The sequence below is a fragment of the Azospirillum mesophilum genome, from assembly GCF_053470405.2.
In genome coordinates this window covers 1-57,671 of sequence record NZ_JBPXMQ020000037.1, presented here as the reverse complement: position 1 = coordinate 57,671, position 57,671 = coordinate 1, and the positions used below count along the sequence as shown (strand labels likewise).

Sequence of the window (57,671 nt, the reverse complement as noted above, 5' to 3'; positions counted from 1 at the left end):
TTCACGGACTGGCTGACCGGATCGACGCGGCCCGACAGGCGGGACACCTTGGCGGCGTAGCTCTTGCCCGTCTCGTCCACCTCCACCTGGAAGCCGGTGCCCACGCCCAGCCACGTCAGCCAGCGGGAGGGGATGATGGCCTCAAGCTCCAGCTGCTTGTCGTCGAGGATGTCCAGCATCGGCTGCCCTTCCCCGATGAACTGGTAGCGCTTGACCGACACGCCGGCCACCCGGCCCGCGAAGGGGGCGGAGACGGTGCAGCGGTCCACCATCGCCCTGGTGATGCCGACCTCGGCCGCCGCGGTTGCCACGTCGGCGTGGGAGACGTTCATCTCCTTGACGCTGACCGAGCCCAGCTTGCGCAGCTTCTCGTTCACGTCCTGGAGTTGGCGGTTCTTCTCCAGCACCGCGACGGCGCGGGCGTGCTGCCCCTCCTGCACCGCGCAGTCGAAGCGGACCAGCACCTCGCCCTGCTTGAAGCGGTCGCCGTCCTCGATGGACAGGTCGCGGATGCGGCCGGCCATGGGGCTGGACAGGGTCGTTGCGACGCGCGCCGTGACCTGCGCCCGGATCTCGCGGGAGACGACCGGCAGGGAATCCCCGCCGGCCTCCGCCGCCATTGCCGGTCCTCCGACGAGGAGGAGAGCGGCGGCGGAAAAACACGCCCTGAAGGAAAGACACGCCCTGAAGCGATGCATCATGATGCCGGCGGTGCGTCTGGGTTGGCGGGGGTTTCGGACGTCTTTTCGGGAGCCGGGTCGAGGTGCGGGACCTCCGGCAGGCGCCCGGCATCGAGGTTGTCGAGCGCATCCCGGACCACGGCGCTGAGCGCCTTCAGATCCTTGGTCTCGACCGAGGCCGGCACCGGATCGAAGCCCAGCGAGGTGTAGAGGTTCGCAAGCGACGCTTGCAGGTCGGTGAAGGCGCGGTCGCGGTCGAGTTCCGCGGCCACCGCCGCAAGGCCGCGGCGGATCCTCTCGAACTCCGGCTCCGACTGGGCCAGCCCGCCGTTGGCGACGGCCCTGGCGATGCCGGCCTCCACCCGCGCGACCTCCTGAGCCGAGTCCAGAGTCTCCACGGCGCGCAGATACTGCTGGTAACTGACGTTGACCTGCGTCAGCACGGCGACACTGAGCGCCAGACGGCGGACCTTCGACACCTCGATCTGCCGTTCGGCGGCGTCGATGGCGACCGGGCCGCTGATCAGGTTGACGAGGTTGTAGGTGGCGCGCACCCCCGCCTCGGCCCACAGGTTGTTCACAAGGAAGGAGTTGCTGTCGTAGTTCAGCCCGCCCAGGATCGACAGGCCCGGCACCATCCGGACCATCTCCTTGTACAGGTTGTTGCGGTCGACCCGCTCCTGGTACGCCTCCTCACGCAGTTCGGGGCGCTGGGACAGGGCGATCAGCTCCAGCGACGGCAGGTCGGCCGACAGGCTGCGCGGCACCGGCGGCATCTCCGGCGGCGGGACCACCGTGAATTCCGTGCGCGGCGGGATGTTGACGAGCGCGGCCAGCTGCGCCTTGGCGACCGACAGGTCCGACTTCAGGCGGCGGAGCTGCGTGATCACCTGCAGCAGGTTCTTGCGGTATTCCAGCGTCTGGAGCACCGGCTCCAGCGAATCCTTGGAGATCTGGGCGTTGGCCTGCAGCGCCTTTTCCGCCTCCGCCAGCAGCGGGTCGATCTTCGGCAGCAGGCGTTGCGCGGTGGCGGTGCGCCAGTAGGCGCTGCGCACCTCCTTGGCGATGTTGTTGATGACTCGGCGCCGCCGTTCCACGGCGATCAGCGCGCGGTCGCCCTGCTGGCGCGCCTGGAAATAACCGACGCCGAAGTCCAGCAGGTTCCAGGAGAAGGTCAGGTCGGCGGTGCTGCGGAAGCGGTCCTGCGAGGTCGAGGGTTCCAGCGACTGCCGCCGCGTGATGACCGACAGGCTGGACGAGGCGGCTTCGTTGTTGCGGCCGTTGTAGCCGGCGCTCGCCGCCAGACGCGGCAGCATGTTCATCACCGCCACGTCGAACTGGCTGGACTGCAAGGCCGCCTCGACGCTGGCGAGCTGCTGGTCGTAGTTGAACTTCAGCGCCCGCGCCACCGCCTCGTGCGCGGTCAGCGGCCCGGTCAGGGGCTCCTGGTCCTTGTAGAGCAGCGCGAAGTCGGCCTTGGCGCGCGCCAAATGCTCCTCCGGCTGAATCGGGGCCGGGGCGATCGCGCAGGCGCCGAGAAGGGCAACGGCGCCGAACGTGGCGAAAGAGCGGAGCATTGGGTTGGGACTCATGCGGGTGATTATGGATGGATGTGGATTGGTTCGGTTGTGATCAGGCTGCGTTGCGGTCGTCGTCCGACAGCAGGAGCGAGTCGAGGAGCGCCCGCGCCTCCGCCAGCAGCCCCGGCCGCCCGGCGGCGTGGAGCTGCGCGGTGAAGGAGCTGCGGCCGGCCAGCGGTCCGGCGTCGGCCATCCTGCGGCCGGCACCGGTCCCAGCCCCGGTCCAGGCGTCGGCGCCTTCCATGGAGTCCGGCACCCCGGCATCCGCCCGCCGCTCGCCGTTGGCCTGCGGCTGGTTTTCGCCCTCGCCCTGCCCGGCCGGCTGGCCTTGGGGCTGGCCCTGGCCCTGCTCAACGCCTGTCTGGTTGGGGCCTGTCTGGTTGGGGCCGGGTTGGTTCTGGCCCGGCTGCTGGCCCCGGCCGTCGCCGATGGGCGTCTGGGTGGTCAGGTCCTGGGTGACGAGCACGCGGAACTGGGCCGCCGCCTGATTGCCGCGCGTGTCCTTGGCGACGATGACGATGTCCAGCGCGCCGCGCGCGTCGGCCGGCGGCGCGCCGCGGAAGGCGAGGTTCTGGGCGTCGAACTGCAGCCAGTTCGGCAGCGGGCTGCCGTCCGGACGGGTCGCCTGATAGTCGAGGCGCTCGCCGGGGTTGGTGTGCCGGAAGACGTTTTTCGGCACCTGGAAGCTGGTCTGCTGCTGCGGCAGAAGCGTCTGGTTGCCGACCGACCCGGCGAGGAACAGCTCCACGTTGGCCTGGCTGGTCTGCCGGAAGATCGCGGAGGACGACAGCTCGCCCCTGCCCTGGATGTTCAGCCGGCCGGCCTCCGCCACCGCGCTGGACCCGAAGCCGCCGTTGTCGCCGGTCTGGACGGAGCTGATCGTGTTGGCGGTGGCGACCGCCGTGGTCAGCGCGTCGGCCGAGGCCGGCGTTCCGGTGACGATGGCGGCGGTCGGGGTGGAGTTGCCGACGCCGGTGATCAGCGTCTGCGACGCGGTGGCGACCGGGTTCACCGGCGCCGCCGCGGCGGACGTGGTCGCGGCCGGGGTGGCGGCGAGCGGAGCCTCGGCGCGCTGCACCTCCGCCGTGATGGTGAAGGTGACGCCCAGCGTGGCCGAGGCGCCCGCCGTGTCGGTGGCCCGCAGGGTCAGCGCCAGCGTGCCGGCGGCCTCCTGCGGCGGGGTGCCGCGGAAGCTCAGGGTGGCGGCGTCGAAGCTGAGCCAGGAGGGCAGCGGACGGCCGTCGGCCAGCGTCGCCGTGAAGGTCAGCGTGTCGCCCTGGTCCACGTCGGCGAAGCGGCCCCGATCGACGCTGAGCGCGATCGCCTGCCCGGCGAAGCCGGAGGCGGTCGGCGGGGCGCCGGTGACGGTCGGCGCGTCGTTCGTGCCGGTGATGGTGACGTCCACGTTGCGGGTGACCGTGCCACCCTGCCCGTCCGACACGGTGATCGCGTAAGTCTCCGTGATGGTCTGGCCCTGGCGGAGGAACTGCAGCGCGGCGTTGTCCACCGTGTAGGTCCAGGCGACCACGCCGCCGGCCCCCGTGCCCGTCGTATCCGCCGAGCGGACGGCGGTCAGCGTGCCGAGCGGGGCCGTGCCGGTGGTCGACACGAAGGCCGAGGTGACGGTGTGGGTGTTGGTCAGGTCCACGTCCGCGAAGCTGATGGTCCCGGTGTCGCTGAGCGTGCCGTTGGGCGTGCCGGTGCCGGTGTCCTCGGTCACCGCGCCGGTTAGCTTGGCCACCACGACGGTGGGCGCGTCGTTGGTGCCGGTGATCGTAACCGTCACATTGCGGGTGGCCGTCCCGCCCTGCCCGTCCGACACGGTCACCGCGTATGTTTCCGTCACGGTCTGTCCGACCGCCAGGAACTGCACGGCGGCGTTGTCCACCGCATAGGTCCAGGTGATCACGCCCTTGTCGCCCGTCCCGGTCGTGTCCGCCGTGCGGACGGCGGTCAGGGTGCCGAGCTGGCTGGCGCCGCTGGTCGAGACGAAGGCGGCCGAGACGATATGCGCGTCCGTCAGGTCCACATCGGTGAAGGCGAGCGTACCGCTGTCGGTGAGCGTGCCGGTCGCGGCATCCTCCGTGACGGCACCCGCCGCCGTGGTGGTGCCGATCACCGGCGCGTCGTTGGTGCCGGTGATGGTGATGGTCAGGGTGGAGGCGCTGGTGGCCCCCGCCGTGTCGGTGACGGTGTAGCGGAAGGTCTCCGTCAGCGTTTCCCCGCGGGCGAGGGCCTGGACCGCCGGAACGCCGTTGTCGATGGCGTAGGTCCAGGCGCCGTCCGCCCCCATGGTCAGCGTGCCGTAGCCGCCGCGCAGGCCGGCACCCACCGTGCCCGTGGTGCTGCCGTAGGCCACGCCGGTGACGGTGCCCGGATCGTTGGCGTCGATCTCCAGGTCGTTGGTCAGGACGGTTCCGGTGGCGGGGGCCGTCGCGTCCTCCGCGATGGCGCCGGTGTCCGGCTTCGCCACCGGGGCGTCGTTCACGCCCGTGATGGTGATGCCGAGCGTCCGGGTGACCGGAGCGCCGCCGGCGCTGCTGCCGTCGGCGGCCAGCACGTCGTCCACCGTGTAGGTGAAGACCTCGTCGGTCAGCGTCTGCCCCTCGCGGAGCTGCTGGATGACGGCGAGGCTGCTGTCCAGCGCGTAGCTGTAGGTCCCGTCCGGCTTGATGGTCAGGCTGCCGTAGCGGCCGGCGACCGTGACGCCCTTGTCCGCGCTGGCATCCACGGTCGTGGCGGTCGCTCCCGCCCCTTGGATGGCTGTGACGGTCAGCGTCTGTGGGGCGATGGTGCCCAGCGCGTCGCGGTCGCGGTCGTTGGACAGCACGTTGCCGGTGACCGGGGCGGCGGCGTCCTCCAGGATGCCGTTCGTGTCGTTGGCCGCCTCGATGGCGTCCTCGACCGCCGTGACGGAGGTGACCAGCGAGACCGTGGCCGCCGACCAGGAGTTGTTCCCACCGATGGCGAGCGTCTGGCCGGTGGCCACGGCGTTCACCGGCGCGTCGGACAGGCGCGCGGTCAGGCCGCCCGGCGTGCCGTTCCAGTCGGCGTTGGGCACGAAGCGCAGGCTGGCCGTGGTCGGCAGGACCAGCGCGTTCGTGTCCGACAGGCCCGACGGCAGCGCCGTCCAGCTGGTGCCGTCGGTCGAATACCACCACTGGCCCTGGTCGGCCGTCGCGGCGTTGCCGACGATGGCGACCCCGGCCAGCGTGTGGGTGGAGGCGTCAGCACCGCCCGGAACGCCGGTGCGGTCGTCCGCCGCGTCGCCGTAGAGCGGGCCGAACAGGCTCGCCACCGTGGCGCCGGGGATGGCGCCGGTCGGCGTGTCCTCCGCGACGGCGGGCAGCGTGGCCGTGCCGGTGGCGGTGGGCGCGTCGTTGACGTTGGTGATCGTGGGCTGGAGCGCCACGGCTCCCAGCGACCAGCGGCCGGTCGCCCCCGCGCCGCCATCGGCGGACAGGTTCTTGAGGTCGTCGGCGGAGGCGCTGGCGCTCACCGGGTTCGCGGAGCCGTCGGCCAGCCGCAGCGTCAGCGCGCCCGGCGTGCCGTGGAAGTCCGCCGCCGGCACGAAGCGCACCGCCGTGTCGGCCGCGAGGACGAGCGCCGAGCCGGACGTCAGGCCGGTGGTCGGGATGGTCGTCCAGGTCGTGCCGTTGGCGAGATACTGCCAAGCGCCCTGCCCGTCCCGCACGCCGTTGCCGACCACCGCGACGAAGCTGAGCGGCGTGGCGTCGCCGCTGCCGCCGAGCGCGGTCTGGTTGTCGGTCGCGTCGGTGTAGCGACCGGAAAGCAGGCTGGCGAAGCTGGCGCCGGCCGGGCTGCTGTCCTCCACGACGGCTATGGCGACGGGGCCGTTGCCGGTGACCACCGGGCGGTCGTTCACCGCCGTGACGCTGGTCGTCAGGGCAAGCTGGTTCGCCGCGTCGGCGTAATGGCTGGTGCCGCCGGTGGCCGTGGCCGCGCTGAGGTCCACGACCGTGCCGCCGGCCGCCCCGCCCTCTTCCACGAGGCGGACGGCCAGATCCGGCGCCGGGCCGTTGAAGTTCCCGGCCGGCTGGAAGCGCAGCCGGTCGTTCGCCCCCAGCACCAGCGCCGTGGCGAGCGAGCGGTCGCCCAGATCGGTCCAGGCGCCGCTGCCGCCGAGCTGGTACTGCCACTGACCCTTCGCCGCGTCGGCGGTGGCGCCGACGATGGCGATGCCCTGGAAGGGATTGGCGCTGCTGCCGCCGGTCACCGCGTCGGGGCTGTCGGTCAGGCGCGCCGCGAACAGGTCGGCGACCCGCGCGCCGCCGTTGGCGGCGCTGTCGATGTCCTCCGCCACCGGGGCCAGGACCACGGCGGCGGTGGAGGTCGCCGTCGGGGCGTCGTTCACCGCCTCCACCGTGAAGCGGATGGTGTCCACGTCCTGGAGCGCGCCGCCGGAGCCGTAATTGCCCCGGTCGTCGCTGGTGATGGTGATGGTCTCCGCGCCGTTGAAGTCGGCGTTGCCCTGGTAGGTGACGGAGGCCAGCAGACGTTCGATCTGGTCCAGCGTGCCGGTCGCGGTCACCGTGGCGTCGCCCACGCCGTCGCCGGTACCGAAGCTCACCGCCCCGCGCGCCGCCGCGTCGCCCAGCGTCAGCACGCCGTGCTGCGCCGTCAAGGTGACGGTCAGGGTGCGATTGGCGGCCACCGGATTCTCGTTCACGTCCACATCGGCGACCGCGAAGCGGTTCGCGCCGGTGAAGGTGACGGCGGTGTCCTCCTTGATGCCGGTCAGGGTGCCGGGGACCGAGTTGACGGGGGCGTCGTTGACCGGGCTGACGCGGGCGACCAGCACGACGGTGGAGCCGCTGAACTGGTCGTTGTCGCCCTTGTTGCGGTCGCCATCGTTGGTCAGCCGGTCGTCGGCGGTCGTGTCGGTGCCGTTGCTGGTGCGGTCCCACAGCTTTAGCGTCAGCCGCGCGGTGGCGTCGGGGGAGCGCAGGTCGCTGTTGAACTGCGCGTTGGGCACGAAGCGCACGCGGTCGGTCGGGTTCAGCAGCAGCGCCGCCGTGGCCGAGCTGCCGGCGGGGATGGCGGTCCAGCGGGTGCCGTCCGTGGAGTACTGCCACACGCCATCGGCGTTCGTCACGCCGGTGACGGCAAGGCCCAGCCCGTCGTTCGGCGTGCCGACGCCGCCCGTCCGGTTGTCCAGGTCGTGGGCGTCGGCGCCCAGCGTCCGGACCAGATCCGCCACGCTGTCGCCGGTGCCGGCGTAGGTGCCGCTGCCATTCCATTCCGCGATGGTGGTGCCGAGGATGATGCTGCCGTCGGCGCGGTCGAGCACCGGGGCGTCGTTCTCCGGCGCGACCTGGACCGTGTTGGTGAACAGGTCGGCCGCCGTCTGCGTCGTCGCGGCCCCATCGGCGCCGTTGCGCACGCTGACCGCGACGGTGCGCAGCGCGTTGGCGCCGCCCACCGGGTCGTCGCTGCCGTTGACGAAAGCGATCTGGCGGACCAGCGCCTGCACCGCCGCCGGGGTGGCGTTGCCGTTCAGCGCGATGCTCAGGTCCGCGCCGCCGGTGCCGCCCGAAAGCGTGCCGATGCTGGCGCCGTTCCACAGCACGTCGCTGCCCGACAGGCTGATGCCGTGGGAGGCGGCGTCGCCGCTGCCGGTCACCACCAGCCGGTCGTCGACCCGCCCGCTGCCGTTCTTGAAGGACGCGGTGACCACGCCGCCGTCGAAGGTGGCGTTGTCGGTGTCGGTGATGGTCACCTGCGCGTCGTCGAACAGGCGCTGGGCCGGGGCGTTCTCGTCATAGGTGACCGGGGTCAGCACGGCCGGGGCGCCGATGCGGATCGGGTCGTTGACGGGAAGGACGGTCACCGCCGTGGCGGCGGTCGCGGTCAGCGCGCCGCCGGTCCCCTGGTCCACGCTGGTGGAGCCGCGCCGGTCGTCCACGGTCAGGTCGATGGACACCGGGCGCGCCGCCACGCTGTCCACGTTCAGGCTGCTGTTGGCGTAGGTGACCGCCTGGATGATCTGGCTGGCCTGCGCCTGCGTCACCGCCGTCGTGCCGCCGATGGTGACGCTCAGCACGCCGGGAGTGCGCGCGTCGATGGTGCCGATCACGAGGTCGTCGGACGGATCCGCCGTGCCGACGGCGAGGCGAAGCTCCGTGCCGCTGGCGTAGAGGGAGCCGGCGCTGGCCGCGCTGCCGGCGAAGCCGAAGACGTCCTCCGCGTTCGGCGTGCCGCCGCTGCGCTGGAAGGTCAACACCACGCCGCGGTAGTCGTTCGGCCCGCCCGTGGCGTCGCCGATGTCCGCGTCGGCCAGGGTGGCGTCGCGGTCCAGCAGGACGGGCGCGCCGCCCTCCGTGAAGGTCGGGCCGCTGGCGCCGAAGTTGCCGATGGTCGGCCGGTCGTTCTCCGGCGTGACGGTCAGTCGAACGCTCGCCGCGCCGGCGGTGCCGCCGTCGCCGTCATCCACCGTGATGGTCAGCGTGCGCTGGCCGGTGGTCGGACGGTCGCTGGCGTTCTGGTAGGTCAGCGCCTCCACCACGCGCTCGACGTTCGCGATGGTGGCGTAGGTGGCGGCGTCGGCGCCGTTCAGGTCGATCCGGAGCGTGCCGCCGTTGCCGCCGCTGGCGGTGCCGATCGCTCGCCAGTCACCGGCGGACCAGACCTGCACGGTGCTGCCGGACAGGCGCACCGCACCCTCCGCCGCCGCCGGGGCGATCGGCAGCGACAGCACGTCGTCCGGCGCCGGCCCGCTCACGCGGATGAAGCCCCCGCGCAAGTCGGGGCTGTCGGCGTCGATCAGCGACACCGCCGCCGGGTTGGCGATCAGCGCGGCCGGCGCGCCGCCGATCAGGTTGACCGCGTTCTCCGCGAAGGTCACGTCCTGGTAGCTGCCGGCGAAGCGCGGCTCGTCGTTCACCGTCTGGATGGTGATGGTGGTGACCGGGCGGTTGCTGGTCTCCACCGCCAGCGGGCCGACGCTGCCGGCGTCGGTCACCTGCACCTCGACCGTACGGCTGGCGCCCAGCGGCGCGTCGTCGGTGTTGGTGTAGGCGATGCCCTGAAGCAGGGTCCGCCACGCGGCGATGGGTTGGCCGGTGCCGCTGGCCGGCGTGATGGTCAGCGTGGTCTGGGTGCCGTTCACCGCCGTGGCGACGGTGAAGGTGGCACCGCCGATGGTGACCGTGGCGCTGCCCGCCGCGCCCAGCGGAACGTCCACGAAGCCGGCCCCGCCGGTGGTCGGCAGGCGCAGGATCTCCGCGTCGCCGTTGCGCACGCCGCCGACCACCAGCCGCATGGCGCTGAAGGCCGTGTCGTCCAGGTCGGCGAGGGTCGCGTCCGGCGCGATGAGGACCGGCGTGCTCGGCGCGTTGGCCGCTTCGGTGAAGGTGACCGCGTGGTCGGTCCCGGCGGTGGCGCCGTTCAGGTCGGCCACCGGCGCGTCGTTGTCGGGCAGGACGGTGACCGCGATGTCGGCCCCGGCCAGTGTGCCGCCGGGGACGCCGTCGTCCACCGTGATGGTCAGCGTCCGGTCGCGCGTCGGCGTGTCGGAAACGTTGGCGTAGGTCAGGCTCTGGACCAGCGACCGCACCACCTCCGGTGTGGCGATGGGGCTGGTGAAGGTCACCGTGAAGGGGGCGCCGTTGCCCGTGCCGCCATTGGCCGTGCCGATGGTCGCCCAGCCCGTCCCGTCGAAGCGCTGGAGGTCCGTGCCGTTCAGGCGGAAGTCGCCGGTGACGCCGACGCGGTCCTCCGCCAGCAGGCCGCTGACCGTCAGGCCGCCGCCGTTGAAGGTCGGGCTGTCGAGGTCGACCAGCGTGACGGCGCTGTCCAGCACCTGCGGCGCGGCGTTGACGACGTTCTCCCGGAAGGTGACGGCGTTCAGGCCGCTGAGGCGCGGCTTGTCGTTGGCCGGGGTGAAGTCAATGGTGACGGTCGGCGGGTTGCTCGCCCGCTCGTCGTCCACCGCCACGGCGTCGTCCGTGCCGGCGTCGGTCGCCTGCACATGGATGGTGCGCGTGCCGGTCGGGTCGTCGCTGGCGTTGCGATAGGTGATGCCGCGCAGCAGCCCTTGCAGGTTGCCCAGCGTGGCCTGGGTCGCCGATGCGGCGCCGTCCATTGGGCGGATGTCCACCTGCCGGGCGCCGTTCACCGTGGCGATGCCGACGCTGAACCGGCCAAGCGCGCCCGCGTCCACCACCCGACCCGCCACGTCGGTGCCCAGCGCGAAGGCGGTCCCGCCGATGGTCAGATACTCGGACTCCGCGTGGGTCAGGCCCTCCACGGTCAGCACGAGCCGGGTCAGGTTGCGGTTGTCCACGTCCGACAGGACGGCGTCCGGGGCGATGGCCAGCTCCGGCTCGGGGCCGTTGGCGGCTTCCGCGTAGGTCAGCCGGACGGTGGCGCCGGCCGCGCTGCCGTTCAGATCGACGACCGGAGCCTCGTTGGTCGGGACGACCGTGACCTCGGCCCTCGGCGTGTTGCTGTCGAGCAGGGTGCCGGCCGGAGCGCCGTTGTCGAGCGAGCCGGCGTCGCGGACCTGCACGGCGAAGCCGCGCTTGGTCGCGAATTCCGGGTCGTCGGAGACGTTGCGGTAGGTGATGCCGGCCAGCAGGGTCTGCGCGTCGGCCCGCGCCATCGCCGTGGCGGCGCCGTCCGGCGTGATGGTGATGGTGGCACCCGTGCCGCTGACCGCGACCGTGACCGCGAAGCTGGTGCCGCCCGCCGTGACCGTGCCGGTCGCGGCGGTGCCCAGCGCGAAGTCCGTGCCGCCGATGCGCAGAAGCTCGCTGTTGCCGTCCAGGATGTTGGTCGCGGCGATGGTCAGGCGGACGAGGTTCGGGCTGTCCGGGTCGGTGATGGTGGCGTTCGGCCAGAGCGCCGCCCCCGTGGTGGCGTCGGTGCCGTCCACCTCCGTGTAGGTCAGCGTCGTGTCGCGGCCGCCCAGCGCCCCGTTCAAATCCACGACGGGGGCGTCGTTACTGCCGGTGATGGTGATGGTCAGGGTGGCGGTCTGCGGGGTGCCGACCCCGGCGCCGTTGTTGTCGGTGTCGTTCACCGTGTAGGTGAAGACGTCCGTCCAGCTCTGCCCGGCGCGCAGCACCTGCGCGGCGGCGGTGTTCAGCGCGTAGCTGTAGGAGCCGTCAGCGTTCAGCGTCAGCGCCCCGTGCTGCCCGGCCACCGCCGTGCTCACGCCGGTCGTCACGGCGCCCCCGTTGGCCCCGGCGACGACGCCCTTGACCCGCAGCGTCTGGTCGCGGTCCACGTCCTGGTCGTTGAACAGCACGCCGGTCGCGGCGGTCTTGGAGACGCTGGCCGTGTCCTCGTCGATGGTGTCGGTGTCGGCGGTCGGGACCGTGTCGTCGCTGACCTTGTTGACCGTGACCGTGAAGGTCCCGCTGCGCGACGCCTTGGCGGCACCCTGGTCGGAGCTGTAGGCGGTGACCGTCAGCGTCGGCGACTGGTTGCCCGGATCGGTGCTGTTCCAGTCGGCCGGCGGACGGATCGCCAGCTTCGGCAGTTCGGCGGCCGACAGCTCGGCCGTCTTGAAGGTGCCGTTGCCGTCGGCGGTCAGCGTCAGCGCCACGCCGTTGTCCTTCAGCACCCAGCCGGCGGGGATGCCGCTCAGCACGAAGGTCAGCGTCTCCGCCGGAGCGACTGTATCGGTGTTGGTGTCGGTGATGGACAGCGGGATGTCCGTGTCCTCGTTGCCGGACACGTTGGCGGCGGTCAGCCCCGGCTGGTCGGAGACGGGGTGCACGGTGATGGTCGTGCTGGTGCTGCGGGTGGTCGGCGCGCCCGACGGGCCGCCGTAATTGTGGTCGTCCACGTTCATGGTCAGGGTGACCGTGCCGCTGTAGTCCAGCGGCGCGGTGTAGCCCAGATCCGCGAGCGCGGCGTTCACCTGCGCCAGTGTGCCGGCGATGGTGACCGCGCCCGTGCCGTTGCCGGTCACCGTGGCGCCGGTGCCGTTGTGGCGGTTGCTGGCGTCCACATGGGCGATGGAGGCCGTGCCCGTGCCGACGGTCACCGTGGCGGTGAAGGCGTCCGTGCCGCTGGGGTAGGCCACGTCCGCCGCGTCGGCGATCTGGAAGACCGCCGGGTTGCCGGCAGCACCGTTGAAGAGGACGGTGCCCTCCTCGTCCACGTCGGCAGTGGCCGGCGGGTTCACGAAGGTCGGCTGGTCGTTCAGCGGGGCGACGGTCAGCGCGAAGCTGCGCGTCGTGACGATGGCGGCTGAGGCGCCATCGTAGGCGAAGTCGCCCGGATCGGCGGCGCTGTTGTCGGTGTCGCCGCCCACGGTGCCGCTGAGCGTGCGGGCGCCGCTGTTGCCCAGGTCGTTGACGGTGACCGTCACCGTGGCGCTGCCGTTGACGTCGGTGCCCGCGAAGTAGCTCAGCGTGGCGAGCGCCGCGTTGAGCTGGCTTGCGGTGCCCCGCAGCGTGACGCTGGTCCCGCTGGTGACGTTGCCGACCGCCGTGGCGCCGTTCAGCCCGTTGATGGTCAGCGTGCCGGGGCCGCTGGTCAAGGCGATGGTCGCCTCCATCGTGGCGCTGCCGGCGTCCACGTCGGCGAGGGCGATCTTCGGCCGGCCCGACGCGCCGTCGAGCGCCAGCGTGCTGTCCTCGTTCAGCGTGTAGCCGTTGCCGGTCAGGTTGCTGACCGTGACGGTCGGCGCGTCGTTGACGGCGACCACCGTGACGGTGGAGGTGACCGTGCCGCTGCCCAGCACGCCGGTCCCGTTCTTCGCCTGCGCATCGTCGGTGCCGGCGTCCGTCACGGACAGGGTGAAGACGCGATTCGTGGAGGTGTCGGGTGTGTCGCTGGCGTCGGCGTAGGTGATGCCGCGCAGAAGTGCCTGCACCTCCGCCTTCGTGCGGGTGCCGCCGGCCGGGAGGATGGTGACGGTCTTGGCGGCAACGTCGGTCGTGACCGTGAAGGTCCCGCCCGCGACGGCGGTGGGGCCGGCGCTGCTGCCCAGGGTGAAGGCGACGCCGCCGATGGTCAGAACCTCGCTGGCACCGTCCTTCACGCCGATCCAGGCGATCTGGACGCCGCTGAGTTTGGCGCTGTCGATGTCGCTGGTCACGGCGGCGCCGAACAGGGACAGGACGTTGGCCGAATCGTGGGGGCCGCTGCTCTCGCGGAAGGTCTGGGTGACGGCGGTCGCACCCTGCCCGTCCAGCGTCACGACGGGTGCGTCGTTGCTGCCGGTGATGGTGATGGTCAGGGTGGCGGTCTGCGGGGTGCCGACCCCGGCGCCGTTGTTGTCGGTGTCGTTCACCGTGTAGGTGAAGACGTCCGTCCAGCTCTGCCCGGCGCGCAGCACCTGCGCGGCGGCGGTGTTCAGCGCGTAGCTGTAGGAGCCGTCGGCGTTCAGCGTCAGCGCCCCGTGCTGCCCGGCCACCGCCGTGCCCACGCCGGTCGTGGCGGTGCCCCCGTTGGCCCCCGCGACGACGCCCTTCACCCGCAGCGTCTGGTCGAGGTCCACGTCGCTGTCGTTGACCAGCACGCCGGTCGCGGCGGTCTTGGAGACGCTGGCGGTGTCCTCGTCGATGCTGTCGGTGTCGGCGACCGCGACGGTGTCGTCGCTGACCTTGGCGACGTTGACGATGATCGAGCCGCTGCGCGACGCCTTGGCCGCACCCTGGTCGGAGCTGTAGACCGTGATGCCCAGCGTGGGCGAACTGTGGTCGGTGCTGTTCCAGTCGGCTGGCGGACGGATCGACAGGTTCGGCAGCATGGCGGCCGACAGCTCGGCCGTGCTGAAGGTGCTGCCGCTGGCGGTCAGCGTCAGGGCCACCCCGTTGTTCTTCAGAACCCAGCCGGCCGGGATGCCGGTCAGGACGAAGGTCAGATCCTCGTCCACGCCGCGCGTGTCGGTCTCGGTCGCGGACAGGGCCAGCGAAATGTCCGTGTCCTCGTTTCCGGTGACCGTCACCGCCACGGCCGGGTTGGTGGTGCTGTTGATGATCAGGTCCGGCTGGTCGGACACCGGCGTCACGGTGATGGACACCGTGTGGACGGCTGTGTTGGTTTCCGCCCCGCTGCCAGTGCCGCCGTTGCGGGTGTCGTTGACGGTCAGGGTCAGCGTGTCGGGACCGCTGTAGTCGCCGAGCGGTGAGTAGCTGAGCGCCGCCAGCGCGGCGTTCACCTGGGCCTTGCTGCCCGTCAGGGTGAGGCTGGCGGTGCCGTTGCCGGCAACCGTCGCGCCGCCGCTGTGGGTGCCGGCGGTGACCCCGCCGATGGTGACGGTGCCCTGGGTGACGCCCACCGTGACGGTGAAGCTGTCCGTGTCGCCGAAGGCCAGATCCCGGGCGTCGTCGATGGACAGGACGCCGGCATGGCTGGCGGCCGCCCCGCCGTCGAAGACCAGAACGCCGTCTTCCAGCACGGTCGCGGCCGTCGGGCCGGCGTGGGTCGGCGTGTCGTTCAGCGGGTTCACGGTCACCGCGATGGTGCGCGTGGTGACCATGCTGTTGCCGGTGCCGAAGCCGTAGTCGCCCGGATCCGCCGTCGCGCTGTCGGTGTCGGCGCCCGCCGCGCCGCGCGGCGCGGTCGGCTGCTGCCCGCCGCCACCGCCGTCGTTGACGACGACGGTGACGGTGAAATTGCCGTGCCAGTCTGCGGCGGTCGCCGCGCCGGCCCCGTCCACGTCGGGGAAGGTCAGGCGCAGCGCTTTCAGGTGGTTGGCGATCTCCGTCAGCGTGGCGCCGGTGATGGTCAGCACGTTGGCCTGCGGATGGCCGAGCGTGCCGCCCGTGGTGGTGCTGGCGATGCCGATGGCCGTGTTGCTGACCGTGATCGTGGCGCTGTAGACGGCCGAAGCGCCGGAATCCGGGTCGGTGACGCGGATGTTGCCGACCGCGTTCGTCAGGTCGAGCGTGCCGGCGCCCTCGTCCACCGTGACGTTGACGGCCTGGATGTCGGGCGCCTCGTTCTCCGGCGTGATGCCGACGGAGACGTTCACGCCCTGGGTGGTGCCGCCGGCCGCCCCGTCGGACAGCAGCAGGTTCAGCGTCCGGCTGGTCACCGGCGTGTCGGAGGGGTTGGCGAAGGTCAGCGCCTTCACCAGCGATTCCACGCGCGCCTTGGTGGCGTTGCCGTTGAAGGTGATGACGAAGGTTTCGCCGACGCCGGTCTGGCCGGCGGCCGTGCCGATGCTGCCGAAGGTGACCCAGGCGCCGCCGGTGTAGACCTGGACGCTGGTGCCGCTGCGCTGGATGGCGCCCTCGGCCGCCGTCGCGCCGGTCGGCAGCGACAGGCGGTCCTGGGCGTTCAGGCCGCTCACCGTTAGCGTGCCGCCGGAGAAGGTCGGGCTGTCCGCGTCGGTGATGGAGAAGGCCGCCGCCTGGGCCGGCGTCAGCAACGGCTGGGGCGCGTCGTTGACGGCGTTCTCCAGGAAGGTGACGCTGGCCGGCAGCCCGATCAGGCGCGGCTGGTCGTTGGCCGGCACGACGTTGATCGTGGAGCGCGCGGTGTTGCTGGTCGCGGCCGTCAGCCCGATGCCGGCGCCGTTGTCCAGCACGCTCACGTCGATGGTCCGGTTCCCGGCGGTCGGGTTGTCGGACAGGTTGTTGTAGGCGATGCTGGCGAGCAGCGTCTCATAGCTCGTCAGCGCCACGCTGGTGGCCGGCGCGTGCGGCGTGAAGACCAGCGTGGCCGTGCCGGTGCCGGTCGTCACCGTCAGGTCGAAGGTGACGCCGCCCACCGTCACGGTGGTCGTGGTTCCGGTGTCGAGGTGGACGGACGTGCCGTTGACCTCCAGCCGCTCGTCCGCTCCGTCGGCGACGCCGCCGACGGTCAGGCGCAACTCGCGCAGGTTGGTGTCGTCCAGATCGGACAGCAGGTCGCTCGCCACCACGCCGGCCGACAGGATCGACACGGCGGTGTGGGTCTGGTTCGCGGGCTCGTTGAAGGTCACCGACGCGTTGTAATCGGCGGTGCTGGTGGCGCCGTTCAGATCGACCACCGGCGCGTCGTTGGTCGCCGTGACGGTGACCGTCGCCGTCGCGTTGGCCGAGGTCAGCTTGCCGCCGGAGCCGCTGGTGTCGAGGTCGCCCGCGTCCGTCGCGGTGACGACGAAGCCGCGCGACAGGGTGGTCGTCGGCTGGTCGCTGGTGTCGCGGTAGGTGATGCCGGCGAGCAGCGTCTGGAAGGCGCCGACCGTGGCCGTGCCGCTGGACGGGACGATGGTGATCGTCTTGGTCGCGCCCGACGCGTTGACCGTCACCTTGTAGCTGCCGACCACGACATTGCTTACGGACGTGTTCAGCGCGAAGTCGGTGCCGCCGATGCGCAGGAATTCCGCGTTGCCGTCCTGAATGTTGGAGGCGGTGATCACCAGCTTGGTCAGGTTGGCGCTGTCCACGTCGCCGATGGTGGCGTTCGGCCAGATCGCCGTGCCCGGCCCGTTGTCGGTGCCGGCCACCTCCACGAAGGCGAGCGAGGTATCGACCCCGTTGCCCGCCCCGTTCAGGTCGACCACCGGCGCATCGTCCTGCCCGTGGATGGTGACGGTGAGCGTGCTGGTCTTCGCCGCGCCCGGCGCGTCCGCGCCGTTGCTGGTGTAGACGTCGTCGATGGTCAGCGTGAAGCTGTCCGTGAAGGTCTGCCCGGTGCGCATGGACTGCGCCGCCGCGTTGTCGAGCGTGTAGGTGTAGCTGCCGTCGCTGTTGATGAGCAGGCTGCCGTGGCTTCCCGTCACGGTGACGGAGCCGCCGGCCGCGACGCCGGTGGAGCCGACCTTGGTGACGCGCAGCGCCTGAAGCTCGTCGTACTGGGAATCGTTGGACAGGACGTTGTCCGTGAAGGTCAGCGTCGTGTCCTCGGTCACCGAGCCGACCGTGTCGTCCGCGACGACCGGGTCGTCTTCCACCGACGTGACGGTGACGGTGAAGGTGCCGTAGGTCGACGCGTAGGCGGCGCCCTGGTCGGAGCTGCGCGCCTCCACGTTCAGGGTGATCGGGTTTCCGCTGTTGTCGCGGGCGCTATTCCAGTTGGCGGGCGGCTGGATGGTCAGCGACGGCGGCGCGGCCGGATTCCAGGCGATGGCGGCGGAAGTGCCGTTGGTGACCGTCACGGTCGCCCCGCCGGACTTCAGCACCCATCCCGTGGGAATGTTGGAGATGACGACGCTCAGCGTCTCGTCCGTGCCCACGGCGTCGGTCTCGCCCAGCACCAGCGACAGCGGAATCGCCGTGTCCTCGTTGCCGGTGACGTCGTGGGGCGTCAGCGTCGGCGCGTCCGACACCGGGTTGACGACGATGTTGACGAAGGTGGAACCGCTCTGCGCGCCGGTGCCGCCGTTGCCGCCGTCGTTGATCGTCAGGGTCAGCTTGGCGGTGCCGCTGTAGTCGGTCGTCGGCGCGAAGGTGAAGTTCTTCAGCGCCGTGTTGATCTGCCCGATGGTGCCGCTGAGCGTCAGGCTGGCCGCGCCGTTGCCGCCGGTCAGCAGAGTCCGCTCGTCCAGCCCCGCCGTGGAGGCGTCGTCGGCCAGAGTCAGCGTGCCGCTGCCGGTGGCGACGTCGACGGTGACGGTCACGATATCGTTGGCGGTCGTGCCGAAGGGCAGGTCCTTGGCATCGCCCACCGACAGCTTGGTGCCGAGCGCGAGGGGCGTGTCCTCGTTGACGGTGTAGCCGCTGGTGATGCTGGCGGTCGGCGTGTCGTTGACCTCGTTCACCGTGATGGTGAACTGGCGGGTGGCCTTCAGGGCGGCGCTGCTGCCGTCCACATAGTCGAAGTCGCCGTTGCCGATGGAGGCGTCGCCACCGTCGCCCTCCAGCGCCGACGGGCGGGAGCCGATGTTGCCCTGGTCCTGCACGACCACGGTGACCGTGATGACGCCGTTCCAGTCGTCCGCCGCCGCACCGGACACCGCCGGGTAGGCGATGGTCAGCGCCTTCAGGCGGCTGTTCAGGTCGGTCAGCGAGATGCCGCTGAGGGTCAGGGTGTTCTGGTTCAGCGCGCTGACGCTGCCGCCGGTACCGCCGACGTTGGTGAAGGTGCCGTGGTCGATGGTCACCGTCGCCGTCAGCAGGTCGGTGCTGCCGAGCCCGTCGACCTCGCTGACCGTGATGTTGCCGTTGCTGCCGTTCAGCGCCAGCGTGGGCGAGCCCTCGTTCACCGTGACGTTGCCGGCGGTGACGCGCGGCGCGTCGTTCTCCCGGTTCACGGTGACGGCGACGTTGGCCGTCTGCGGCGTGCCGGACCCGCCGGCCTCGGTCAGCGTGACCTGGAGCGTCCGGTTGACGGTCGGGTTGTCGGAGCTGTTCTGGTAGGTCAGCGCCGCGATGACGGCGGCGACGCGCGGCTTCGTGGCGTTGGCGTTGAAGGTGACGACGAAGGATTCGCCGACGCCGGTCTGGCCCGCGCCGGTGCCGATGCTGCCGACCACGACCCAGGCGTTGGTGTCGTAATACTCCACGCTCGTCCCGGTGCGGCGGACCGCGCCGTCGGCCACGCTGGGCGCGGTCGGCAGCGACACCGTGTCCTGACCGGCGATCAGGTTGGCGACGGTCAGCGTGCCGCCCGTGTAGTCGGCGCTGTCGGCGTCGTCGATGGTGACCACGCCGTTGGCGTCGAGGCGCTGCGGGGCGGCCTTGACCGTGTCCTCCAGGAAGCTGGTGGCGGTCAGGCCCGTGATGATCGGCTGGTCGTTGGTCGGGTTGACGTCGATGGTCGCGACGGGCGCGTTGCTGCTCGTCACGTTGTTGTTCGCGATGGTGGAGGCCGACGTGTCGTCCAGGCCGGCGTCCTTGACCTGCACCGTCAGCGTGCGGTCGGCGTCGGTCGGCGTGTCGAAGCCGGCGGCGTTGGTGTAGGCGACCCCGCGCAGCAGCGTCTGGTAGGCCGTGATCGCGGCCGCGTTCCCCGTGTGCGGCAGGATGGTGAAGACGCCCGTGGCCGTGCCGGCATCGTAGACGTAGGTCACGTCGAACGCGACGCCGCCGACCGTCACCGTGACCGCCGTGGTCACGTCGGTGGCGAGCGCGAAGTCGTGTGCGCCGATGCGCAGCACCTCCTGGTTGCCGTCCTTCAGGTTGCCCACGGTCAGCAGCATGGTGCTGAGCCGGGTGTTGTCCACGTCGGTGATGGTGCCGGCGGGCGACAGCAGGACCGGGGTGTTGGCGGCGTTGGCGCCTTCCGTGAAGGTGACGCGGTTGTCCTTGCCCGTGCTGGCGGACCCGTCGAGGTCGACCACCGGCGCGTCGTTGGCCGCGGCCAGTTCGATGGTGCCGGTCATCGTGTCGGACAGGGCGCCCGGCCGGTCGGCGTTGGCGACGCCGCTGTCCGTGACGTTCTCCGCGTCGTTCAGGGTCACCGTGTAGGTGCGGTCGAGCTTGGTGCCCTTGGCGGTCGGGTCGCCGCTGTTGTGGTAGTAGCGCAGCGCGTTCAGGATGTTCGTCACCTCCGCCCGGTCGGCGCTGCTGTTCAGCGTGATGACGAGGGTGCCGGTGGTGGAACTGGTATCGCTGTCCGACGCGATGCCGGGGTGGGAGGCGGCGCTGTCCACCAGCAGCGTGTCGCCGGCCAGATAGTTGTTGGTCAGCGTGACCGTGATGGTGCCGCCGGCGAAGCTGGTGCCGCTGTACAGGAAGTCGGCGTCGGTGACGTTGGTCAGGTTCAGCAGCGCCACCGGGACCGTCGCGCCCGTCCCTTCGGACGAGGTCGGATTGGTGACGGTGCCGACCATCGCCGGTTTGTCGTTCATGGCGCGGACGGCGATGCCGGAGGTCGCGCTGTCCGTCGAATAGAGCGCGCCGGCGTTGGCCGTCACGCTGGCCAGCGTGACGAGGCTGCCGCTGGCGCCGCCGTCGTTCTTGTCCCAGGTCTTCCAGGTGATCCCGCCCGTGCCGGTGGCGGGGCCGTTGTAGTCGGCGTTGGGGACGAAGCGGATCCGGGCGGTCTCGTCCAGGCACAGCGCGTTGCCGCCAGCCAGCGCCGTGGACACGTCGGTCCAGGGATCGGTGCCGACCTTGTACTGGTAGCGGCCGTTGGTGTCGGCCACGCCGGTGATGACGATGCCCAGCGTCGGGTTGTCCACGCGGCTCGCCGTGTTGTCGAACAGGGTGGAGACCAGCGTGCCGCTGTTGCCGGTGTCGTCCTCGTTGATCGTGGCGAGGTTGGCGGGCGTGACCAGCAACGGGGCGTCGTTCTCGCCCACCAGCGTGATGGTGCCGGTCACGCTGTCGCTCAAGGCGCCGCTGATGCCATAGTTGCCGCCGTCGCTGAAGGTGACGGTGAAGGCGCGGTCGGCGTCGGTGCCGCGCACCGTCGGGTCGTCGCCGACGTTGCGGTAGCGCAGGCTGGCGAGGATGGTCGCCACCTCCGCCGCCGTGACGGTCTTGTCGAGCGTCAGCAGCAGCCGCTTGCCGACCCCGTCGGAGGTGACGATGATCTTGGAGAAGGCGCTGTCGGCGGTCGCCAGATAGGACAGCTCGTCGCCGGGTCGGTAGGCGTCGAGCTTGACCTCGATGGTCGCGTTGTAGCGGTTGAAGGTGCCGTCGGCGTAGGCGCCGTGGAGCAGGTCCGGATCGGTGACGGTCAGTCCGGTGCCGTTCAGCAGCGTCACATAGTTGGTGCTGCTGCCCGTTTCCGTCGCGGTCAGGGCGCTGTTGGCGTCGCCGGCGATGTCGGGCCGGTTGTTGACCGCGTTGACCGTAACCGTGGCGGTGGAGGTCCCGCTGGAGTAGGCGCCGTTGACGTCCCCGGTGACGTTCAGGACGCGGTCGCCGGCCACATGCTGGTCGCTGCCGTCCCACACGCGGAAACCGACGCTGCCCGTCGCCGTGCCGTTGTAGTAGGCGTCCGGCACGAAGCGGATGCGGTCATTGGCGCCCAGCAGCAGCACCTCGTGGCCGGCGGTGTCGAGGTTGGTTGGGATGTTGGTCCAGGCGCCGTTGCCGATCTTGTACTGGTAGACGCCGTTGCTGTTGGTCACGCCGGTGATGGCGATGCCCAGGCTGGCGCTGTCGGTGTCCACCGGAGCCGTGCGGGAGGCCAGCAGGGCCGTCACCGTCGTGCCGGTGTTGGCGGCGTCGGCCACGTCCTCGTTGATGGCGGCCAGCGTGTGGCCGGTCACCGACAGATCCGGCGCGTTGTTCACCGCGTTGATGGTGATCGTGCCGCTGATGGAGGCCGTGCTGTTGTTGCCGCTGCCGCGGTTGCCGCCGTCGTCCAGCTTGACCGTCAGGAGACGGGTCTTGTGGGCGCCCAGGTCGTCCGGGTTGTTGGTCGTGTTCTTGAAGGTCAGCTGGTGGATCAGCGCCTGGACGGATTCCGCGTTCGCGTTGCCGTTCAGCTTGATCAGCAGCGGGTTGCCGACGCCGTTCAGGGACGCGTCGATGGTGCCGATGGCGACCGCGCCGGCCCCGAAATTGTACTTCACGGTGCTGCCGGACAGGCTGATCTGGCCGGTGGCGGTGCCCTGGCTGTTGACCGACAGCACGTCGCCCGTCACGAGGACGTCCTGCGTGACGCGAAGCTGGCCGTTGGAGAAGCTGGCGCCGGCCACGTCGCCCAGGTCGATGTCGGTGACGACCGCGCCGGTGACGAAGGTGATGGCCGTCCCGTCTGCTTCGCTGTAGGTGCCGCCGATGGCGGTGCCGCCGTCGGCGATGCCCACCTGATCGTTGACCGGACGCACCGTGATCCGGATCACCGTCGTCGCCGCCTGGCTGGTGGTGTCGCCGGTCTCCGGCGTCGTGACGGTCTGCCCGGCCAGCGCGCCGCCCACCCCGGTCAGCCCGTTCAGCACCGACGGGTCGGTGCCGCAGTGCCCCAGGTCGTTGACGGTGATGGTCAGCGACACGGGGCCGCCGTTGCGGTCGTTGTTGAGGTTGGCCGTGGGCGTGTAGCGGATGTCGGCGAGCCAGGCGTTCAGCTGCGCCTGCGTGCCCTCCAGGACGATGGTCGTGGCGTTGTTGCCGTCCGTGGAGACGATGTTGATCCCCGTGGCGTCCGTCCAGCCCAGCGTTCCGGTGCCGGCCGGGATCGACAGCGTGACCCGCAGCCCGTCGCCGCCCTGCCCGGCCACGGCGTCCACGTCGCTGACCGAAATCCCGGTCAGGGCGACCGACGTGTCCTCGTCGGTGGCGTAGTCGGACGGCGCGGTCAGCACCGGGCTGTCGTTGACGCTGGTCAGGGCGATGTTGACGGTGGTGAAAGGCTCCGCGAGGCCGCTGCCGTCCGACAGAATGACGGAGAAGCTGTCGGCGTGGTCCTCCGACCCGTTGTGCACGTACTTGACGTAGCCGGCCAGCAGGTCGGCCATGGTGAAGACGCTGCCGATGCCGAGCGGAGTGACCGTGGCGCCGTCGTCCAGCACCAGCTTGCCGTAGGCCACCGCCCGGTAGAGGCGGAACTGCAGAAGCTCCGGCTTCGGGGTCAGCGTCGGGTCGGTCGGGTAGTAGCTTTCCGGATCCAGGCCCGTCAGCACGGCCGGGGTCAGGACGATCTGCTGCCCTTCATAGCCGGTGGCGAGCAGGCTGCCGGTGATGCTGGGCGCCTCCTCGATCGGCTTGATGCGCAGCGTGATGGTGGCGGCGGCGCTCTCCAGCCCGCCGGCGCCCGGCTCGACCGCGCGGAACTTGAAGGTGTCGTTGAAGCTCTCGTTGCCGAGGTGCGTGTATTTAAGATGTCCGGCGGCCACCTCCGCCTGGGTGATGATCTGGCCCTGAACCACGTCTTCCCCGGCGTCGCGCACGCCGTCGCCGTCGGCGTCCAGCCACAGCACGCCGGTGTTGGCGCCCGGCAGGCTGGTGATCTTGTAGCGCAGCGTCGAAACGTCGGTGTCGGTGTCCGACAGGCCCATGTTCCCCGACGTGATGGTGATGGTTCCACCCTCGTCCAGCTTGCGCGTGGCGCCCCAGGCCGTCGGGGCGTCGTTCACGTTGGCGACGTTCAGCAGGATGGTCTGGGGCGCGCTCTTGGCCGCGGCGCCGGTGGCCGGGTCGGTGCCGCCGTCGTACAGCTCCACCACCAGCCGGTCGCGCGACAGGCCGGTGATGCTGTCCGGCTCCATGGCCGGGTTGTGGAAGTAGGCGACCTTGCCGTCGATGACGTCCTGCGCGGTGAAATAGTCGCCCGCACCCAGGCTGCTCCAGGCCGTGCCGGTCCACCGCTTGACCGTGCCGCCGCCGGGGGCGGTGGTGATCTTGTAGGCGAACTGCGTGGTCGTGGCGACCGGCCAGAGGTCCACGTCGTTGGCGGTGAGCTGCGCGGTGGTGATCTTCACCGCGTTGTCCACGTCCGTCAGGTCGAATTTGGTGGCGTCGCCGGGGGTCCCGGTGTCCTCCTCCGACAGCGACAGGGTAACCGGGCCGGCCGGAGTGATGGTGGGCGCGTCGTTGACCGGCGTGACGATCACATTGAAGGTCGCGGCCCCGGTGGTCCCGCCGTGCCCGTCGGACACCGTGAAGGAGAAGCCGTCGGCCAGCGTCTCCCCACCGTCGTGGACGTAGGTCACCTTGCCGGCGTCGATGTCGCCCTGCGTGAAGCCGTCGTTCCCGGGCGAGCCGTCCAGGGCCACGCCGTCGAGATAGAGCGTGCCGTTCACCGGCCACGCGGTCACCGTGTAGCGCAGGCTTGCCGCGGGGTCGTTGGCGTCGCGGTCGGTGGCCGACAGGACCGTTTTGGACAGGACGGTGGTGCTGCCCTCCGCCACGGTCAGGCCCTTGTTGACGGCGATTTCCGGCAGCGAGTTGCCGCCCGAACCGCCGGGGCCGCCGGTGACGTACAGCACGATGGACAGGGTCTGCCCCGTGACCGCCGTGGTCGCGTCGGCGAGCGTGTAGGTGATGCTGTAGGTGCCGGCCTCGCTCGCCGGGTCGTAGCCGGTCGCGGCGGGCTCGTGGAAGAAGCGCACCCGGTTCGCGGCGACCTGCGCCTGGGTGAAGGTGGTGGTCTGGACCCAGCTGCCGTCGCCGGCCGCGTCCACCTCGAAATAGCCGTGGCCGACCGTCTCGTCGGTGATGGTGTAGACGAGGTTGGCGGGCTGCGTGTCCTCGTCCGTGGGGAAGAGGTTGCTCGCGTTGATCGGGCCGGAGGTGCCGACCTGGATGTAGCGGACGGCGCTGGCCGGAACCGGCGGGTCGTCCACCGGGGTCACGTCGATGGACAGGGTGCCGGTGATCTGGCCGCCGTCGCCGTCCTGGAGGTAGTAGGTAACGCTGTCCTCGCCGACGCCGGTCCCGGACGGTTGGCTGCCGTCGTGCCGGTAGGTGACCTTGCCGTCGGTGACGTCCTGCTGGGTGAAGGTGGCGCCGACGCCCAGCCGCGTGCCGTTCAGATACAGCCAGCCCTTCGTCGGGGCGATCTTGATCGTGTAGGTCGCGCTGGCGGTGTTGCTGTCGGTGTCGATGATGCCCAGGTTCAGCACCCCGCCGCTGTTCAGCGCGCGCGTGCCCCCCTCCGACAGGGTCAGCGACTGCCCGGCCGGGTCCATCGTCGGGGCGTCGTTGACGGGAACGATGCGGATGGACACGGTGCGCGTGGTGCTGCTGCCGCGCCCGTCGCTGGCCGCCACGTCGAAGCTGACCAGCGCGTTGGTGCCGTCGGTGCGCGGCTCCGGCTCGTTGCCGGTCTGCGCGAAGCGAAGCTTCAGCGCGGCGGCGTCGCTGCCGGAGAAGCCGGTCTGGGACGACAGGGTGTTCCAGGTGGTGCCACCGTCCAGGCTGTATTCCAGGTGGCCCAGGGTGGCGGGCGTCGCCGGCTTCACTGTGATGGTGCGCAGCCCGTCCGGCGCCGCGCCGTCGGCGTCGTAGATGTTCAGGTCGATGTCGGTGGTGGCGCTGTTGCGGCCCACCACATATTCGGTGTGGCTGACCGAGCCGGTGCCGATGGAGATCGCGGCGTTCTTGTCCTCGATCCGCACCGTCAGACAGGCGTAGGGATCGGCGGCGGCCGACGGGTTCTGGTCGCCGACCACGGCGCCGGCGCCGTCGCGGATGGTGAAGCGGAATTGCTGGGTCGCATTGGCCAGCAGGTCGCTGCCGGTGTAGCGGTAATGCAGCGCGTGGCTGTTGATGTCCTTCTGGGTGAAGATCGAGCCGACCTCCAGGCTCACCCACTCGTCGTTGACCAGCTTCAGCAGCTCGCCGTCGGAGGCCAGAGCCTCGACGCGGTAGGTGATCTGGGCCGGGGAGTTGTCGACGTCGTAATAGCGCAGGTCGCCGAGGGTGATCTCGACGCCGTCGCCCGACCGTGCCGTGACCTCGTCGGTGTAGAGCGTGCTGGCCGTGGCGGTGGGCTCGTCGTTCACGCTGGTCACCGGCAGGACCAGCGTGCGCGTCCCCGTGGAAAAGGCGCTGGTGCCGCCGGTGGTCCCGACGGTGATGGTGGCGCCGGCGCTGCCCGTGGTTTCGTCCCAGGCCCGGTAGGTCAGCCGCGCCTCGCCCGACATGTTCGGCCCGGGCACGAAGCGGACCGTCGCGTCGTGGGGAAGGAGAAGCGCGTCGCCCGACGCGATGGTCGTCGGGAAATTGGTCCAGCCCGTGGCGCCGGCCAGCTGGTACTGCCAGGTGCCGTACAGGCCGTTGACGAGCGTGATGGCGACGCCGACGCGGTCGCCGTCGATGTCGGTGATCAGATCGTTGGTGCGGTCGAGCGACAGCAGGGCCGTCACCGCCAGCCCCGGATTGGCCGTATCGTCGTAGCCGGCGTCCTCCAGAATCGCGCCCTTGCTCATGGTGCCGACGGTCAGCACCGGCGCGTCGTTCACGTTGGCGACGGTCTGGGTCAGCGTCGCCGTGTCCCGGCTGTAGGCGGTGACGCCGCCGTTCGACCGCACGTCGGCGCCGTCGCCGCTGCGGTGGTCCTGGCCGGTGGTGTCGCTGCCGTCCCAGGCGCGGACGGTCAGGGCCGCGGTCCCGAACCAGTTGCCGTCGGTCGGAACGAAGCGGACGCGGTTGTTGGCCCCGCCGGACAGCAGAAGCGCGTTGGAATCCGAGCGCGCGCCGATGTCGCGCCACGTCGTGCCGTTGTCGAGCGAATATTGCCAATTGCCGTGGCTGTAGTCGGCCCCGGTGATGGCGATGCCCTTGCCGTTGATGCTGTCCAGGTCGGTGATGCCGAGCCGCTGCACCAGATCGGACACCAGCGTGCCGGTCCCGCCGGTCTCGCCCTCGTTGATGCCGTCGAGGGTGGCGCCAACGGTCGGCAGGGTCGGCGCGTCGTTGCTCCCGACCACGTCGACGGTGGAGGTCATGCTGGCGGAGGTCCCCGCGCCGCCCTGCCCACTGTTGTCGTCGGTGACCGTGAAGGTGACCGTCATCCGGCGGTAAACGGCGTTTGGCGCCGGGTCGTCGCTGGTGGTGCTGTAGGTGACCGACTGGAGGGCCGCCTGGTATTGCGCAACCGTGGCCCTGCCGCTGAGCGTCAGGACGCCGGTGCCGGCGTCGTAGCTTCCGGTGATGCCGTTCTGGTTGGTGAAGCTCAGCTGGTCGCCGGCCAGGAAGTTGGTCGTGATGGCGACGGTGGCACCCGTCAGGTTGGCATCGTCCACATCGGCGATGGTGATCGACGCGTTCACGGCAACCGGGACGGAGCCTTCGACGTGCGTCGGCCAGAAGGTTCCCGTCGGCGTGGACAGGGTCGGCGCGTCGTTCACCGCCGTGAAGCCGATGGCGAGGGTCTTCGTGACGGTCGCGCCGCCGCTGCCGTCGTTGACCGCCACCGTCAGGGTGTCGCTGCTGTCCACATTGGCGTCGGGCGTGTAGAGCAGGCTGCCCAGCACCGCGTTGATCGCCGTCTGCGAGGTCCCGCTGAGCGTCACGGAGCGGTTGCCGGCGCCCGAGGCGACCGTGACGCCCGATGTGCCCGTCACGGCCAGCGTGCCCTTCCCGACGCTGGCCGTCACGGTCAGCGTGTCGGTCGCGTCGGCGTCGGCGACGCTGACGCCGGTGATGGCGAGGGGGGTGTCCTCGGTCGCGGCCAGCGGCCCCGCCGGCAGGGTGACGGTGGGGTCGGCCAGCAGCCCGTCCCACGCCGCCCGCGCGTCGGCGGACAGCGCCACGCCGGTCTCGATGCTGCCGGTGGAGCGCTCCAGCACCCAGTCGCCGCCGCGCGCGGCCGCGCCGGTCGGGTCGTCGGAGGCGGCGATGTCGGCCCCCGTCAGGTCGGCCAGCCGCGCCATGAAGGCACGCCCCGCCTCGTCCTGCCCGATGTCGCAGCCGAGCAGAAGGATGTCCGCCCCCGGCGCCAGCCCCGACTTCCACCCGGCGATCTCCTGGCCGAGGGACCCGGACAGCGCGTCCGCCGTCAGCGTGTCGCGGCCCAGCGTCATGGTGCCGGACGAGCCGTGGGCGATGATCTGCAAGGACGACACGCCGCCCGACCCCAGCGCATCCCGAATCCGGGCAAGCCCATCCTCGTCGGCGCCGATGAACAGCGTCTCCACGTTGGACGCCAGCCCGGCCAGCAGCGTGGCGGAATCCTGGACGCGCGAATCGACGACGACGATCTCACGGCCGGCCGAGACGGCAGTCGGGGCGGCGTGGGCCGCCAGATCCTCGGTGGAGGAGACCTCCGCCCCGGTCAGGTCGGACAGGGTCTTGGCGAGCAGCTGGCTCTTGGCGCTCGCCGAGTCGAAGCCGTGCAGTTCGATGCCGGCACCGTCCGCCAGATGGTCGCGCCAGGACGCCACCTCGTCGGCGCGGCCGCTCAGCGCCGTGGTGGTCAGGCTGTCGCGGCCGGCGGGAAGCGCCCCGTCCGCGCCGTGCGACAGGATGTGGATGGCCTGCAAACCGGTCTGGCCGGATAGCGCCGCGCTGATCTGCGCGATTCCGTCGCGGGACGGGTCGAGCGTGACGATCTTCGCGTCGGGACCGAAGGCGGAGGCGGCCTCCGCGGCGCCCTCCGTCCGCGGATCGACGAACACGATCCGCTGAACCGGAGTGGACGGCGCGGAGGCGGCAGCCCCCTCCCCGGCCGGCTGATGGTCGTCGGCGGGAAGCTGGGCGGGTTGGGAGGTCGTCGAGTCCGCCGCGTGGCCGGCGTCGCTCTCCGCCGGATGCGCCGGTTCGGCCGGGTCGTGGGATTCCGTCGCCTTCACCGGGTCCGTGAGGGCGTCCCGCGTGTGATCGACGACGTCCACCGCCGTGGCGGCCACGGAGGCGTCGAACACCATCCGGGGTTCGAGGGTCAGGCGCAGCGAGTGCTTCGCCGGGGGCAGAGCGTTTTTCCGGCGGCCGGCCTTCTTGCCGGGGGCCTTCTGTTCACCGGACGAGCGTTTCTCAGCCATGATCCCGCCAACCCCCACCGTCGATTTCTCGAATTCGTGGCCACGGCCTGCAAGCTGCAATCATTCCAGAGTTGCTACTCGCGGGAAGCCCCGATCCATTCGTATTAATACGAACCATACCTTAGGATGCATATAAAATGCGATGCAATTCCAGTGGGAAGCTGCGACAGGTTGCGGCAAATACGTTAATGAACAAGGCCGCTAATAACAAAATGCGACAAATTGTGACGGCGCTATCGTGGTGAAAAAGCTGCATGCGTCCGCAACCCTGCCGCGATGTGGCAAGTAACAATCCGGTCAGCGTGCCTTCATGAGTTGTCGGCTTGTTCAGTTTTTCGATAATTGCGCGGGAGCCATCTGACCGAGAATAAACTTCGCGCCAACAGATGACTCGGAGCGGTGTTTATTCTCGGGCGCGCTGGTCTTCTACTTCCCAAACCTACGGGAGTGTGCGGCCTGCGCGGGGTTGGGCCGGGCGCAGGGGTGGGGGCGGCGTCCAGCACGCGCCGTGCCGGACAACCGTAAATCATGGATGCGATGAACGAGTGTTATTTCCAGTGGCGCTCTTCGGCCGCGCGCCCGGTGCTGCGACCGCCCAGGGAGGGTTCCCAGCCCGCGCCTGACGCGGCCAGCATGTCGGTAACGCGGGCGACCAGAGCGCCCGTTTCGAAGGGCTTCTGCAGCACCTCGCAGCCCGGCTCCAGGATGCCGGTGCCGAGTGTGGCGTCGTAGGCGTAGCCCGTCATGAACAGCACGCCCAGACCCGGCCGGCGCTGCCGCACCACCTCGGCGAGCTGGCGCCCGTTCATGCCCGGCAGGCCGACATCCGTCACCACCAGATCGACCGCAAGCCCGCCGTCCAGCAGCTCCAGCGCCTCCGCCGCATCGGCGGCCTCGACGACCTCCAGGCCGGCGTCCTCCAGCGCCTGCACCGCGACCATGCGGACCAGCGCCTCGTCCTCCACGATCAGCACGGTGCCGGCGGCGTCGTCCGCGCCGGCGGGCTCGGGGATGGCCGCGGGAATTTCGCGCCGCTCGTCGCGGCAGCGGGGCAGGTAAAGCCGGACGGTGGTGCCCTGCCCCGGCTCGCTCTCGATCCGCACCAGCCCGCGCGACTGGCTGACGAAACCGTAGACCTGGCTGAGGCCGAGGCCCGTCCCCTGCCCGATGGGCTTGGTCGTGAAGAAGGGATCGAAGGCGCGCGCGATCACGTCGGGCGGCATGCCGCTGCCGGTGTCGGCGACGGACAGCAGAACGTAATCGCCGGGAACGGCGTCGGAATTGCGCGGGATGTCCGCCGCGGTGAGGCGGGCGTTGCCGGCGGCGATGGTGATCCGCCCGCCCCCCGCCATGGCGTCGCGGGCGTTGACCGCGAGGTTGAGCAACGCGATTTCCAGCTGGTTGGTGTCGCACCAGGCGTGCCAGACGTCGGGCTGGCTCAGCGTCTCGATGGACACCTGCTCCCCGACCGTGCGGCGCAGCAGGTCCTCCATCCCACGCACCAGCGCTCCGGGATCGGTCGGGTCGGGGCGCAGCGGCTGGCGCCGGGCGAAGGCCAGCAGGCGCTGCGTCAGCGCCGCCGCGCGCGTCGCCCCGGCCTTGGCGTTGGTGGCATAGCTGCGCAGCCGGTCGGCGCGCCCGGCGGCCAGATGCGAGAGCAGAAGATCCAGGTTGCCGGAGATGGCGGTCAGCAGATTGTTGAAGTCGTGGGCGATGCCGCCGGTCAGCTTGCCCAGCGCGTCCATCTTCTGGGCGTGGCGCAGGGTTTCTTCCGCCTTTTCCCGCTCGGCCTCGGCGCGCAGGCGGGCCGTGATGTCCACGACGGCCCCCATGGTGCGCAGGAAATTGCCCTCGGCGTCGCGCTCGACGCGCGCCGACACCAGCACGTCGGCGATCTCCCCGGACCGCTTGACGATGCGGTACGAAACGTCGCGGAAGGATCCCTCCCGCAGCAGCTCCGGCCAGCGGCGTTCCCGGTGCTCGCGGACGCTGTCCTCCGTCATGAATTCGGTGACGTGGCGGCCCAGCACCTGGGCGCGCTCGTCATACCCCATGAACTCCAGCCAGCGGTCGCTGACCGACAGAAGCCGCCCCTCGCTGTTCAGCGAATGGAGCGGCACGGGCGTCTTGGCGTAGAGCGCCAGCAGGTCGGCCTGGGCGCGCTCGCGTTCGGCGACCTCGGCGCGCAGCCGTTCGTTGGCGGCGACCAGCTCGGCGGTGCGCTCATCGACCAGCCGTTCCAGCTCTTCGCGGCGGTCGGTCAGGGCGGTCCGGGCGGCCACCGCGTCGTCGATGTCGGTGCAGGTGCCGAACCAGCGCGTGATCCGCCCATCCTCGCCGCGCAGCGGCAGGGCGCGACCGAGGAACCAGCGGTAGACCCCGTCGGCCCGCCGCAGCCGGTATTCGATCTCGTACTCCTCGCCCGTCTCCAGCGAGTGCCGCCAGCGCGCGTGGGTGCGCGCAAGGTCGTCCGGGTGGACGACGGCCGACCAGCCGTCGCCGTCGGTCTGTCCCGGCTCGGCGCCGGTGTAGCCGTACCAGAAGCGGTTGAAGTAGTCGTGGGAGCCGTCCGCCAGCGTCGCCCAGACGAGCTGCGGCATGGCGTCGGCGATGGCGCGGAACTTCGCCTCGCTTTCCCGCAGGGCGGATTCGGCGGCCCGGCGCTCGGTCACGTCGCGCACGACGACGGAATAGGCGAGGAGCCGGCCGGCGTCGTCGCGCACCGTCGTCAGCACGCAGGAGCCGCAGAAGCGCCGCCCGTCGCGCGTGGTCTGCGTCCATTCCACCTCGTGCCGGCCGGTCCGCGCGGCCTGGGCGATGGCGCTGTCCACCTCCCGGTTCGTCCGTTCCTCCGGCGCGAAGAGCAGGGCGAGTGGGCGGTCCAGCGCCTCCGGCGCGGGATAGCCGAACAGGCGCCGGCTGCCCTCGTTCCAGGAGGTGATGCGGCCGGCCAGGTCCAGCGTGAAGATCGCGTAGTCGCGGATGTCGTCGATGGCCTGATGCAGGCGGCGCAGGCTTTCTCCGGCCCGCTGCCCCTCGGCCCGGGTCCGGGCCTCCGAGATCGCACGCTCGACCGCCGCGGGCAGGCGGACCAGCCGGTGCTTCAGCACATAGTCGCGGGCACCGTGCTTCAGCGCCTCGACCGCCGTTTCCTCGCCCATCCGGCCGGACAGGAAGATGAAGGGGATCTGCGGTGCGCGCTCCTTGGCGATCTCCAGCGCGGCCAGCCCGTCGAAGGTTGGCAGGGAGTAGTCGGCCAGGATCACGTCGAACCGGCGCGCGTTCAGCGCTGCCACGAAGGACTCGCGCGTGTCCACCCGCTCCATGTCGCAGGGGACCCCGGCCTTGGCCAGATGCGCGCGGGCCAGCTCGCTGTCCAGCGCGCTGTCTTCCAGATGCAGGATGGAAACCGTTGCCGTCATTCCGTCGGGTGCCCCTCAACCGCCCTCAACCGCCCTTGGCCGCCGCCATCTGGCGGCGTTTGGTGCAGCCGACGGGGGGTTCGTTCAGGATGGCCCAGAAAGCGCCGAGGTCGCGGATTGCCTCGAAGAAGGCCTTGAAGTCCACCGGCTTCACGACGAAGGCGTTGACGCCCAGCTTGTAGCTGCGCACCAGATCGCTTTCCTCGCGCGAGGCGGTCAGCATGACGATGGGGACGTGCCGCGTCTCCGGGTCGCTCTTCACCCGCTCCAGCACCTCCAGCCCGTCGATCTTGGGCAGCTTCAGGTCGAGCAGCACGACGGCGGGCAGCATCGTAGGCTTGCCCGTGGCCGGGTCGCGGCGGGTCAGCAGGGCCAGCGCCTCCTCCCCGTCGCGGGCCACGATGACGTCGTTGGCGAGCTGGCATTTGTCCAGCGCCGCCAGGGTCAGTTCAAGGTCCCGCGGGTTGTCCTCGACCAGCAGGATGGGTTTCAGATCACTCATGGGAATCCCGTTTGTTGGAGTCCGGCTTCGGCAGCGAGAATCCGAAGGTGGCGCCTTCATCGATCCGTCCAACAGCCCAGGTCCGGCCGCCGTGCCGCTCCACCGCGCGGCGCACGTTGGCGAGGCCGATGCCGATGCCCTCGAACTCCTCGTTCCGGTGCAGCCGCTGGAACACGCCGAACAGCTTCTTCTCGTAGGCCTGATTGAAGCCGACGCCGTTGTCGCGCACGGTAAACAGCGTTTCGCCCGGCCTGTCCTCGCACCCCACGACGATGCGCGCCGGGTCGCGGCCCCGTGTGTATTTGATGGCGTTGGACAGCAGGTTCTGCAGGACCAGCCGAAGCATGGTCGGGTCGCCGCGCACGGTCGGCAGGTGTGTGACGTCCCACTCGATCCGCCGCCCGGCGATCTCCGGGGCCAGCGTCTCGCGCACCTCGGCGATCAGGTTGTCCATGTCGATGGCGACGGGGGTCAGCTCGCTGCGCCCCATCTGCGAGAAGTGCAGCAGGTTGTCCACCAGCGTGCCGGCCGTGTTGGCGGCGTCCACGATGGTCTCCAGATACCGCTGCCCGGTGGCGGTGAGGCGGTCGGATTCCAGGTCCCGCAGCAACTCCGCATAGCCCACGATGTGCCGGAAGGGCGCCCTCAGGTCGTGCGAGACGGAGTAGGAGAAGGACTCCAGCTCCTTGTTGGAGCGGGCGAGTTCGCGGGACAGGGCGGCCAGTTCCTCCGCCTTGCGCAGCACGATGCCGATGATGGCGTGGCGCAGTTCGGCCGCGGTTTCGCGCTCGGCGTCGCTCCAGGGCAGCGCGCGGTGGCGCAGCGTCTCCTTCCACGCCTCGAAGGACGTGCGCGGGTGCAGGCGGGTGGTGCCGGGCTCGTGGCCCAGCGGTTTGCGCGGGTCGCCGCCCCAGCGGACGGTGCGCACCACCTCCGGCCGGAACCACAGGATGTAGCTGGCGTGCAGCTTCGACACGGCGATGGCCAGCAGTCCCGCCGCCTTGTCCTCGAAGGCCGAGGCCGGCGGGTGGAGGGACGGCAGGCTGTCGGTGTCGAACTGCTCCGGCTCCCCCTGGGCGGCGAGCCAGGAGACCAGCCCCATGACCTCCCCCTCCGTCGGGGTGTCGCCGACGAGCGTGCAGCTCTGTTCGAACACGACGGCCGCGCCGGTCGCATCGGCGAAGCGCAGCAGGTCGTCCGCCGCATCGGTCAGGCCGGCGATGAAGGGATCGGCCTGGGCCATGGCGGCGAGCAGGCGGGCCTGGATGGCCTTCAAGGCGATGCGGTGCTCCGCGTCGCGCCGGTCCTCCACGGCGGCGATGCGCACCGACAGGACCTGGGCGATCAGGTCGCAGGCCGACCGCACCGCGTAGGACACCCCGCGCGGCTCCCGGTTGTGGCAGGAGATCAGGCCCCAGAGCCGGCCGTGCAGCAGGATCGATACGGACATGGAGGCGGCGGTCTCCATGTTCCGCATATACTCGACATGCACCGGCGATACGCTGCGGAGCGTGGAGAAGCTGAGGTCCAGCGGCCGTCCCGTCTCCAGATCCGGGGCGCCGAGGATGGGCACGGGCGTGTAGCCGGCGTCGGGGATCAGGCGCTGGCGGTTCAGCCGGTACAGCTCCCGCGCCTGGGCCGGGATGTCCGTCGCCGGAAAGTGCAGGTCGAGGTAGGAGGGAAGCGCCCCGTTGCCGTCCTCCGCCACCACGGTGCCGTGCCAGTCCGCGTCGAACCGGTAGACCAGCACCCGGTCGAAGCCGGTCAGAGCGCGCACCTCCCGCGCCGCGCAGGCCAGGATGTCGGCCGGCGCGTTCAGCGCGTCCAGCCGCTCGATCGCCTCGCGCATGTGCGGGTAGACGTGGTCGAGCAGGGCGCTGTCCGTGTTGGTCAGCCGCTCCAGCTCCGCGATCACCGTTCCGTCCGGGGCGACGTGGGCGAGCAGTTGGAAGATGCCGGCGTCCGGCAGCGTGACCATGGCGACCGGGGCGGGACGGGACGGGATGCGCGCCTGCGCCAGAAGCGTGCCGAGCGGGCGGGCCAAGGCCGGGTGGAGCGCCCGCTCCGCCGGCTGGCCGAGCACCGTTTCCAAGGCCCCGGCCAGGGCGGGACCGGCGTTGGTGCTCGCCCGGATCAGCCGGCCGGCCGCTTCCGTCCCGACACCGCCCAGCGCCAGCAGCAGGCCATGCGGCTGGATGCTGCCGGGAATGTGGATCGGCTCCCGGCTGCAGGCGTCGAGATCAAGATCACCGGTCGTCATGACATCCCGTGTGCTGAGAAATAAGGCGCGCAGAAGCGAACTTCCAAAGGCACGAAGCGGAGGGTCACCGAAAATCCATATTAAAATCGGTGGAAATCGTCCGAACCGAATTGGAAGTGGCAAGCCTTTCTCTGGATATCAACGGGCATTCATGACGACAATACCACCAAGGCCCAGGAGCTAGGCGGATAGTCTTATACAATGTCGCTTTTGCTTCATCGGGGACGGGATCACGCCGAAAGAAAGCCATCCCTGCCGACGCTTCCGTCCACAGGCAGCCACTTCGGCGCGAATCCCGGTCCCCGGTGCCGCTTTACCCGGACTACTGCTGGGCCGTCTGGGCGTACTTGCCGTCCTTCCACTCATAGAGCACGTACTGCGGCTTCAGCACGTCGCCCTTCTTATCGAACTGGATCTCGCCGACGACCGTGTCGAACGTGTTGCCGTGCAGCGCGGTGGTCAGCTTCTTCACGTCGGCCGCCCCGGCCTTCTGAAGGCCCTGCGCGATCACCTGCACCGCCGCGTAGCTGTAGAAGGCGAAGTTGCCCGGCTCGGGCAGGCCGGCCTGCTTGAACTTGTCGACCAGCTCGCGGGCTGCCGGGTTGCTGGTGGCCGCCGCGCTGTCGGTGAACAGGGTCCCCTGCCCGGTCGGGCCGGTGATCGCCCAGTATTCGGCGTTGTTCAGCCCGTCACCCGCGATGTACTGGGCCTGAAGACCCATCTCGCGCGACTGGCGGACCAGCAGGCCGAGTTCCGGGTGATAGCCGCCGTAGAAGACCGCGTCGATGTTGCGGTCCTTCAGGTTGGTGACCAGGGCCGAAAAGTCCTTCTCGCCCGCGTTGACCGAGGTGCGGTAGGCGACCCGGCCGCCCGCCTGCTCCAGCGTCTTCGCGACCACGTCCGCCAGGCCCTTGCCGTAGGACTGCTTGTCGTCGATGACGGCGATGTTCTTGCCCTTGTACCGCTCGGCCAGATAGCGGCCGGAGACCACGCCCTGCTGGTCGTCGCGCCCGCAGACGCGGAAGATGTTGTCGAAGCCGCGGTCGGTCAGCGTCGGGCTGGTGGCGGTCGGCGTCACCATCACGATGCCTTCCTCGTGATAGACCTCCGACGCCGGGATCGAGGAGCCGGAGCAGAGGTGGCCGTCCACCGCGATGACCTTGTCGGTCACGAAGCGGTTGGCGATCGCCACCGCCTGACGCGGGTCGCAGGCGTCGTCGCCGACCTTCAGCACCAGCTTCTGGCCGAGGATGCCGCCCTTCTCGTTGATGTCCTTGATGGCAAGCTGCGCGCCATAGACCGTCTGCTCGCCAAGCGCCGCCACCGAGCCGGTGGTGGCGGTGCCGAGCCCGATGGCGATGTCGGCATAGGCCGGTGCCGCGCCGGCCATCAGCGCGACCGTGCTGGCGAACGCGATTGAGCGGATCATGGGCAATTCTCCCGTTTCTCGTTGGTTGGGCCGAGGGATTTAACAGTCGGAACGACCCCTTGTTAAGTTTGTTTCAGCGCAACCCCCCATTCTGGTTCGACCATTGGCGTTCCTCGCCCGAAACTCATACAATCATGCGTGGGCTATCGCGTGTGGGTTCGGGTGCCGGACGGAAGGCGGGCTGGGGTGCATCGCAACGGGATCGAGGCGGCGTGGCAGGGAACGGCGCGGTGCAGCAGCTGCGCCGTGCGGGATCTGGTCCTGTTCGGCGACCTGAAGGAGCCGGACTTCGACCTCATCCACGTCCCCATCGACGAACTGAAGTTTTCGGAAGGGGCCGCGCTGTACCACGCGGGCGAAGAGGGCGGCTCGCTCTACACGATCCGCGCCGGGCTGGTGAAGCTGGTCCAGTTCCTGCCGGACGGCACGCAGCGCATCGTCCGCCTTCTGCGTCCGGGTGCCGTCGCCGGGCTGGAGGTGCTGGTCGGCAAGCCTTACGAGCACACGGCGATCGTCCTGCGGGACGCCGAGACCTGCCGCCTCCCGCGCGAGGTGGTGGAGCGCCTGAGCAAGGAAACCCCGCGCCTGCACGCCCGGCTGATGGAACGCTGGTACCAGTCGCTGCATCAGGCCGACGAGTGGCTGACCGAACTGTCCACCGGCAGCGCGAAACGCCGCCTCGCCCGGCTGTTCCTGAAGCTCGCCGCCGACCTGCCCTGCGAGCCGGTGCTGCTGTCCGGCCGGGAGGATTTGGGCGCGATGCTCGGCGTCGGCATGGAGACGGCCAGCCGCACCATCGCCGAATTCAAGCGCGCCGGCTTCGTCACCGAACGCGCGCCGAACGTCTTCGACTGCAACATCCCGGCGCTGGAGGCGGTCGCGCTGGACGGGTAGGGGTGGTGCGGTTGCCCCCTCCCTAACCCTCCCCCTCTTCGAGGTGGAGGGGACTGCCGCCGCTTCGCCCAAGTCCCCTCCACCGCCAAAGGCGGGGGAGGGTTAGGGAGGGGGCAATACGTCTCCATCCCCACCACGCCCCCCACACAAAAATCCACCCCCACCCGCCCGCCATTTGCGAATTCGCAAAGGCAAGACCGCGCGCCGTCCGTAGCCTGTCGCGAAGGCCCTCCCCGCCCGGGCCGAACGACGGACGAGCATGATGAGCGTCACCAGCACCGAACCCCAATCAACTTCCACCCCCGCCCCGGCCCGCAAGAGCAGCCTCTACGCCCAATACAGCAAGATTTACCCGAAGTCGGTCGCCGGGACCTTCCGGCGGCTGAAATGGCTCGCCCTGATCGTCCTTCTGGCGATCTACTACGTCACGCCCTGGATCCGCTGGGACCGTGGCCCCGGCGCGCCGGATCAGGCGGTGCTGGTGGATATGCCGGGCCGCCGTCTGTACTTCTTCTTCATCGAGCTGTGGCCGCAGCAGGTCTACTACCTGACCGGCACGCTGATCCTGAGCGCGGTCGGCCTGTTCCTGGCGACCGCGCTGGCCGGGCGCGTGTGGTGCGGCTACGCCTGCCCGCAGACGGTGTGGAGCGACCTGTTCCTGTGGGTCGAACGGCTGGTCGAGGGCGACCGCGGCGACCGCATCCGGCTGGACCACGGCCCCTGGTCGCTCCGCAAGCTGGCGAAGAAGGCGACCAAGCACGCCGCGTGGCTGCTGATCGCGCTGGCGACCGGCGGCGCCTGGGTCTTCTACTTCAACGACGCGCCGACGCTGATCGGGGAGATGCTGCGGTTCGAGGCGTCCTCCAACGTCCTGCTGTTCGTCGGGCTGTTCACCGGCACCACCTACCTGCTGGCCGGCTTCGCGCGGGAGCAGGTGTGCATCTACATGTGCCCCTGGCCCCGCTTCCAGGCGGCGATGCAGGACGAGGAAAGCCTCGTCGTCACCTATGAGGACTGGCGCGGCGAAGGGCGCGCCCACCTCAAGCGCTCGCAAAGCTGGGAGGAGCGGCGGGCCGAGGGGCACGGCGACTGCATCGACTGCGGATCCTGCGTGCACGTCTGCCCGACCGGCGTGGACATCCGCAAGGGGCCGCAGATGGCCTGCATCGGCTGCGGGCTGTGCGTGGACGCCTGCAACGAGGTCATGGCGAAGATCGGCCGCCCCGGCGACCTGATCCGCTTCGACTCGCTGAACGCGCAGATCGCGCGCTCCAGCGGCGCCAAGCCGACCTTCAAGCCGATCCGGCCGCGCACGATCATCTACACGCTGATCCTGACCGTCGTCGGCGGGCTGATGGCCGCCGGGCTGGTGCTGAAGCCCAAGGTGGACGTGAACATCCTGCGCGACCGCGCGCCGCTGTTCGTCACGCTGACCAACGGGGACATCCAGAACGCCTACACGGTCAAGGTCCTGAACATGACCCGCGCGGCCCAGGACTACCGCCTGACCTTCACCGGCCTGCCCGGCGCCGCCCTGTCGGTGGCCGGCGCGGAGGGCGAGGGAGCGGCCGACGCCGTGACCGTCCACGCCGACCCGGACAGCGTCGCGACCTACCGCGTGCTCGTCCGCGTGCCGAAGGAGGCGATCCGCCAGACCTCCACCAACACCGCCTTCGTCGTCACCCGCCAGCCGGACGGGCTGGCCGTCCAGCACGAGACCGTCTTCCTGGCCCCCTGATCCTCACCCTTTCGCAACGGGAGAACCGCCATGAACTTCGACGCCCCCACCTATATCGCGCTCGCCGGTGCGGTCAGCGTGTTCGCCGTGACCATCGGGGTCTTCGTCTTCCTGCTGACCCGCAAGGGCAAGTAGGCGGCGATCACGACGCCTTCTTGACGCGGGTGACGAGCTGTGTGGGATCGACGAAGCGCAGCGCGATGAACAGCCAGACCAGCGTGGTCGCCATGTAGATCATCGCCATGGCGTCCACCGACTGGCCCGCCCGCACCCCGGCCGCGAAGACCGAGTAGTAGAGCGCCACGACCAGCGTCTGGCTGCTCGGCCCCGCGGTCAGGAAGGTCAGCTCGAACATGGCGACGGTGCGGACCAGCACCAGCAGCCCCGCCGCCAGCATGCCCGGCGCCAGCAGCGGCACCAGCACATGCAGGAAGACGCGCGGCGTGTTGGCGCCGAAGACGCGGGCGGCGGCCTCCAGCCTCGGGTCGATCTGCTCGATGAAGGGGGTCATCACCAGGATGACGAAGGGCACCGTGGGGACGAGGTTCGCCAGGATCACGCCCGTCATGGTCCCGGCGAGGTGCGTCTGGTACAGCACCGTCGCCAGCGGGATGCCGTAGGTGATCGGCGGCACCAGCAGCGGCAGCACGAACAGCAGCGTCACCAGCCGCTTGCCCGCGAACTCCCGCCGCGCCAGCGCGTAGGCCGCCGGCACGCCCAGCAGCAGCGACAGAAAGACCACCGCCAGCACCACCTCCATGGTGACCAGCAGCACGTCGCCGAGCTGGAACTCGTCCCAGGCCGCGAAGTACCAGCGCGTCGTGTAGCCGGCCGGCAGCCATGTGCCGAGCCAGCGCGTGGCGAAACTGTTCACCGCCACCGCCCCGATCAGCGCCAGCAGATTCACCAGGAAAAAGCCGATGCACAGCCAGACGAGGCTGTTCCAGAGCTTCGGCAGAAGGCGGCTCCCGCCCGTCATGGCCGTCATCCTTTACCCCCGCCCGTGGGGCCGCGATAGAACAGCCGCCGCGCGCCCAGCACCGCGACCACGACGACCAGCTGCACCGCCCCCATGATCATCGCGATGGCCGAGGCCATGGAGTAGTCGTACTGCTCGAAGGCCGCCTGGTAGGCGGCGATGGAGATGACGCGCGTCGGCCCCGCCGGCGCCCCCAGCAGCACCGCCGAGGGGAAGACCGAGAAGGCCTGCACGAAGGCCAGGCAGAAGGCCACCGCCAGTCCGGGGACCAGCAACGGCAGGAAGATGTACCGGAACTGCCGCCCCGGCCCGGCGCCCAGCGTCGCCGCCGCCTGCGGCAGGGCAGGGTCGATGCCGGTGACGTAGGACAGCGTCAGCAGGAACACGAAGGGGAAGCCGGTGATGACCAGCGACAGGAAGACGCCCCAGTAATTGTGCGTCAGCCGCACCGGCCCGTTGCTCAGCCCCAGCTCGATCAGGGTGCGGTTCAGCCAGCCCTGCGGCCCCAGGTAGGTCAACAGCCCTTCCGCCACCAGCACGGTGCCCAGCGTGATCGGGATGACCAGGATGGTGGTCAGCGCCCGCTGCCAGCGCAGCCCCCGCACCCGAAAGGCGATGGGCAGGGCCAGCACCATGTTCAGCACCGTCGCCGGCAGGGCCAGCCACATCGTCGTGCCGATGGTGTCGTGCAGATACGGGTCGCTGAAGAAGGCGGCGTAGTTGGCGAACAGCCCGCCCTTCATCGGCTCGAAGGACAGCAGCAGACCGTAGGCGAAGGGGTAGATGAACAGCAGCAGGACGAACAGCGCAGCCGGCACGACCAGCAGGGTCGTGCGGTCCCAGCCGGCGGCGGCCATGCGGCGGCTCAGGCCCGGTCGCTCGGCCGCGCGCGGGCGCGCTTCCGCGATGTGGCTGGTCATGCGCCCTCCTCCGGTGCGAACAGCAGCACCCGCTCAGGCGTTGCGCGCAGGTGCACCGGCTCGTCCAGATCCAGCCGGTGGTGGGAGCGGAAATGCAGCAGCAAGCCGCCGGGGGTTATGGCGGTGGCGGCGTATTCGCGTCCGATGAACTCCACGCTTTCCACCACCCCGTGGATGGCGTCGGGACCGTCCGGGCCGGGCAGCACATCCTCCGGCCGGATGGCGACCGCCGCCCGTCCGTCGAGCAGCGGCGTGCGCGGCGTGCCGACGACGCGGAAACCGTCATGCCGCACCGTCATCCGGCCTGCCTCTTCCGCCCCAATGGCGCTCTCAATGGCGCCTTCGAACACGTTGCGGTAGCCCATGAAGCGCGCGACGTCGAGCGTGGCGGGGCGGGCGTACAGCTCCTCCGGCGTGCCGATCTGGCGCACGCGGCCCTCGCGCAGCACGACGATACGGTCGGCCAGCGACAGCGCCTCGTCCTGATCGTGGGTGACGTAGACGGTGGAGCGGCCAAGCTCGTTGTGGATGCGCCGGATCTCGTGCCGCATCTCCAGCCGCAGCCGGGCGTCGAGGTTCGACAGCGGCTCGTCCATCAGCACCAGCGGCGGCTGCACGACGATGGCCCGCGCGATGGCGACGCGCTGCTGCTGCCCGCCGGACAACTGGCCGGGCAGCTTGGCCCCGTGCGCTTCCAACTGCACCAGCCGGATCGCCGCGTCGATGCGCTTGTCCGCTTCCGCCTTCGGCACGCCGCGCATGGCGAGCCCGAAGCCGATGTTCCGGCGCACGGTCATGTGCGGAAACAGGGCGTAGTTCTGGAACACCATGCCGAAGCCGCGCCGTTCCGGCGGCAGCTCGTCGATGCGCCGCTCGTCCACCCAGATGCTGCCGCCGGTCAGGGACAGCAGCCCGGCCACGCAGTTCAGCGCCGTCGACTTGCCGCAGCCCGACGGGCCGAGGAAGGCGATGAACTCCCCGCGCCGGATGGTCAGGTCGAGGTCCTGCAAGGCCATGACCCCGTCGAATCCCCGGCTGACCCGGTCCAGGCGGATTTCACCGAACTCACCCGGTCGGCGGGCGGTGTCGGGGCGTGGCATGGGCGGTGTTCCTAAGTTGTTGCGATGCGAACCGTTGCCCCCTCCCTAACCCTCCCCCGCTTCGCGGGAGAGGGAACTCCGCCGCTTTGCGAGTCTTACCCTCTCCCGCGAAGCGGGGGAGGGAGGGACCCACGCGCCAGCGTGGGAGGGAGGGGGCACCGGACAATCAGCTCACTTCGTCTTCGCCGCGCCGATCCGCTCGTCCCACAGGCGGAAGGCGTCCACCAGCCCCTTGGCGTCCAGCGGCAGTTCGATGGGGTTTTCGGCGATCAGCTTGTCGTATTCGGGCCGCCCGAACTCCTTGATGACGTCCTGGCTTTCCGGCGGCGCCATGGCGATCGTCACGTTCTTGACGGCGGGGCCGGGGTAGAAATAGCCGTCGTCATAGGCGTATGCCTGCTGTTCCGGTTTCAGCAGGAAGGCCATGAGGTCGAGGATGACCGCCATCTTCTCCGGCGGCAGGCCCTTGGGCATGACCATGTAGTGGGCGTCGGCCACCCAGTGGAAGCCGTTCAGCGCCGCCACCTTCACCTCCTTCGGCACGGTGCCCAGCGCGCGCGGGTTGATGTCCCAGCCGGTGGTGGTCGCCAGCATGTCGCGGGACCCCTCCCCCAGTTCCTTCATCGTCGCCGTGGTGCCGGAGGGGTAGTATTCGATGCAGGAATTCAGCTCCTTCAGATAGGCCCAGGTCTTCTCCCAGCCGTTGACGGGGTCCTTCGGGTCCTTGTCGCCCAGCAGATAGGGCAGGCCCATCAGGAAGGTGCGGCCGGGGCCGGAGTTGGCCGGGCGGGCGTACATGAACTTGCCGGGGTTGGCCTTGCACCAGGCCAGCAGCTCGTCCGTCGTCTTGGGCGGGGTCTTCACCCGCTCCGGCGCGTATTCCAGCAGCGGGCCGGAGGGGTAGTAGGTCACCACCACGCCCTGGTTGGCCGCCAGCCCCTGCATCCTGGCCGCCGCCGGCAGGTAGTTGGCCTCCAGGTTCGGGAACTTCTCCGCGTAGTTGGGCAGGAGCGGCTGCCACAGACCCTGCTCGATCCCCGCCGCCAGACCGTCGGTGCCGGTCAGCACGAGGTCGATGTCCACCCGCCCGGCGTTCTGCTGGGCCTTGATCTTGCCGGCCAACTCCGGCGCCGGGGCCTTGGTGAAGGTGAAGCGCGCGACGCGGTTGGGGTTGGCCTTGCGGTAATTCTCGATGGCCTTCTGGGTCAGCGCGAGGTTGCCGGCCACGTCGATCACGTTGATCGTCACCGGCTCCTTCGGGAAAGCGGGAAGCTCGGCCCAGGCCGGCAGCGCCCCCATCGCGCATAAGGCGGTCGTCACGAGCCCTGCCAGCGCCGAACGCCGGCCCTTGCTGCCGCGCATGCCTCTTCCTCCCTTGGATTAAGCTTTTGCGGGAAGGGTAGAGAGTGTTTCGATTGGTTGTCAAACTATCCGAAGTCCTGACCATTTCGGGTTAGGCGGTAGGGCCGAGGGGTGCGCCGTGATGAATCGCCCGCTCGTACGTTTTCATGGCCGATGGCGAACTCCGAAACGGCGAACACCGAAACCACGGAACCGGAACGCGCGCCGGCGCCGGCGGCCCCGCATGCGCCCCGGACCACCCCACCGATCACCCCGGCGACCGCCCCGCCGAGGGCCGGCGGCCGGCCCGTGACCTGGAGCCCGTGGATCGTGCGGGCGGCGGTGTTCGGCCTCGCCCTCATCCTCGTCATCGCCTTCTTCACGCGTTGGGACTTCTGGGTCGGCTCCGGCATCCGGCAGAGCACGAACGACGCCTATCTCCAGTCCGACACGACGCCGATCGCCGCCCAGGTCTCGGGTGTGGTCCGGTCGGTGCCGGTGGGCGACTTCCAGCGGGTGCAGGCGGGCGACCTGCTGGCGGAGATCATGGACGCCGACTACCGCGCCCGCGTCGCCCAGGCCGAGGCGGCGCTGGCGGCGGCGGAGGCGGCGGAGGCCGCGCTCGACGCCCAGAAGCGCACGCAGCGCACCCTGATCGACCAGGCCAAGGCCAACGTGAAGGGGCTGGAGGCCGACGTCTGGCGCACCCGGCACGAGGAGGAGCGGCAGACCGAATTGGCCGAGCGCGGGATCGCCGGCACCGCGCAGGTCTTGCAGCAGGCCCAGGCGGCGGCCCAGCGCGCCGCGGCGGCGCTGGAGGCCGGGCGCGCGCAGGTGGACCAGCAGACCGCCATCCTGGAAGGGCTCGACGCCCAGGCCCGGCAGGCCGACGCGGCCCGGCAGCAGCGGGAGGCCGAGCTGTCGCTCGCCCGCATCAGCCTGGGCTACACCCGCATCACCGCCCCGGCGGACGGCATGGTCGGCCAGCGGCAGGTGCGACCCGGCCAGTATGTGGCGCCGGGCAGCCAGATCATCACGCTGGTGCCGCTGCCTGCGGTCTGGGTCGTCGCGAACTACAAGGAAACGCAGATGACCCGCATCCGCCCCGGCCAGCCGGCGACGCTGCGGGTCGACGCCTTTCCCGACACGACCCTGCACGGCCACGTCGATTCCTACGCCCCGGCCAGCGGAAGCCAGTTCGCGCTCCTGCCGCCGGAGAACGCGACCGGCAACTTCACGAAGATCGTCCAGCGCATCCCGGTGAAGATCGTCTTCGACGTGCCGAACCCGCTGGAGGATCTGCTGCGGCCCGGCATGTCCGTGGTCGTCACCATCGACACCAGCGATGCGGCGGCGCGCGGGGGCGGTTCGTGAGCGAGCGGGTGGCCGGTGGCCGGGAATCCGGAGAATGGCGGCGCCTGCTGGCCCTGCCCCGCTTCCACCGCCACGCCGGGCCGGTGATCACGCACCATCCCTTCATCGGCATCCTCGGGGTGCTGCTGGGCGCCATCATCTCCACCCTGACCGCGCGCATCACCGCTTTCGGCCTTGCCGACATCCGGGGGGCCATCGGCGCCGGCTTCGACGAGGGGGCCTGGATCACCACCTCCTACACGGTGGCGCAGATGCTGGTGGCGCCGGCCGCCGCCTTTCTGGGCGCGGTGTTCGGGCCGCGACGGGTGCTGCTGATCTCGGCAGCCACCTACGGGCTGGCGGCGGGAGCGCTGCCGCTGACCGGAACGCTGCCCGGCGTGCTGGCCTGCCAGGTGCTGGCCGGCCTGTCGTCGGGGACCTTCGTCCCGCTGACCATCGGCTTCATCGTCCGCAACCTGCCGCCGCAGTTCCTGGTCTACGGCATCGCCGTCTACGCCATGAATGTGGAGCTGTCGCTGAACGTCTCCGCCTCCATCGAGGGCTGGATTTCCGAGCATCTGAGCTGGCACTGGATCTTCTGGGACACCGCCCTGCTCGCCCCGCTGATGTGGCTGTGCATCTGGTTCGGCATGCCGCGTGAGCCGATGAGGCGCGACCTGCTGAAGACGGCGGACTGGTGGGGCATCGCCTACGCCAGCGTCGGCTTCGCGCTGATCTACGCCGCGCTGGACCAAGGCAACCGGCTGGACTGGCTGAACTCCGGACTCATCAACGGGCTGCTGCTGGCGGGCGGGCTGCTGATCGCGGCCTTCGTGGTGCAGGAGCTGACGTGCCCCAAGCCCTGGATCACCTTCGGCGTGATCTTCCGGGGCAACATCCCGCTGCTGTGCCTGCTGCTGATCATGCTGCGGCTGGTGATGCTGTCCACGGCCTACATCATCCCGCAATACCTGATCACCGTGCACAATTTCCGCGCGCTGGAGGTCGGCGACACGCTGCTGTTGATCGCGCTGCCGCAATTCCTGCTGGCGCCGATCATCGGCACGCTGCTGCGCCACGTCGACCCGCGGGTCACCATGGCGGCGGGCTTCGCGGCGGTGGGGATGGCCTGCTTCGTCGCCTCGCACCTGACGGCGGAGTGGGTCAGCACGAACTTCCTGCCCTCGCAGATGTTGCAGGCCTTTGGGCAGTCCTTCGCGATGACCTCGCTGATCCTGTTCAACGTGAAGAACCTGAACCAGACCCACATCCTGACGCTGGGCGCGCTGTTGCAGACCTCCCGCCTGCTGGGGGGCGAGCTGGGGGCCGCCTTCGTCCAGACCTTCCTGCGGGTGCGGGAGCAGTTCCACAGCTTCACCCTGGGCATGAACGTGGCGTCCGGAGACCCGGAGACCGCGCAACGTCTGGCCGGCACCACGGCGCGTCTGGTCGGCCGCTCCGTCGGTCCGGGCGAGGCGGCGGAGCGGGCGGCCGCACTCCTGTCCTCCACGGTGCGCGGTCAGGCCTATGTGCTGGCCTACATCGACGGTTTCGTGGTGATCGGCTGGTTCATCATCGGCGGGCTGGTGCTGGTCGCCCTGCTCCGCCCCGCACCAGAGTCCTGAGCCGGAGCATGAAATGACGACCCTGTCCAAAAACACCGACAGCTTCAAATCCCACGGCTGGGTGGCCAGCAGCAACGTGTGGAACCCCGGCGCCTACAAGAACGGCAAGGACTTCACCCAGAAGATCGCGATCAAGGACGCCACCTTCCCGAACGGCACGCAAATCACCTGGAGCTGGCCCTACGACCGCCACCGCGCGCTGACCTACGACAATTTCCCCGTGCGCGCCTATCCGGAGCTGACCTACGGCGTCAATCCCTGGAGCAGCGCGCCGTCCACGACGGCCACCCTTCCCGCGCGGATCAGCAGCATCAAGAACCTGGACATCGCCTACGACTTCGGGATCACCGGGGACAAGAACCTCTACAACGTCGCCTTCAGCCTCTGGATCAGCCACGACCCGGCCAAGGGGCTGCAAGGCGTGACGGACGAGGTGATGGTGTGGGTCCACAACGGCTATTTCACGCCGGCCGGGCACCAGATCGCCAAGCTCCAGGATCCCAAGCTTCAGGATCCCAAGCTTCAGGATCCCGGGGGCTCCGCCACCCTGTGGAACCAGAAGAACTTCGACGCGGAGGTCAAGACCAACCCGGTGAAATGGGAATACACCGCCCTGAAATACGACAAGGACCAGCTGTCCGGGACCCTCGACGTCGATGCCCTGATGAAGACTCTGGTCGACCGAGGCACCCTGTCGAAGGACGATTGGCTGCTGGGCGTCCAGGTCGGTGCGGAGGTCGCGGCCGGGCACGGGACGCTGGACGTGAAGCATCTGGCTGTAAACTTCGTGGGACCTTCCCCGAAGCCGTCTGCCCCGCTGACGACCGCCGCCGCCCTCGCCCTGCCGCCGCCATCCGGTGCTCCGACTGCTCTTGCGGCCAATCCGGACCCTGGAATCGCCGCTCCGCCGCGGTTGTCGTGACCGGAGGGCGTGAATCCGATTAGCGTTTCATTAACCATAAAAATTGCCCTCTGCACGCCATAGTGCGGAGGTATGAATGACCAACACCGATAAGCCCGGCTTCTATGTTGCCACCAACGGCAAGGACTCCTGGTCCGGTCGGCTGGCCGAACCCAACGCCGACGGAACGGACGGCCCGTTCGCGTCGCTGGAGCGCGCCCGCGGCGCCATGCGCCACAGCGACGTTGATACGACCTACGTGCGCGGCGGCACCTATCACCTGTCCAAGACGCTGGAACTGGACGGGAACGACAACGGCGTCACCTTCACCGCCTACAAGGACGAAAAGCCCGTCATCAGCGGCGGCGAGACGGTGACCGGCTTCAAGAGCGAGGGCGGCGGCCTCTATTCGACCAAGCTGGCGAAGGCCAGCGACCTGGACCTGATCATCGGCGGGCAGCGCCAGCACGTCGCCCAGTCCGGTGACTGGGACGCGGCGAACCCGGCCAAGTCCGGCTGGTCCTTCCTGGACGAGGCCAAGGGCGGCGCCAGCAAGACCGCCTTTTCCTTCCACGACGGCGACGTCTCCCCGTCGCTGAAGGCCCAGCCCGGCCTGAAGGTGCAGAGCTTTGACACGGAGCGGCTGAACGACGCCATCTCCGACGTGAAGGCCATCGACCATGGCTCGCACGCCGTCAGCTTCGACCAGGCGAACCAGTACGCGCTGCGCAGCGGCGGCACCTACCGCCTGCTGAACGACGAGAGCCTGATCCGCGACCCCGGCGAGTTCGCCTGGCGGTCGGAGGACGGCTCCCTCGTCGTGAAGCCGGAGCATGGCGACACCTTCGAGAAGGACGGGGTCGTGGTCCCGCGGCTCGGCACGCTGGTGCACATGACCGGCGCCAAGGGCGTGACGCTGAGCGGCCTGACCTTCGCCGATGGGCGCTACGACGAGGCGGCGGTGTCGCTGACGCGGGGCGAGGGCAACGCCATCGGCGGCAACCATTTCGTCAACGTCGGCACGGCGATCGCGCTGGACGGGTCGGACAAGAACCGGATCGGCGGCAACGTCATGGAGCATCTGGCCGACACCGGCGTGAACCTGTTCAACGCCGCCGACGGCAACCGCATCTACAGCAACCAGATCGAGCATGTGGGCGAGATCCGCAAGGGCGGCGGCGCCATCACCGCCGTCGGAAGCAGCGACACGGTCGCCGACCACAACGACGTCGCGTGGTCGCCGCGCTACGGCATCTCCTTCAAGGAGTGGGGGGACGGCCAGCTCAGCAACAACAACCGGATCACCAACAACCACGTCACCCACACCGGGCAGGAGTCGGCGGACGCCGGCGGGCTGGAGATCCTGGGCCGTTCGGGCCGCGACACCCACTCCCTGATCCAGGGCAACTACGTGGAGGACACCGGCGGGCTCGCCACCAAGCACGGGGCGAGCGGCTGGATCGACGGGCAGAAGGGCTGGGGCATCATGCTCGACGATCTGGCGAGCGGGGTGACGGTGCGCGACAACTTCGTCAAGGGCGCCACCTGGGCCAACATCTACGTGCACGGCGGCAGCCACAACGTGGTGGACAACAACGTCGGCGTGGTCGCGCGGCCCGAGGACGCCTTCGTCCGCGTCGAGTGGGTGCCGAAGGCCGGCGAGGCCGGCCGGCCCAACGACAACACCGTCACCCACAACGTTGCCGTGGGCGAAAAGCCCATGGACGACTACTGGACGCTCTACACGGCCGGCAAGCTCACCATGGGGAACAACGTGACCGATTCGAAGGCCTACGGGGCCACCGACACGGTCGCCGCCAACCCCGGCTTCGCCGACGCGGCCAAGGGCGACTACCACCTCGCCCCGCAGTCCCCGGCGCTGAAGGCCGGCGTCCACGACCTGGATTGGTCGAACATGGGCGCCGACCACTACACGCCCACGGCCGACCTGCCGGACTTCTGGCACCACGGGTGAGGCAGCGGGGTGTGAGGCCCTCTGCCCCCTCCCTCCCACTTCGTGGGTCCCTCCCTCCCCCGCTTCGCGGGAGAGGGGAAGATTTGCAGCGCGGCGGAGTTCCCTCTCCCGCGCAGCGGGGGAGGGTTAGGGAGGGGGCACCGCCTTCTGCATCTCCAGCACATGCCGGTCGCGTCCGGCCGCCGCTCCGAACAGGGCGGCGGCCAGCGTGATCGCGGCGAAAAGGGCACCGGCCGAGCCCCAGCCGCCGCTCCAGTCGTGCAGCAGGCCGGCCAGCATCGGGCCGAGGGAGGCGATGGCGTAGCCCACGCTCTGCGCCATGCCGGACAGCTGGGTGGCGACGTGCGGATCGCCGGCGCGCAGCACGATGATCGTCAGGGCGATGGCGAAGACGCCCCCCTGCCCGATCCCCAGCGCCACCGCCCAGCCCCACAGCGTCCACAAGGGCGCGAACATGCAGCCCATCATCCCCACCAGCGTGAAGCCCAGCACCACCAGCACGGCCACGCTCTGCTGCCGCGACCGCGTCGCCAGGATGGGGGCGGCAAGCGAGGCCGCGACCTGCACCATGATCGACGCCGACACGGCCAGCCCGGCGGCGACCGGCTCCACGCCGCGGTCGCGCAGGATCACCACCAGCCAGCCCATGGTGATGTAGGCCAGCGAGCTTTGCAGCCCCATGAACAGGGTCACCTGCCACGCCAGCCGGTCGCGCCACAGCCGCCCCGCGGGCTGGGCGCCGGCCTTGGCCTTATGCCCGCCGCCCGGCGGGGCCAGCACGGCCCACACGACCGCCGCCACCAGCGCCGGCACCGCCCAGGAGGCGAGCGCCAGCGACCAGGACTTCCACAACCCGCCGGACGCCGATCCCTCAAAGAGCCGGGCCAGCGGCAGCGTCGCCCCGGCGGCGAAGGCAGCCCCGGCGCACAGGCCCATGGTGTAGACGCCGGTCATCAGCGCGGGCTTGTTCGGGAAATCGCGCTTCACGATGCCGGGCAGCAGCGTCCCGATGATGCCGATCCCCGCCCCGGCGACGATGGCCGCCAGGATCTGCGCCGGATAGCCCGGCACCGCCCGCAGCCCGATGCCGGCCGCCAGCCCGACCAGGGTCAGCAGGATGACGCGCTCGCTGCCGTGCCGGCGCGCCAGCCCTGGGGCCAGAACGCCGAACAGGCCCAGGCAGAGCACCGGCAGGGTCGTCAGCGCGCTCGCCATCGTGGCGGAGATGCCGGTGTCGCGCACCAGCTCCGCCAGCACCGGCGCGACGCTCGACAGGGCCGGGCGCAGGTTCAGGGCGACCAGCACCAGCGCCAGCCCGAGCAGGACCGGATGGCGGGCCGTCGGAACGGGACCGGGGTCGTCCTCCGCGTCGATCAGCAGCTCGTCGGCCAAGGTTGGGGCGAGCGTTGGGCCAGAATTTGATTCGCGCGGGCCCTCGCCGCGCGGGACGGGTTGCGTGCCGTGCATCATGCCTCGGTGTTGGAGCGACGGAGGACCGTACCAGAACAGGGATGGAAGGACACGGTTTCGTTGCCGGCCTGCCGGCGATGCTGCCCATCCCATATGTGTCTTGTACTCAGGTTGGGCCGGGAACCGCGGAAAACGGCGGGCGCACCCCGGACAAACGTGAATGCGCGTGGAAATGCGCTATTCTCCCGTGCATGCGGCCAAAGAAACCGGGTATCTCCGGACAACGGGATGGGGAAGAAGGACGATGAGGACACTGCGCGGAGCGTTGCTGGGCGCCGTTTTCACGGCAGCACTTGGAGTTGCGGGATTGGCCGCCGGGCCGGCCTGGGCGGCCACCGTCAAGGTGGGCGTGATCGCTCCCTTCTCCGGCCCCTTCGCCATGGCGGGCCAGACCTTCAAGCAGGCCATCGAAGTCTATCAGGCCGAACACGGCAAGACCGTGGGCGGCAACACGGTGGAGTTCGTCTACAAGGACCTGGACCAGGCCAACCCGGCGCAGAGCAAGGCCCTGGCGCAGGAGCTGATCGTCAAGGAGAAGGTTAGCTACCTCGCGGGCTTCTTCTTCACGCCCGACGCCCTGGCGGTCGCCCCGCTGATCGACGAAGCGAACATTCCCTGCGTGATCTTCAACGCCGCGACCTCCGCCATAACGGAGAAGTCGCCGCGCTACGTCCGCACCTCCTTCACCCTGTGGCAGAACACCGTGCCGCTGGCCGAGCACATGGCCAAGCAGGGCATCCGGAAGGTGGTCACGGCGGTCAGCGACTACGGCCCCGGCATCGACGGCGAGACCGCCTTCAAGCAGACCTTCGAAAAGTCCGGCGGCCAAGTGGTCGACAGCATCCGCATGCCGCTGAAGTCCACCGATTTCGCCCCCTTCATGCAGCGGATCAAGGATTCGGGGGCGGAGGCCATCTACGCCTTCCTGCCCGCCGGCCCGACCACGCTCGGCTTCGCCAAAGCCTTCAGCGACACCGGGCTGAAGGCGGCGGGGGTCAGGTTCTTCGGCCCCGGCGACATCACGCAGGAGCCGGACCTGCCGGTGCTGGGCGACGCGGCGGTCGGCATCACGACCACCCACCAGTACAGCCAAGCCCACGATTCCGACCTGAACCGCGCCTTCCTCGCCAAGCACAAGGAGCTGTTCGGGTCGTCGGACAACGTCACCTTCACCTCGGCCGGCGCCTACGACGGCACCCACGTCATCTACAAGATGGTCGAGGCGACCGGTGGCAAGCCCGACGGGCTGAAGGCGGTGGAGACGGTCAAGGGCATGGCCTGGGAAAGCCCGCGCGGTCCGCTGAAGATCGACCCCAACTCCCGCCACGTCACCCAGACCATTTACCTGCGCGTCACCGAGCGGAAGGACGGCAAGCTCCAGAACACCGAGATCGCCAGCTTCCCCAACCAGCCGGACTACGGCTACAAGGCCGGGAAGTAGTCGTTTTGCCCCCTCCCCGACCCTCCCCCGCCTTCGGCGAGGGAGGGAGCATTATTCCCTCCCCTGCGAAGCGGGGGAGGGTTAGGGAGGGGGCAAAACCCGCCCGGAGTTCCACCATGGAAACGGTTTTCGGCATCGCGGTGGACGGGGTCGCGTATGGGATGATTCTCTTCATCATCTCCGTCGGCCTGTCGGTCACGCTCGGCCTGATGCGCGTGGTGAACCTCGCGCACGGGGCCTTCGCCATGGTCGCGGGCTATGTCGCCTCCTACGCGGCCCAAGGCCTCGGCCTGCCCTACGCGGCGGCGCTGATCGTGGCGGTGCTGCTGACTGTGCTCGCCGCCCTGCCGCTGGAACGGCTCCTGTACCGGCGCATCTACGGCTCCGCCAACGAGCTGAACCAGGTGCTGCTGACCATCGGGCTGACCTTCGTGATTGTCGCCGGCATCAATTACCTGTTCGGCCCGACGCTGAAGCGCATCCCGCTGCCGGACGCGCTGCTCGGCACCGTGACCATCGGGCCGAAGTCGATCCCGGCGCACCGGGCCTTCGTCATCGGCGCCGGGGCCGCGACCATCCTGGGCCTGTGGTGGCTGCTGGAGCGCACCGACTTCGGCATCCGCCTGCGCGCCGCCGTGGACGACCCGAACATGGCCGCCGCTCTCGGCATCCGTACGGAGCGGCTGTACGCCGCGACCTTCGCGCTGGGCACGGGGCTGGCGGCGCTGGGCGGGGTTCTGGGGGCGGAGCTGCTGCCGCTGGAGCCCTACTACGCCATCCGCTACATCGTCCTGTTCCTGGCGGTCGTCGCCGTGGGCGGCGCGGGCAGCATCTTCGGGTCGGCGGCCGCCGCGCTGGCGCTGGGCATCGTGGACACCGCCGGCAAATACCTCGTCCCCAACTTCGGGGAGTTCTTCTTCTACGCCGCCCTGGTCCTGATCCTGTTCCGCTGGCCGCAGGGCTTCTTCCGCGGGAGGGACGCATGAAGGCCGTCGCGGCCCCAGCGGTCATGGGTGCGCTGGGCCTCACCGCCTTCTGGCTGTTCCCCGACGACCTGGGACTGATGACCCGCATCGCCGCCACGGCGCTCTACGTGCTGTCGCTCGACCTCGTGCTCGGCTACTGCGGCATCGCCACGCTGGGGCAGGCGGCCATGTTCGGCACCGGCGCCTACGCCGCCGGCATCGCCGCCGTGCATCGGGTGACCGATCCGCTTGCGCTGCTCGCCATCGGCGGCGCAGCGGGCGGGCTGATCGCGCTGGCCACCGGCGCCCTGATCCTGCACGCGCGCGGCCTGACGCTGCTGATGCTGACCATCGCCGTCGTGCAGATCGCGCAGGAGGTGGCGAACAAGGCCCGCGACTGGACCGGCGGCAGCGACGGCCTGTCCGGCATCGACCCGTCCCCGGTGCTGGGCCTGTTCCGCTTCGACCTCTACGGCTGCACCTCCTACCTGTTCGCGCTGGCCGTTCTGCTGGTGGGCTATCTGGCGGCGCGGCGCATCGTGCGCTCCCCCTTCGGCCTTGCCTGCCGGGGCGTGAAGGAGGACGCGCTGCGCGTCGCGGCGCTGGGCGGCTCGCCGCGCCGCTACTTGGTGACCATGTACGCCATCGCCGGGGTGTTCGCCGGCGTGGCCGGGGCGCTGAGCGCCGTCACCAGCGGCATCGTCGGGCTGGACAGCCTCAGCTTCTCCTGGTCGGCGGAGGCGCTGGTCATGCTGGTGCTGGGCGGCACCGGGCGGCTCGCCGGCGCCGTCATCGGCACGGTCGCTTTCATGACCATCCACCACATCCTGGCCGCCACCGACCCGTTCCACTGGATGCTGTTCATCGGCCTGTTCCTGATGGGCGTCGTCCTGTTCCTGCCCGGCGGCATCGCCTCACTCGCCGACCGCCTGCCGCGCCGGAAGGCGGCGGAGGGCCACGCATGAGCCCACTTCTTCAGGTCGACGGCCTCAGCAAGAACTTCGGCGGCCTTCTCGTGGCCTCCGACATCTCGATGGAGCTTCATCCCGGCGACCGCTGCGCCCTGATCGGGCCGAACGGGGCCGGCAAGACGACCTTCGTCAACCTCGTCACCGGGGTGCTGGCGCCGACCTCCGGCACGGTCCAACTGGAGGGCGAAGACATCACCGCCCTGCCGGCGGAGGCGCGGGTGCGCCGGGGCCTGATCCGCTCCTTCCAGGTGGCCCGCCTGTTCCGCAGCATGACAGCGCGGGAGCATCTGGAGTTGGCCGTGCTGGAGCGCGAGCGGCGCACCTTCCGCCTCTTCGCCTCCGTCCGGCGCGTGCCGGGCCTGGCGGAGGAGGTGGCCGGGCTGCTCGACGGCATGGGGCTGGCCCCGGTGGCGGACCGCCCGGTCGGCGCGCTGGCCTACGGGCAGCAGCGCCTGCTGGAAATCGCCCTGGCGCTGGCCCTGAAGCCGAAGGTCCTGATCCTGGACGAGCCGGCGGCGGGCGTGCCCCAGTCGGAAAGCCACCGCATCCTCGACGCGCTGGACCGGCTGCCCGCCGATCTGGCCGTGCTGATGATCGAACACGACATGGACCTCGTCTTCCGCTTCGCCACGCGCGTCATCGTGCTGGCGCAAGGCCATCTGCTGTGCAGCGGCACCGCGCGGGAGATCGCGGCGGATCCGCGCGTCCGGGAGGTCTATCTGGGGAGCCGAGCGCATGCCCATCACGGCTGAAGGACGCCTGGAACTCTCCGGCCTGACCGCCGGCTACGGCCCGACGCGGATCGTCGAGAACCTGTCCTTCACGGTCCCGCCCGGCGGGCGGCTGGCCCTGCTGGGCCGCAACGGCGTCGGCAAGACGACGACGCTCGCCACGCTGGTCGGGCAGACGACCCTGCACGGCGGCTCGATCCTGTTGGACGGCGTGGACATCACCCGCCTGCCCTCCTCCGCCCGGGCGGCGGCGGGCCTCGGCTATGTGCCGCAGACGCGCGACGTCTTCCGCTCCCTGACGGTGGAGGAAAACCTCGTCGCGGGCATGAAGGGCCGCCCCCGCGCGGCGCTGGAGGAAGCCTACACGCTGTTCCCCCGCCTGAAGGAGCGGCGGCGCAACGGCGGCGGGGAGCTGTCGGGCGGCGAGCAGCAGATGCTGTCCGTCGCCCGCGCCCTGCTCGGCCGGCCCACCGTGCTGCTGCTGGACGAGCCGCTGGAGGGGCTGGCCCCGGTGATCTGCGACCAGCTCATGCGGGCGCTGTCGCGGCTTCCCATCACCATGATCCTGGTCGAGCAGCAGTTGGACCGCGCCCTGGACTTCGCGCAGGAAGTCGTAATGCTCGACCGCGGCCGGGTGGTCCACCATGGCCCGGCGGACGACGCCCGCCACGACCATGCGCTGATGGAACGCCACCTGGGGGTGGCCGCCGCTCTCTCTTAGGGGGAATGGATTGCGGCGGCTTTTCCGGTAGCATCCACCCAGCCCACAACGACGCGAGACGGCGCGATGCCCCCGACCACCGAACAGCGGCGCCCCGAGGCGGTGATCTTCGACTTCGACGGGGTCATCATCGACTCCGCGCGCATGAAGACCAACGGCTTCATCCGCCTCTACGGCATTGAGGATCCGGCCATGCAGGACCGGCTCCGCCGGACCGTCTGGCGAAACGGCGGGCTCAGCCGCTTCAAGATGCTGGCGATCCTGGAACGCGAGCTGTTCGGCCGCTCCCCGACCGAGGCGCAGGTCAACGACCTCGCCCGCCGCTACGCGGAAATCGTGGATCCGGCGGTCCCCGACTGCCCCCTGATCGCCGGCGCCGAAGAGCTTTTGGACGCGCTGAGCGGAACCCCCTGCCATCTGGTGTCCGGCACGCCGCACGAGACGCTGATGGGCACGGTGCGGGCCAAGGGGCTGGAGCGCTGGTTCGTCTCAATCACCGGCTCCCCCAGCGTGAAGGCGGAGGTCTTCGCCGGCATCGTCCGGGCCGGCGGGCATGACCCGGCGCGCACGCTGGCGGTCGGCGATTCCATGACCGAGCTGGACGCGGCGCAGAAGTCCGGAACCGCTTTCGTCGGTGTGGTGCCCGCGGATCTCCCCAGCCCCTTCCCGGCGGAGGTGCCGACCGTCAACGACCTCTTCGGCCTGTCAGAGTTGATCTGAGGCGGGAGCCTCCCCCGCCAGGAACAACCGGTAGGCCGGATTGCCGGTTTCGTCCCAATACGGGTATCCCAGCTCGTCCAGGCACCGCTGGAACCGCGCCCGGTCGCCGTCCGGCACCTGGATCCCGGCGAGCACACGGCCATAATCGGCGCCGTGGTTGCGATAATGGAACAGCGAGATGTTCCAGTCATGCCCCAGCCCGTTCAGGAACTTCAGCAGCGCGCCCGGCCGTTCGGGAAATTGGAAGCGGTACAGCCGCTCGTCCGTCAGGCCGGGGACGCGGCCGCCCACCATGTAGCGGACGTGCAGCTTGGCCATCTCGTTGTCGCTCATGTCGAGCACCGGGCAGCCCTGAGCGCGCAGCAGCTCCATAATCTGCCGCTTTTCCTCGTCACCCTCGGTCAGCTGCACGCCCACGAAGATCTGCGCCTCGCGGCGGTCGGCGTAGCGGTAGTTGAACTCGGTGATCGACCGCTTGCCGAGCGCCTGGATGAACTGGCGATAAGCGCCCGGACGCTCCGGGATCGTGACGGCCAGCAGGGCCTCCCGCCGTTCGCCGATCTCCGCGCGCTCGGCGATGTGGCGCAGCCGGTCGAAGTTCATGTTGGCGCCGCTTCCGATGGCGACCAGCCCCTTGCCCTGGAGCCGTTCGCGCTCCGCGTATTTCTTCAGCCCGGCGAGGCTGACGGCGCCCGACGGCTCGGTGATGGCGCGGGTGTCCTCGAAGATATCCTTGATGGCGGCGCAGATCGCGTCGGTGTTGACCGTGATGACCTCGTCCAGCAACTCGCGGCACAGGCGGAAGGTCTCGGTGCCGACCTGCCGGACCGCAACACCGTCGGCGAACAGCCCGACTTGGTCGAGCTGCACGCGCGAGCCCGCCGCGATGGCCGCGCCCATGCTGGCCGCGTCGTCCGGCTCGACCCCGATCACCTTCACGTCCGGCCGCAGGAACTTCACATAAGCCGCAACCCCGGCCGCCAGCCCGCCGCCACCGATCTGCACAAAGATGGCGTCCAGCGGGTGCGGGTGCTGGCGCAGGATCTCCATGCCGATGGTCCCCTGCCCCGCGATCACATCCGGATCGTCGTAGGGATGGATGAAGGTCAGTCCCTTCTCCGCCTCAATCTGGCGCGCGTGCAGGTAGGCCTCGTCGAAGGCATCGCCGTGCAGCACGACCCGCCCGCCCCGGCTCTTGACCGCCTGGACCTTGATGCTGGGCGTCGTTCGCGGCATGACGATCAACGCCTTGATGCCCAGCTTCTGCGCCGCCAGGGCGACGCCCTGCGCGTGGTTGCCGGCCGACGCGCAGACCACGCCCCGCTCCCGCGCTTCCGGCGCCAGCCCGACCATCTTGTTGTAGGCGCCGCGCAGCTTGAACGAAAAGACCGGCTGGAGGTCCTCACGCTTCAGCAGCACCGTGTTGCCGAGGCGCTGGGACAACCGCGCCATCGGATCGAGTGGGGTCTCGATCGCCACGTCGTAGACGCGCGCGTTGAGGATCTTCCGGACATACTCGTGCATGGACACTGGCCTTCATCGACGCGGGCCGCGGATGGTAGATCGGTCGCGCCACTCCGGCAACCGGAAGACCACGTCCCAAAACGAAAAGCCGGCGCTCCTTTGGGGAGCGCCGGCTTTTGGTGTGTCGTGTCGAAGGGTGTAAGTGTTGAAGCGTCGTCCAGCGGATGTTGGCGTGTGCCGTGGTGACCTGGCGGCGACC

The 57,671-nt window shown here is 70.0% G+C and carries 25 protein-coding genes (1 of these 25 running past the window's edge); 12 read left to right on the top strand and 13 right to left on the bottom strand.

What is annotated here, in order from left to right; all coding sequences use genetic code 11:
* The 7 genes from ACSVC7_RS25790 to ACSVC7_RS25760 all read right to left on the bottom strand — a co-directional run.
* Positions 1 to 620, bottom strand: the 5' portion of a protein-coding gene (locus tag ACSVC7_RS25790; RefSeq protein WP_448207612.1) for an efflux RND transporter periplasmic adaptor subunit. It extends 124 nt beyond the left edge of the window; the window shows 620 of its 744 coding nt (coding positions 1–620); it begins with the start codon at positions 618 to 620; its stop codon lies beyond the left edge, outside the window.
* A 77-nt stretch (positions 621 to 697) separates the two neighbouring features.
* Entirely contained in the window at positions 698 to 2,257 is a 1,560-nt protein-coding gene (locus ACSVC7_RS25785) for a TolC family protein (protein WP_448207611.1), read from the bottom strand.
* Between the two features lie 55 nt (positions 2,258 to 2,312).
* Positions 2,313 to 28,490, bottom strand: coding sequence for a cadherin-like domain-containing protein (locus ACSVC7_RS25780; protein ID WP_448207610.1), 26,178 nt, complete (start codon positions 28,488 to 28,490; stop codon positions 2,313 to 2,315).
* A 548-nt stretch (positions 28,491 to 29,038) separates the two neighbouring features.
* A complete protein-coding gene (locus ACSVC7_RS25775; RefSeq protein WP_448207609.1) occupies positions 29,039 to 31,912 on the bottom strand; it encodes a PAS domain S-box protein in 2,874 nt (957 codons plus the stop codon).
* Between the two features lie 25 nt (positions 31,913 to 31,937).
* Positions 31,938 to 32,414 carry a response regulator gene (locus tag ACSVC7_RS25770; protein ID WP_448207608.1) on the bottom strand — a complete coding sequence of 159 codons (477 nt, stop codon included), beginning with the start codon at positions 32,412 to 32,414 and terminating at the stop codon, positions 31,938 to 31,940.
* Positions 32,407 to 34,674 (bottom strand): ATP-binding protein, encoded by a 2,268-nt coding sequence (locus tag ACSVC7_RS25765; protein WP_448207607.1) that lies wholly within the window; start codon positions 34,672 to 34,674, stop codon positions 32,407 to 32,409. The genes ACSVC7_RS25770 and ACSVC7_RS25765 overlap by 8 nt, the downstream gene beginning before the upstream one ends.
* 322 nt (positions 34,675 to 34,996) lie before the next feature.
* Complete coding sequence (locus ACSVC7_RS25760; protein ID WP_448207606.1) at positions 34,997 to 36,103, bottom strand: branched-chain amino acid ABC transporter substrate-binding protein; 1,107 nt, start codon at positions 36,101 to 36,103, stop codon at positions 34,997 to 34,999.
* 186 nt (positions 36,104 to 36,289) lie between these two features.
* On the opposite strand from ACSVC7_RS25760, the gene ACSVC7_RS25755 reads away from it, so the two are divergent.
* Together ACSVC7_RS25755 and ccoG are read left to right on the top strand one after the other, a co-directional pair.
* Positions 36,290 to 36,997, top strand: coding sequence for a Crp/Fnr family transcriptional regulator (locus tag ACSVC7_RS25755; RefSeq protein WP_448207605.1), 708 nt, complete (start codon positions 36,290 to 36,292; stop codon positions 36,995 to 36,997).
* Positions 36,998 to 37,259: 262 nt separating this feature from the next.
* Positions 37,260 to 38,735, top strand: a complete 1,476-nt coding sequence (ccoG, locus tag ACSVC7_RS25750) for a cytochrome c oxidase accessory protein CcoG (protein ID WP_448207604.1) — start codon at positions 37,260 to 37,262, stop codon at positions 38,733 to 38,735.
* A gap of 142 nt (positions 38,736 to 38,877) precedes the next feature.
* Here ccoG and ACSVC7_RS25745 read toward each other — a convergent pair whose 3' ends face one another.
* The 4 genes from ACSVC7_RS25745 to ACSVC7_RS25730 form a co-directional block, all read right to left on the bottom strand.
* Positions 38,878 to 39,714, bottom strand: a complete 837-nt coding sequence (locus tag ACSVC7_RS25745; protein WP_448207603.1) for an ABC transporter permease — start codon at positions 39,712 to 39,714, stop codon at positions 38,878 to 38,880.
* A 5-nt stretch (positions 39,715 to 39,719) separates the two neighbouring features.
* Positions 39,720 to 40,634: an ABC transporter permease gene (locus ACSVC7_RS25740; RefSeq protein ID WP_448207602.1), complete on the bottom strand. Its 915-nt coding sequence runs from the start codon at positions 40,632 to 40,634 to the stop codon at positions 39,720 to 39,722.
* Positions 40,631 to 41,734: an ABC transporter ATP-binding protein gene (locus ACSVC7_RS25735; RefSeq protein ID WP_448207601.1), complete on the bottom strand. Its 1,104-nt coding sequence runs from the start codon at positions 41,732 to 41,734 to the stop codon at positions 40,631 to 40,633. The genes ACSVC7_RS25740 and ACSVC7_RS25735 overlap by 4 nt, the downstream gene beginning before the upstream one ends.
* Positions 41,735 to 41,905: 171 nt before the next feature.
* The gene (locus ACSVC7_RS25730; RefSeq protein WP_448207600.1) at positions 41,906 to 43,096 is read right to left on the bottom strand and encodes an ABC transporter substrate-binding protein; all 1,191 of its coding nucleotides are present in this window, start codon (positions 43,094 to 43,096) and stop codon (positions 41,906 to 41,908) included.
* Positions 43,097 to 43,249: 153 nt separating this feature from the next.
* Between ACSVC7_RS25730 and ACSVC7_RS25725 the strand changes: the two genes are divergently transcribed.
* The 4 genes from ACSVC7_RS25725 (at position 43,250) to ACSVC7_RS25710 (ending at position 48,929) form a co-directional block, all read left to right on the top strand.
* Positions 43,250 to 44,449: an HlyD family secretion protein gene (locus ACSVC7_RS25725; RefSeq protein ID WP_483508803.1), complete on the top strand. Its 1,200-nt coding sequence runs from the start codon at positions 43,250 to 43,252 to the stop codon at positions 44,447 to 44,449.
* Positions 44,446 to 46,053 (top strand): MFS transporter, encoded by a 1,608-nt coding sequence (locus ACSVC7_RS25720; RefSeq protein ID WP_448207598.1) that lies wholly within the window; start codon positions 44,446 to 44,448, stop codon positions 46,051 to 46,053. The genes ACSVC7_RS25725 and ACSVC7_RS25720 overlap by 4 nt, the downstream gene beginning before the upstream one ends.
* A 13-nt stretch (positions 46,054 to 46,066) precedes the next feature.
* Positions 46,067 to 46,975, top strand: a complete 909-nt coding sequence (locus ACSVC7_RS25715; RefSeq protein ID WP_448207597.1) for a GH12 family glycosyl hydrolase domain-containing protein — start codon at positions 46,067 to 46,069, stop codon at positions 46,973 to 46,975.
* 76 nt (positions 46,976 to 47,051) lie between these two features.
* Positions 47,052 to 48,929: a right-handed parallel beta-helix repeat-containing protein gene (locus ACSVC7_RS25710; RefSeq protein WP_448207596.1), complete on the top strand. Its 1,878-nt coding sequence runs from the start codon at positions 47,052 to 47,054 to the stop codon at positions 48,927 to 48,929.
* 126 nt (positions 48,930 to 49,055) lie between these two features.
* On the opposite strand, the gene ACSVC7_RS25705 is transcribed toward ACSVC7_RS25710, so the two are convergent.
* Complete coding sequence (locus ACSVC7_RS25705; RefSeq protein ID WP_448207595.1) at positions 49,056 to 50,321, bottom strand: CynX/NimT family MFS transporter; 1,266 nt, start codon at positions 50,319 to 50,321, stop codon at positions 49,056 to 49,058.
* A gap of 322 nt (positions 50,322 to 50,643) precedes the next feature.
* On the opposite strand from ACSVC7_RS25705, the gene ACSVC7_RS25700 reads away from it, so the two are divergent.
* From ACSVC7_RS25700 to ACSVC7_RS25675, 6 genes are all read left to right on the top strand, one after another.
* The gene (locus ACSVC7_RS25700; RefSeq protein ID WP_448207594.1) at positions 50,644 to 51,840 is read left to right on the top strand and encodes an ABC transporter substrate-binding protein; all 1,197 of its coding nucleotides are present in this window, start codon (positions 50,644 to 50,646) and stop codon (positions 51,838 to 51,840) included.
* Between the two features lie 116 nt (positions 51,841 to 51,956).
* Entirely contained in the window at positions 51,957 to 52,826 is an 870-nt protein-coding gene (locus ACSVC7_RS25695) for a branched-chain amino acid ABC transporter permease (protein WP_448207593.1), read from the top strand.
* Complete coding sequence (locus ACSVC7_RS25690) at positions 52,823 to 53,770, top strand: branched-chain amino acid ABC transporter permease (RefSeq protein ID WP_448207592.1); 948 nt, start codon at positions 52,823 to 52,825, stop codon at positions 53,768 to 53,770. Before ACSVC7_RS25695 ends, ACSVC7_RS25690 begins: the two co-directional genes overlap by 4 nt.
* On the top strand, positions 53,767 to 54,528 hold the full coding sequence (locus ACSVC7_RS25685) for an ABC transporter ATP-binding protein (protein WP_448207591.1): 762 nt from the start codon (positions 53,767 to 53,769) through the stop codon (positions 54,526 to 54,528). Before ACSVC7_RS25690 ends, ACSVC7_RS25685 begins: the two co-directional genes overlap by 4 nt.
* A complete protein-coding gene (locus ACSVC7_RS25680) occupies positions 54,512 to 55,228 on the top strand; it encodes an ABC transporter ATP-binding protein (RefSeq protein ID WP_448207590.1) in 717 nt (238 codons plus the stop codon). The genes ACSVC7_RS25685 and ACSVC7_RS25680 overlap by 17 nt, the downstream gene beginning before the upstream one ends.
* A gap of 66 nt (positions 55,229 to 55,294) precedes the next feature.
* Positions 55,295 to 55,948, top strand: a complete 654-nt coding sequence (locus ACSVC7_RS25675; protein ID WP_448207589.1) for an HAD family hydrolase — start codon at positions 55,295 to 55,297, stop codon at positions 55,946 to 55,948.
* On the opposite strand, the gene ilvA is transcribed toward ACSVC7_RS25675, so the two are convergent.
* Complete coding sequence (ilvA, locus tag ACSVC7_RS25670; RefSeq protein WP_448207588.1) at positions 55,934 to 57,472, bottom strand: threonine ammonia-lyase, biosynthetic; 1,539 nt, start codon at positions 57,470 to 57,472, stop codon at positions 55,934 to 55,936. The two genes, ACSVC7_RS25675 and ilvA, sit on opposite strands and share 15 nt — an antisense overlap.
* Positions 57,473 to 57,671 lie beyond the last annotated feature (199 nt).

Bases quoted from the DNA above. Each gene is read 5' to 3' on its own strand.
- ACSVC7_RS25765 (WP_448207607.1), bottom strand. From the start codon at position 34,674: ATGACGACCGGTGATCTTGATCTCGACGCCTGCAGCCGGGAGCCGATC.
- ACSVC7_RS25680 (WP_448207590.1), top strand. From the start codon at position 54,512: ATGCCCATCACGGCTGAAGGACGCCTGGAACTCTCCGGCCTGACCGCC.
- ACSVC7_RS25785 (WP_448207611.1), bottom strand. From the start codon at position 2,257: ATGCTCCGCTCTTTCGCCACGTTCGGCGCCGTTGCCCTTCTCGGCGCC.
- ACSVC7_RS25700 (WP_448207594.1), top strand. From the start codon at position 50,644: ATGAGGACACTGCGCGGAGCGTTGCTGGGCGCCGTTTTCACGGCAGCA.
- ACSVC7_RS25675 (WP_448207589.1), top strand. From the start codon at position 55,295: ATGCCCCCGACCACCGAACAGCGGCGCCCCGAGGCGGTGATCTTCGAC.
- ACSVC7_RS25760 (WP_448207606.1), bottom strand. From the start codon at position 36,103: ATGATCCGCTCAATCGCGTTCGCCAGCACGGTCGCGCTGATGGCCGGC.
- ACSVC7_RS25730 (WP_448207600.1), bottom strand. From the start codon at position 43,096: ATGCGCGGCAGCAAGGGCCGGCGTTCGGCGCTGGCAGGGCTCGTGACG.
- ACSVC7_RS25780 (WP_448207610.1), bottom strand. From the start codon at position 28,490: ATGGCTGAGAAACGCTCGTCCGGTGAACAGAAGGCCCCCGGCAAGAAG.
- ACSVC7_RS25685 (WP_448207591.1), top strand. From the start codon at position 53,767: ATGAGCCCACTTCTTCAGGTCGACGGCCTCAGCAAGAACTTCGGCGGC.
- ccoG (WP_448207604.1), top strand. From the start codon at position 37,260: ATGAGCGTCACCAGCACCGAACCCCAATCAACTTCCACCCCCGCCCCG.
- ACSVC7_RS25710 (WP_448207596.1), top strand. From the start codon at position 47,052: ATGACCAACACCGATAAGCCCGGCTTCTATGTTGCCACCAACGGCAAG.
- ACSVC7_RS25690 (WP_448207592.1), top strand. From the start codon at position 52,823: ATGAAGGCCGTCGCGGCCCCAGCGGTCATGGGTGCGCTGGGCCTCACC.
- ACSVC7_RS25775 (WP_448207609.1), bottom strand. From the start codon at position 31,912: ATGACGGCAACGGTTTCCATCCTGCATCTGGAAGACAGCGCGCTGGAC.
- ACSVC7_RS25715 (WP_448207597.1), top strand. From the start codon at position 46,067: ATGACGACCCTGTCCAAAAACACCGACAGCTTCAAATCCCACGGCTGG.
- ACSVC7_RS25745 (WP_448207603.1), bottom strand. From the start codon at position 39,714: ATGACGGGCGGGAGCCGCCTTCTGCCGAAGCTCTGGAACAGCCTCGTC.
- ACSVC7_RS25735 (WP_448207601.1), bottom strand. From the start codon at position 41,734: ATGCCACGCCCCGACACCGCCCGCCGACCGGGTGAGTTCGGTGAAATC.
- ACSVC7_RS25695 (WP_448207593.1), top strand. From the start codon at position 51,957: ATGGAAACGGTTTTCGGCATCGCGGTGGACGGGGTCGCGTATGGGATG.
- ACSVC7_RS25740 (WP_448207602.1), bottom strand. From the start codon at position 40,634: ATGACCAGCCACATCGCGGAAGCGCGCCCGCGCGCGGCCGAGCGACCG.
- ACSVC7_RS25725 (WP_483508803.1), top strand. From the start codon at position 43,250: ATGGCGAACTCCGAAACGGCGAACACCGAAACCACGGAACCGGAACGC.
- ilvA (WP_448207588.1), bottom strand. From the start codon at position 57,472: ATGCACGAGTATGTCCGGAAGATCCTCAACGCGCGCGTCTACGACGTG.
- ACSVC7_RS25770 (WP_448207608.1), bottom strand. From the start codon at position 32,414: ATGAGTGATCTGAAACCCATCCTGCTGGTCGAGGACAACCCGCGGGAC.